54 protein-coding genes and 1 pseudogene (1 of these 55 cut by a window edge) are annotated in these 56,113 nt (G+C 73.1%); 23 read left to right on the forward strand and 32 right to left on the reverse strand.

Translation table 11 applies throughout. The features are described 5' to 3' along the window. The first annotated feature begins 10 nt into the window (after window positions 1-10). Window positions 11-526, forward strand: a complete 516-nt coding sequence (locus K4S16_RS43450; protein WP_149264981.1) for an HAD domain-containing protein — start codon at window positions 11-13, stop codon at window positions 524-526. A gap of 19 nt (window positions 527-545) precedes the next feature. Here K4S16_RS43450 and K4S16_RS43455 read toward each other — a convergent pair whose 3' ends face one another. Next, window positions 546-1,448 carry an RNA polymerase sigma-70 factor gene (locus K4S16_RS43455; protein WP_200842468.1) on the reverse strand — a complete coding sequence of 301 codons (903 nt, stop codon included), beginning with the start codon at window positions 1,446-1,448 and terminating at the stop codon, window positions 546-548. A gap of 179 nt (window positions 1,449-1,627) precedes the next feature. On the opposite strand from K4S16_RS43455, the gene K4S16_RS43460 reads away from it, so the two are divergent. After that, window positions 1,628-2,395, forward strand: coding sequence for an SDR family NAD(P)-dependent oxidoreductase (locus tag K4S16_RS43460; RefSeq protein WP_149264982.1), 768 nt, complete (start codon window positions 1,628-1,630; stop codon window positions 2,393-2,395). A 4-nt stretch (window positions 2,396-2,399) separates the two neighbouring features. Here the strand turns inward: K4S16_RS43460 and K4S16_RS43465 are convergent, their stop codons facing one another. Further along, complete coding sequence (locus tag K4S16_RS43465) at window positions 2,400-3,212, reverse strand: SigB/SigF/SigG family RNA polymerase sigma factor (RefSeq protein WP_149264983.1); 813 nt, start codon at window positions 3,210-3,212, stop codon at window positions 2,400-2,402. Between the two features lie 42 nt (window positions 3,213-3,254). Next, complete coding sequence (locus K4S16_RS43470) at window positions 3,255-3,644, reverse strand: STAS domain-containing protein (protein WP_149264984.1); 390 nt, start codon at window positions 3,642-3,644, stop codon at window positions 3,255-3,257. A gap of 237 nt (window positions 3,645-3,881) precedes the next feature. On the opposite strand from K4S16_RS43470, the gene K4S16_RS43475 reads away from it, so the two are divergent. Beyond that, window positions 3,882-4,655, forward strand: coding sequence for a GAF and ANTAR domain-containing protein (locus tag K4S16_RS43475; RefSeq protein ID WP_160161238.1), 774 nt, complete (start codon window positions 3,882-3,884; stop codon window positions 4,653-4,655). A gap of 22 nt (window positions 4,656-4,677) precedes the next feature. Here the strand turns inward: K4S16_RS43475 and K4S16_RS46285 are convergent. Both K4S16_RS46285 and K4S16_RS43485 read right to left on the reverse strand, forming a co-directional pair. Next, window positions 4,678-4,845, reverse strand: a pseudogene (locus K4S16_RS46285) (winged helix DNA-binding domain-containing protein); the annotation flags it as partial. A gap of 65 nt (window positions 4,846-4,910) precedes the next feature. After that, window positions 4,911-5,333 (reverse strand): VOC family protein, encoded by a 423-nt coding sequence (locus K4S16_RS43485; protein WP_149264986.1) that lies wholly within the window; start codon window positions 5,331-5,333, stop codon window positions 4,911-4,913. Window positions 5,334-5,466: 133 nt separating this feature from the next. On the opposite strand from K4S16_RS43485, the gene K4S16_RS43490 reads away from it, so the two are divergent. Next, on the forward strand, window positions 5,467-6,465 hold the full coding sequence (locus K4S16_RS43490) for a YafY family protein (RefSeq protein WP_149264987.1): 999 nt from the start codon (window positions 5,467-5,469) through the stop codon (window positions 6,463-6,465). Between the two features lie 93 nt (window positions 6,466-6,558). On the opposite strand, the gene K4S16_RS43495 is transcribed toward K4S16_RS43490, so the two are convergent. From K4S16_RS43495 to K4S16_RS43505, 4 genes are all read right to left on the reverse strand, one after another. Beyond that, on the reverse strand, window positions 6,559-7,359 hold the full coding sequence (locus K4S16_RS43495) for an SAM-dependent methyltransferase (RefSeq protein ID WP_149264988.1): 801 nt from the start codon (window positions 7,357-7,359) through the stop codon (window positions 6,559-6,561). A gap of 192 nt (window positions 7,360-7,551) precedes the next feature. Continuing rightward, window positions 7,552-8,196 (reverse strand): class F sortase, encoded by a 645-nt coding sequence (locus K4S16_RS43500; RefSeq protein ID WP_149264989.1) that lies wholly within the window; start codon window positions 8,194-8,196, stop codon window positions 7,552-7,554. A gap of 16 nt (window positions 8,197-8,212) precedes the next feature. Beyond that, complete coding sequence (locus K4S16_RS45380) at window positions 8,213-8,371, reverse strand: hypothetical protein (protein ID WP_200842469.1); 159 nt, start codon at window positions 8,369-8,371, stop codon at window positions 8,213-8,215. Between the two features lie 72 nt (window positions 8,372-8,443). Next, the gene (locus tag K4S16_RS43505; RefSeq protein WP_200842470.1) at window positions 8,444-9,079 is read right to left on the reverse strand and encodes a DUF4397 domain-containing protein; all 636 of its coding nucleotides are present in this window, start codon (window positions 9,077-9,079) and stop codon (window positions 8,444-8,446) included. Between the two features lie 353 nt (window positions 9,080-9,432). On the opposite strand from K4S16_RS43505, the gene K4S16_RS43510 reads away from it, so the two are divergent. Then, window positions 9,433-10,146: a class I SAM-dependent methyltransferase gene (locus K4S16_RS43510; protein ID WP_200842471.1), complete on the forward strand. Its 714-nt coding sequence runs from the start codon at window positions 9,433-9,435 to the stop codon at window positions 10,144-10,146. A 62-nt stretch (window positions 10,147-10,208) separates the two neighbouring features. On the opposite strand, the gene K4S16_RS43515 is transcribed toward K4S16_RS43510, so the two are convergent. After that, window positions 10,209-11,834 carry an acyl-CoA dehydrogenase family protein gene (locus K4S16_RS43515; protein ID WP_235037450.1) on the reverse strand — a complete coding sequence of 542 codons (1,626 nt, stop codon included), beginning with the start codon at window positions 11,832-11,834 and terminating at the stop codon, window positions 10,209-10,211. 168 nt (window positions 11,835-12,002) lie between these two features. On the opposite strand from K4S16_RS43515, the gene K4S16_RS43520 reads away from it, so the two are divergent. From K4S16_RS43520 to K4S16_RS43525, 3 genes are all read left to right on the forward strand, one after another. Continuing rightward, window positions 12,003-12,704: a DUF1707 domain-containing protein gene (locus tag K4S16_RS43520; RefSeq protein ID WP_235037451.1), complete on the forward strand. Its 702-nt coding sequence runs from the start codon at window positions 12,003-12,005 to the stop codon at window positions 12,702-12,704. 279 nt (window positions 12,705-12,983) lie between these two features. Beyond that, window positions 12,984-13,133, forward strand: coding sequence for a hypothetical protein (locus K4S16_RS44805; RefSeq protein ID WP_160161239.1), 150 nt, complete (start codon window positions 12,984-12,986; stop codon window positions 13,131-13,133). Window positions 13,134-13,213: 80 nt separating this feature from the next. Next, window positions 13,214-14,524 (forward strand): hypothetical protein, encoded by a 1,311-nt coding sequence (locus K4S16_RS43525; RefSeq protein ID WP_149264992.1) that lies wholly within the window; start codon window positions 13,214-13,216, stop codon window positions 14,522-14,524. 9 nt (window positions 14,525-14,533) lie between these two features. Here the strand turns inward: K4S16_RS43525 and K4S16_RS43530 are convergent, their stop codons facing one another. From K4S16_RS43530 to K4S16_RS43550, 5 genes are read right to left on the reverse strand one after another with little or no spacing between them, the layout of a single operon-like run. Continuing rightward, window positions 14,534-14,749: a hypothetical protein gene (locus K4S16_RS43530; protein WP_149264993.1), complete on the reverse strand. Its 216-nt coding sequence runs from the start codon at window positions 14,747-14,749 to the stop codon at window positions 14,534-14,536. 40 nt (window positions 14,750-14,789) lie between these two features. After that, window positions 14,790-15,524, reverse strand: coding sequence for a sirohydrochlorin chelatase (locus tag K4S16_RS43535; RefSeq protein ID WP_149265044.1), 735 nt, complete (start codon window positions 15,522-15,524; stop codon window positions 14,790-14,792). 8 nt (window positions 15,525-15,532) lie between these two features. After that, complete coding sequence (locus tag K4S16_RS43540; RefSeq protein ID WP_149264994.1) at window positions 15,533-16,243, reverse strand: phosphoadenylyl-sulfate reductase; 711 nt, start codon at window positions 16,241-16,243, stop codon at window positions 15,533-15,535. Next, window positions 16,240-16,410 (reverse strand): Insertion element protein, encoded by a 171-nt coding sequence (locus tag K4S16_RS43545; RefSeq protein WP_149264995.1) that lies wholly within the window; start codon window positions 16,408-16,410, stop codon window positions 16,240-16,242. Before K4S16_RS43545 ends, K4S16_RS43540 begins: the two co-directional genes overlap by 4 nt. Window positions 16,411-16,426: 16 nt before the next feature. Then, entirely contained in the window at window positions 16,427-18,094 is a 1,668-nt protein-coding gene (locus K4S16_RS43550; RefSeq protein WP_200842472.1) for a nitrite/sulfite reductase, read from the reverse strand. 701 nt (window positions 18,095-18,795) lie between these two features. Here K4S16_RS43550 and K4S16_RS43555 point away from each other — a divergent pair. Genes K4S16_RS43555 through K4S16_RS43565 form a run of 3 tightly spaced genes read left to right on the forward strand, consistent with a single transcriptional unit; the run spans window position 18,796 to window position 21,869 of the window. Then, a complete protein-coding gene (locus tag K4S16_RS43555; RefSeq protein ID WP_235037452.1) occupies window positions 18,796-19,857 on the forward strand; it encodes a YihY/virulence factor BrkB family protein in 1,062 nt (353 codons plus the stop codon). A 39-nt stretch (window positions 19,858-19,896) separates the two neighbouring features. Next, window positions 19,897-21,099, forward strand: coding sequence for a phosphotriesterase (locus K4S16_RS43560; RefSeq protein ID WP_149264998.1), 1,203 nt, complete (start codon window positions 19,897-19,899; stop codon window positions 21,097-21,099). 35 nt (window positions 21,100-21,134) lie between these two features. After that, window positions 21,135-21,869 carry a phosphoribosyltransferase gene (locus K4S16_RS43565; protein ID WP_149264999.1) on the forward strand — a complete coding sequence of 245 codons (735 nt, stop codon included), beginning with the start codon at window positions 21,135-21,137 and terminating at the stop codon, window positions 21,867-21,869. 306 nt (window positions 21,870-22,175) lie between these two features. Here the strand turns inward: K4S16_RS43565 and K4S16_RS43570 are convergent, their stop codons facing one another. The 4 genes from K4S16_RS43570 to K4S16_RS43585 form a co-directional block, all read right to left on the reverse strand. Next, window positions 22,176-22,472, reverse strand: a complete 297-nt coding sequence (locus K4S16_RS43570; protein WP_075901375.1) for a WhiB family transcriptional regulator — start codon at window positions 22,470-22,472, stop codon at window positions 22,176-22,178. A gap of 184 nt (window positions 22,473-22,656) precedes the next feature. Further along, a complete protein-coding gene (locus K4S16_RS43575; RefSeq protein WP_235037453.1) occupies window positions 22,657-23,511 on the reverse strand; it encodes a sucrase ferredoxin in 855 nt (284 codons plus the stop codon). A 133-nt stretch (window positions 23,512-23,644) separates the two neighbouring features. After that, window positions 23,645-25,210, reverse strand: coding sequence for a glycerol-3-phosphate dehydrogenase/oxidase (locus tag K4S16_RS43580; RefSeq protein ID WP_149265001.1), 1,566 nt, complete (start codon window positions 25,208-25,210; stop codon window positions 23,645-23,647). Further along, window positions 25,207-25,815 carry a TetR/AcrR family transcriptional regulator gene (locus K4S16_RS43585; protein WP_149265002.1) on the reverse strand — a complete coding sequence of 203 codons (609 nt, stop codon included), beginning with the start codon at window positions 25,813-25,815 and terminating at the stop codon, window positions 25,207-25,209. The genes K4S16_RS43580 and K4S16_RS43585 overlap by 4 nt, the downstream gene beginning before the upstream one ends. Window positions 25,816-25,879: 64 nt before the next feature. Between K4S16_RS43585 and K4S16_RS43590 the strand changes: the two genes are divergently transcribed. From K4S16_RS43590 to K4S16_RS43610, 5 genes are all read left to right on the forward strand, one after another. Beyond that, on the forward strand, window positions 25,880-27,469 hold the full coding sequence (locus K4S16_RS43590) for an FAD-binding oxidoreductase (protein WP_149265045.1): 1,590 nt from the start codon (window positions 25,880-25,882) through the stop codon (window positions 27,467-27,469). 5 nt (window positions 27,470-27,474) lie between these two features. Next, on the forward strand, window positions 27,475-28,356 hold the full coding sequence (locus tag K4S16_RS43595) for a diacylglycerol kinase family protein (RefSeq protein ID WP_149265003.1): 882 nt from the start codon (window positions 27,475-27,477) through the stop codon (window positions 28,354-28,356). Window positions 28,357-28,679: 323 nt separating this feature from the next. Continuing rightward, on the forward strand, window positions 28,680-30,194 hold the full coding sequence (locus tag K4S16_RS43600; RefSeq protein WP_149265004.1) for a metallophosphoesterase: 1,515 nt from the start codon (window positions 28,680-28,682) through the stop codon (window positions 30,192-30,194). Window positions 30,195-30,352: 158 nt separating this feature from the next. After that, entirely contained in the window at window positions 30,353-30,853 is a 501-nt protein-coding gene (locus K4S16_RS43605) for a DUF4234 domain-containing protein (RefSeq protein ID WP_149265005.1), read from the forward strand. Between the two features lie 313 nt (window positions 30,854-31,166). Further along, entirely contained in the window at window positions 31,167-32,855 is a 1,689-nt protein-coding gene (locus K4S16_RS43610; protein WP_149265006.1) for a bifunctional 3'-5' exonuclease/DNA polymerase, read from the forward strand. On the opposite strand, the gene K4S16_RS43615 is transcribed toward K4S16_RS43610, so the two are convergent. Next, window positions 32,837-33,523, reverse strand: coding sequence for an SGNH/GDSL hydrolase family protein (locus K4S16_RS43615; protein ID WP_235037454.1), 687 nt, complete (start codon window positions 33,521-33,523; stop codon window positions 32,837-32,839). The two genes, K4S16_RS43610 and K4S16_RS43615, sit on opposite strands and share 19 nt — an antisense overlap. A gap of 11 nt (window positions 33,524-33,534) precedes the next feature. Next, window positions 33,535-34,959 (reverse strand): MFS transporter, encoded by a 1,425-nt coding sequence (locus tag K4S16_RS43620; protein WP_160161240.1) that lies wholly within the window; start codon window positions 34,957-34,959, stop codon window positions 33,535-33,537. Window positions 34,960-35,074: 115 nt separating this feature from the next. On the opposite strand from K4S16_RS43620, the gene K4S16_RS43625 reads away from it, so the two are divergent. Further along, a complete protein-coding gene (locus K4S16_RS43625; protein ID WP_235037455.1) occupies window positions 35,075-35,686 on the forward strand; it encodes a TetR/AcrR family transcriptional regulator in 612 nt (203 codons plus the stop codon). A gap of 6 nt (window positions 35,687-35,692) precedes the next feature. Here the strand turns inward: K4S16_RS43625 and K4S16_RS43630 are convergent, their stop codons facing one another. The 10 genes from K4S16_RS43630 to K4S16_RS43675 all read right to left on the reverse strand — a co-directional run bounded on the left by K4S16_RS43630 (window position 35,693) and on the right by K4S16_RS43675 (window position 45,647). After that, entirely contained in the window at window positions 35,693-36,970 is a 1,278-nt protein-coding gene (locus K4S16_RS43630) for a flavin-dependent oxidoreductase (protein ID WP_149265009.1), read from the reverse strand. 9 nt (window positions 36,971-36,979) lie between these two features. Beyond that, window positions 36,980-37,780 carry an ABC transporter ATP-binding protein gene (locus tag K4S16_RS43635; protein ID WP_149265010.1) on the reverse strand — a complete coding sequence of 267 codons (801 nt, stop codon included), beginning with the start codon at window positions 37,778-37,780 and terminating at the stop codon, window positions 36,980-36,982. Window positions 37,781-37,880: 100 nt separating this feature from the next. After that, window positions 37,881-38,741: an ABC transporter permease gene (locus K4S16_RS43640; RefSeq protein ID WP_235037456.1), complete on the reverse strand. Its 861-nt coding sequence runs from the start codon at window positions 38,739-38,741 to the stop codon at window positions 37,881-37,883. Continuing rightward, complete coding sequence (locus K4S16_RS43645) at window positions 38,738-39,514, reverse strand: ABC transporter permease (protein ID WP_149265011.1); 777 nt, start codon at window positions 39,512-39,514, stop codon at window positions 38,738-38,740. The genes K4S16_RS43640 and K4S16_RS43645 overlap by 4 nt, the downstream gene beginning before the upstream one ends. Further along, window positions 39,511-40,494, reverse strand: coding sequence for an ABC transporter substrate-binding protein (locus K4S16_RS43650; protein ID WP_149265012.1), 984 nt, complete (start codon window positions 40,492-40,494; stop codon window positions 39,511-39,513). Before K4S16_RS43650 ends, K4S16_RS43645 begins: the two co-directional genes overlap by 4 nt. Before the next feature lie 35 nt (window positions 40,495-40,529). Next, window positions 40,530-41,384 carry an ABC transporter ATP-binding protein gene (locus K4S16_RS43655; RefSeq protein WP_149265048.1) on the reverse strand — a complete coding sequence of 285 codons (855 nt, stop codon included), beginning with the start codon at window positions 41,382-41,384 and terminating at the stop codon, window positions 40,530-40,532. Between the two features lie 5 nt (window positions 41,385-41,389). Further along, window positions 41,390-42,994: a benzoylformate decarboxylase gene (gene mdlC / locus K4S16_RS43660; RefSeq protein WP_149265013.1), complete on the reverse strand. Its 1,605-nt coding sequence runs from the start codon at window positions 42,992-42,994 to the stop codon at window positions 41,390-41,392. Then, window positions 42,991-43,839: an ABC transporter permease gene (locus tag K4S16_RS43665; protein WP_235037457.1), complete on the reverse strand. Its 849-nt coding sequence runs from the start codon at window positions 43,837-43,839 to the stop codon at window positions 42,991-42,993. The genes mdlC and K4S16_RS43665 overlap by 4 nt, the downstream gene beginning before the upstream one ends. Next, window positions 43,836-44,645: an ABC transporter permease gene (locus K4S16_RS43670; RefSeq protein ID WP_149265014.1), complete on the reverse strand. Its 810-nt coding sequence runs from the start codon at window positions 44,643-44,645 to the stop codon at window positions 43,836-43,838. Before K4S16_RS43670 ends, K4S16_RS43665 begins: the two co-directional genes overlap by 4 nt. A 21-nt stretch (window positions 44,646-44,666) precedes the next feature. Next, window positions 44,667-45,647 (reverse strand): ABC transporter substrate-binding protein, encoded by a 981-nt coding sequence (locus K4S16_RS43675; protein WP_149265015.1) that lies wholly within the window; start codon window positions 45,645-45,647, stop codon window positions 44,667-44,669. A 735-nt stretch (window positions 45,648-46,382) separates the two neighbouring features. On the opposite strand from K4S16_RS43675, the gene K4S16_RS43680 reads away from it, so the two are divergent. From K4S16_RS43680 to K4S16_RS43700, 5 genes are all read left to right on the forward strand, one after another. Continuing rightward, the gene (locus K4S16_RS43680) at window positions 46,383-49,601 is read left to right on the forward strand and encodes a nitrate- and nitrite sensing domain-containing protein (RefSeq protein WP_200842474.1); all 3,219 of its coding nucleotides are present in this window, start codon (window positions 46,383-46,385) and stop codon (window positions 49,599-49,601) included. After that, window positions 49,598-50,050 carry a roadblock/LC7 domain-containing protein gene (locus K4S16_RS43685; RefSeq protein WP_149265016.1) on the forward strand — a complete coding sequence of 151 codons (453 nt, stop codon included), beginning with the start codon at window positions 49,598-49,600 and terminating at the stop codon, window positions 50,048-50,050. The genes K4S16_RS43680 and K4S16_RS43685 overlap by 4 nt, the downstream gene beginning before the upstream one ends. Window positions 50,051-50,080: 30 nt before the next feature. Then, the gene (locus K4S16_RS43690; protein WP_149265017.1) at window positions 50,081-50,536 is read left to right on the forward strand and encodes a DUF742 domain-containing protein; all 456 of its coding nucleotides are present in this window, start codon (window positions 50,081-50,083) and stop codon (window positions 50,534-50,536) included. Window positions 50,537-50,570: 34 nt separating this feature from the next. Next, complete coding sequence (locus K4S16_RS43695; protein ID WP_149265051.1) at window positions 50,571-51,185, forward strand: ATP/GTP-binding protein; 615 nt, start codon at window positions 50,571-50,573, stop codon at window positions 51,183-51,185. Between the two features lie 138 nt (window positions 51,186-51,323). Continuing rightward, on the forward strand, window positions 51,324-52,097 hold the full coding sequence (locus tag K4S16_RS43700; protein ID WP_149265018.1) for an SGNH/GDSL hydrolase family protein: 774 nt from the start codon (window positions 51,324-51,326) through the stop codon (window positions 52,095-52,097). A gap of 39 nt (window positions 52,098-52,136) precedes the next feature. On the opposite strand, the gene K4S16_RS43705 is transcribed toward K4S16_RS43700, so the two are convergent. Beyond that, window positions 52,137-52,475, reverse strand: a complete 339-nt coding sequence (locus K4S16_RS43705) for an STAS domain-containing protein (RefSeq protein WP_160161241.1) — start codon at window positions 52,473-52,475, stop codon at window positions 52,137-52,139. A 201-nt stretch (window positions 52,476-52,676) separates the two neighbouring features. Here K4S16_RS43705 and K4S16_RS43710 point away from each other — a divergent pair, with 201 nt between their 5' ends. After that, window positions 52,677-56,113, forward strand: partial view of an AAA family ATPase gene (locus tag K4S16_RS43710; RefSeq protein WP_149265020.1) — the 5' portion only. Its footprint extends 175 nt past the window's final position; only the first 3,437 of its 3,612 coding nucleotides appear in the window; its start codon is at window positions 52,677-52,679; its stop codon lies beyond the right edge, outside the window.

Raw genomic sequence — 56,113 nt, forward strand, 5'->3', positions numbered from 1 at the left:
GTGTGCGCCCGTGAACGGAGCCCCACAGCGGCCGCTGCTCTTTCTCGACGTCGATGGTCCGCTCATCCCTTTCGGGGCACGGGAGCATCCGACCTACCGGTCGGCCTCATCGCGGCACGCCGAGTCGAACCCGCTGCTGGCCCGTCTCGATCCCGGGCACGGAACCAGGCTGACGGCGCTGCCCTGCGAGCTGGTGTGGGCCACCACCTGGATGGACGACGCGAACGAGTGCGTCGCACCGCTCCTGGGCCTGCCGCGGCTGGCGACGGTGGACTGGCCGGACGAGCCCGACGCCGAAGAGCGGGACCAGCGGCGCGGCTTGCACTGGAAGACGCGCACGATCGTCGCATGGGCGGCGGGACGTCCCTTCGCCTGGGTCGACGACGAGATCACCGACCGGGACCGAGCCTGGGTCGCCGCACGGCATCGCGGACCGGCCCTCCTCCACCGGGTCGACCCGGCAATGGGCATCACCGAGGCCGACTACCGGGTGCTGGGGGAGTGGCTGCGCGCGCTCGTCGTGTGAGTGCGGGACGAGCCTCCCGTCAGCGGTGGAGGAGGGTTTCTTGGGTCATGCGGGAGAGTTTTTCGGGGTTGCGGACGGCGTAGAGGCCGGTGACGCGGCCGTCGTCTATGCGGGTCGCCAGGACGGTGTCGAGCTCGCCGTCGCGGGTGAGGAGCAGGGCCGGGTGGCCGTTGACGCGCGTCGGGTGCAGGGAGACCGCGCCGGAGAGCCTGCCCAGCAGGTCGGCGACCTTGCCCGCCCCGACGACCGGCGCCAGCGCGGCGCGGACGACCCCGCCGCCGTCGGTCAGCAGGACGACGTCCGGAGCGAGGACGTCGAGCAGGTTCTGCAGGTCGCCCGTCTCGACCGCCTGCTGGAAGGCGCGGAGCGCGGCCCGCGTGTCGGCGGGGGAGGCGGTGTCGCGGGGCCGGCGCGCGGCGACGTGCTTGCGGGCCCGGTGGGCTATCTGGCGGACCGCGTCGGGGTTCTTGCCGACGGCCTGGGCGATCTCCGTGTAGTCCAGGTCGAACACCTCGCGCAGCACGAACACCGCCCGTTCGGTCGGTGCGAGGGTCTCCAGCACCAGCAGCATCGCCATCGAGAGGCTCTCGGCCAGTTCGACGTCCTCGGCCACGTCGGGCGCGGTCAGCAGCGGCTCGGGCAGCCAGGGCCCGACATAGGACTCCTTGCGCCGGCGCAGCGTGCGCAGCCGGGTGAGCGCCTGCCGGGTGGTGGTCCGCACCAGGTACGCGCGGGGCTCGCGCACCCCTTCGAGGTCGACGCCCGTCCACCGCAGCCAGGTCTCCTGCAGGACGTCCTCTGCGTCCGCGGCCGAGCCGAGCATCTCGTAGGCGACGGTGAAGAGCAGGTTGCGGTGCGCGACGAACGCCTCGGTGGCGGCGTCCATGCGGCCACCGGTCGCGTCCTTTGTTCGTCCGTCCATGGCTCTCTCCCGTAGCGCGTCACTTGACGTGCACAGGACGCCGAGCCCCGTCCGTGTGTGACATCCAGGGGCAGTGGCGCACGTCACAAGCGCGCGCTGTCACGGAGCGGGGGCCGCCGTCATCTCGTGTCCAGAGCCGCGTGGAGAGGCCGCGCGGACCACGAGAACGGGAGACCCACATGAACGAGGACGCCGGGCGCCGGACGGTCGCGATGGTCACCGGGGCGAACAAGGGGATCGGCCGGGCGGTCGCCGAGGAGCTCGCGGGCCGGGGCATGACGGTGCTGATCGGTGCGCGTGACCAGGGGCGCGGGGAGGAGGCAGCCGAGGCGCTGCGTGCGGCGGGCGGCGACGTGCACGCCGTCCTCCTGGACGTCACCGACAACGCCACCGTCCAGGACGCGGCGAATTGGGTCGAGGAGCGTTACGGGCGCCTCGACGTCCTGGTCAACAACGCGGGCATCACCGGTTCGGGACAGGTGGCGCCCCAGGACGCCGTGGACCAGATCCCCAGCTCGGTCGACCTGGAGATGGTCCGCGCGGTGTTCGCGACCAACGTCTTCGGTGTGATCGCGGTGACGAACGCCATGCTGCCGCTGCTGCGGAGGTCGCCGGCGGCGCGCGTCGTCAACGTCAGCAGCCACGCCGGGTCGCTGTCCCTCACCAGCGACCCGGACGGCCCCTTCACGGCGCTGCTCCCGTCGGCCGCGTACACGCCGTCCAAGGCGGCGCTGAACGCGCTGACCGTCCAGTACGCCAACGAGCTGCGGAAGGACGGAGTGCTCGTCAACGCCGTCGCCCCCGGCTTCGTCGACACCGACAGCAACGCCCACACGGGGTATCTCACCCCCGCGCAGGGCGCCGCCGTCGTGGTGCGCCTGGCCACGCTCGGCGCGGACGGGCCGACCGCCGGCTTCTTCGGCGAGGACGGCCCGCTGCCCTGGTAGGGCCTCAGGCCGGGAGCATGCCGTGGCGCAGCTGGAGCAGGGACCTGCTGAGCAGGCGCGAGACGTGCATCTGCGAGATGCCGAACCGTTCGGCGATCTGCGTCTGCGTCTGGTTTCCGAAGAAGCGCAGCAGGACGATGGTGCGCTGGCGTTCGGGCAGCTCGCTGAGCAGGGACCACAGGGCCTTCCGCTCGACCACGTGCTGGAGGTCCGGGTCCTCGGCGCCGAGGTGGTCGACGACGAGGCTGGTGTCGGTCTCCGAGGCGCTTTCCGCGGGCGCGTCCAGGGACAGCGGGTTGTAGGAGTCCCACGCGATGATGGCCTCGGTGACCTCCTCCAGGCTGAGCCCGAGCAGGTCGGCGAGTTCGCGGGGCGTGGGGGAGCGGCCGTTGTCCTGCGAGAACCGCTGGGTGGCGTCCACCAGCCGCGGCCGCAGTTCCTGGATGCGGCGGGAGACCCGGATGCCCCAGGTCCTGTCCCGGAAGTGCCGCCGCACCTCGCCGAGGATGACCGGGTAGGCGTAGGCGTGGAAGCTGTCGCCGCGGGCGGGGTCGAAGCGGTTGATCGCCATCACCAGGCCGAGGTAGGCGACCTGCCGGATGTCCTCCAGAGGCTCGCCGCGGTGCGCGTAGCGCCGCGCGATCGACTCGACCATGGCGGCGTGCGTCTCGACGAGCAGGGCTCTCAGCCGGTTCCGCCGTCCGGGGGCGGTCTCCGGGCGGTTCATCTCGTCCAGCAGCACCTCGGCGGGGGGCGGCTCGGTCGCGCGGGGGGCGGCGAGCGCGCCGTCCCTCACCGGTGCCTGGGCATGTGTCACAAAGACTCCTTCCTGGGGCGGAGTGCGGGCGCGGTTGGCGGTTCAGCGGCGGAACCGCCTCTGGGGATGCGGACGGGGGCCGCGGGAGGCGGCGGTCTCGGGCTCTTCCACGGGGACGCGGCGGCTCACACCCGTGGTGGCGCAGACGCGCGGCACCGTGCCGGACGGCGGGAGCCGCACGGTCAGGGGAGTGTCCACCTCGGCGGCGTGGACGTGGACCCGCAGGATCGCGCCCGCGGTGTCGGGGTCGCAGGACCTGCACCCGGTCAGGTCGAGGACCATGGCTGGGACGCCGTCGTCCAGCAGCCGCCGCGAGCACTCGCGCAGGTCGTCGGAGTCGTCGGGGCGGGGGTCGGGCGGCAGGCGCAGGAGCGCGTGCCGTCCGGTGAACTCCACGGAGATGCCGCTCGGGGTCGTGAAGGGGGTGCGCATGGCCACCTCACTCGGAACGTCGAATGAAGGCGGAGCCGCGCTGTTGGACCCCGAGGGGAAAGAAATCGGTTCTCCCCTCCCATCTACCCGTCGAGGCGACCTCAAACAGGCGCGGAGGTTCTCCGTGGCCTCAGCCTTGGGGCCGTCCCGTACGCACGAGTTACGCAATACATGCGATTGCGGCGGTTCCCAGCGGGGAAACTGCGGCCGTCAGCCGCCGAGTGGAGGGAGAACCTGGTGACCGACCGGCTCGAATCGGATTCCGACCGCTTCCCGGACTCCGCGGGCCACATGGTCGAACTGACCCGCTCGCTTCTGGACGCGGAGACGGTCGCCGGGGTCCTGCGGCGCATCCTCCTGGCCGCCCAGATCCTGGTCCCCGACGCCGACATGGCCAGCATCACGCTGCGAGAACGGGACGGCGAGCTGCGCACCCCGTTCCACAGCGACCAGGCGGCGATCGATCTGGACCGGCTCCAGTACCGGCTGGGAGAGGGACCGTGCCTGGACGCCGCCGACCCCGCCGGCGCCGCGTTCGCGCGCAGCGGTGATCTGGCCGCCGAGCCCGCCTGGCCGGAGTTCGGCCCGGCCGCCGCCTCCTACGGCTACGCGTCCGTCCTGGCCACCGCCCTGCTGCTTCCCACGGAGTCGGACGAGGCCGTCGGCGCGCTCAACATGTACTCGCGGGAACGCGGGACGCTGGACGGCCTCGCCTGCGACACGGCGCTGCTGCTGGCCACGCACGCCTCCCTCGCCCTCGCCGCCGTCCGGACGGCCGCCGACGGCGCTCGCGACCGGGCCGACGCCGAGAACCAGATGGTGAACCTGCGCACGGCGCTCGACACCCGGACCGTCATCGGCCAGGCCACCGGCATCCTGATGGCCCGCCGCGGCCTCGACGCCGCCAAGGCGTTCGAGCTGCTGTCCCGCACGTCGCAGAACCTCAACGTCCGGCTCGGCAGCCTGGCGGAGGGCATCGTCTCGACCCCCGAGACCGCCGACGACCTCTGACGCGGTCCCCTGAGCGGAGCCTGAAGCCGGCAAGGCGGGACCACAGCCCGATGAACGGCTCCTGAGGCTCCTGCGCCTGCAGACCGCACAGGTGGGCCACCGCCTCGGGCACGGACGTGCCGCTGCGGGTGAGCAGGTGCTGGCGGGCGAGGGTGGCGCGGTTGAGAGCGCGGCTGCCGAGGACGGTCACGGTGTTCTCAGGCTGCGGCGGGCTCGTGGGGCGGGCGCCGGCGTCGGCATGTCGGGGCGGTCTGCTCAGCCGTTGTACGGGGCGGCGACGTCCAGGACCCAGGTGACGCCGAAGCGGTCGGTGAGCATGCCGTACAACGGCGCCCACTGCGCGGGCTCCAGCGGACGCACGGTGGTCGAGCCTTCGGCGAGCCTGCCCCACAGGGCGCTGATCTCCTCGGCGTCGTCGCCGCGCACGGAGACGAAGAACGGGTTCTCGCCCTGGTCCCACGGCAGCTGGGAGGGCACGTCGTAGGCCATGACATGGAATCCGTTGTCACCGGCCACCTCGCCCCACATCACCCAGTCCGCCTCGTTCTCGTTCTGCACGGCGCCCGCGTCCTTGTAGGTGACCGCGACGGTGCGTCCGCCGAAGACGGACTGGTAGAAGTCCAGCGCCTCACGTGCGGTGCCCCGAAAGTTCAGGTGAGTGGTGGTCGTGACGGACATGACCTGCTCCTTGCCTCAATGTGATGGATACTCCGCCGTGACCAGGAGCGATGTGCCTCCCGAACGGCTCGTGTGCCACTGTGGCCGAGGTAGAGGACAGGTTGTGTCCTGTACTGCCGGAAAGGTGGATCCCATGCACAAGACGTCCTCCCGGCTGCTCGCGCTGCTCTCGCTGCTTCAGACGCACCGCGACTGGTCAGGGGAGGATCTCGCCGAGCGCCTCGACATCACCTCGCGCACCGTGCGCCGCGACATCGACCGCCTGCGCGAACTGGGCTACCGGATCACGACCGTGAAAGGACCGGCAGGCGGCTACCGCCTGGAGGCCGGCACCCACATGCCGCCCATGCTGTTCGACGACGGCCAGGCCGTCGCCCTGGCCGTCGCGCTGCAGACGGCGGCCGCCGGGACCACCATCGCCGAAGACGCCGTCCGCGCCCTCGCCACCCTGCGCCAGGTCATGCCGTCTCGCCTGCGCCACCGCATCGACATGCTGCGCGTCACCGCCGTCCAACCGCCCGCGGCTCGCGACGCCTTCCAGGTCGACGCTCAGGTCCTGGTGGACTTGGGCCGCGCCATCCACGCCCGCGAGGAACTGCGCTTCGACCACACCCCGGGGCGGGGCGGCTCGTCCGACAGCCCCCGCCGCGTCCAGCCCCACCACCTGGTCACCTGGCGGAACCGCTGGTACCTCGTGGCCTGGGACCTCGACCGCGAGGACTGGCGCACCTTCCGCGTCGACCGCATCCGCCCCCGCACGCCCACCGGCCCCCGCTTCGCCCCGCGCGAACTCCCGGGCGGGAGCGTCTCCGCCTTCGTCACCAGCCGGTTCCGCGGCAACGACGGCATCACCACCGACTGGCCCTGCCAAGGCGAAGTCATCCTCCGACTCCCGGCCGCCGACGTCGCGCCCTTCGCCCAGGACGGGATCGTCGAGGAACTCGGCCCCCGCCACTGCCGACTCACCCTCGGCTCCTGGTCGTGGACCGGCCTCGCCGCCACCATCGGCCGGTTCGACGCCGATGTCGAAGTCATCGGCCCGCCCCAACTGGCCACGGCGTTCGCGGACCTGGCCGCCCGCTACGCCCGCGCCGCACACACCCCGGCGCCAGAGGCCGATCCGACGCCGTGAGACGGAAGCTCAATCCCTCCGAACGCTCCGGACCGCCGGGAGTTCGGCGACTGCCCGAGTGCGGCCGCCCGAATCGGCGACGGCCGAGAAGGATCAGGGCTTGCGGCCGACGCCGCCCGTCATGAAGCGGACGTCGATGGTGCTGGCGTCCAGGACGGGCTCCTCGGGGCGCCACAGCGGGAGCGGGACGAGGCCGGGCGGCAGGATCTCCAGGCCGTCGAAGAAGCCGGCCAGCTCGGCGGGGGTGCGGACACGGCCGGAGCCGAGCTGCTCCAGGAGCTGCTTCTCCAGCGCGACGGATTCGGGGGCGTCGCCCAGGCGGGTGAAGTTGGTGATGAAGAAGTAGGAGCCGCTGGGCACGGCGTCCCGCAGGACCTGGACGATCCGGCCGGGATTCTCGTCGTCGGCGAGGTGGTGCAGGATGCCGACGAGCATCACGCAGACGGGCTGGTCGAAGTCGATGAGCGCGCGGACCTCCGGACAGCCGAGGAGGTCGTCGGGCTCGCGGATGTCGGCGGTCACCACGGTGGTGTTGGCGTTGTCGGCCAGGATCGCACGGCCGTGCGCCAGCACGATCGGATCGATGTCGACGTACACCACGCGAGCCTCTGCGTTGACCTCCTGCGCGACCTCGTGGGTGTTGCGGACGGTCGGCAGTCCCGATCCCAGGTCGAGGAACTGGGCGATCCCCTCGTCGGCGGCCAGATGGCGGACGACGCGGTGCAGCATCGCGCGGTTGTGCAGGGCGATGTCCCGCAGCTCCGGCATGATCGCGAGGCTGGCCTCCGCCACGACCCGGTCCACCTCGTAGTTGTCCCTGCCGCCGAGCATCACGTCGTAGACGCGTGCCGCGGTCGGAACGCCGGTGGGAATCTGCGGGGACGATTCGGCCATGTGCACCTCAGGGCTCAGGAGATCTTGCTCCGCATCGTAGCTTCGCGAAGCCGAGCAAAATGCGAAAAACCCCTATGCCAAGGGGCTTTTCGCGAAATGTGGAGTGAGACTCCGAGCCCGGCCCTACTCGCCGAGGGCCGCCCGCTCTCCTGACGGCGGCGTCGAGGCCGAGCGGTGCACTTCCGGGGCGCTTCAGCGCTGGACGGGGACCGCGGTGATGACGAGGTTGTCGCGGTAGTGGCCGGTCCGGGCGTTGAAGGGGCCGCCGCAGGTGATGACGGTGAGCCGGGGTCCGCCGTCGCGGGCGAACAGCTCCCGCAGCGGCATCGCCGTTTTGCCGATGGTCTCGCGCGCGACCGCGCGGTACGCGAGGGTGCGGCCGTCGGCGAGGCGGACGGTGAGCCGGTCGCCGGGGGAGACGCGGCGCAGTGCGGCCAGGGCGCCGAGCCCGCGTTCACGGGAGTCGACGTGCCCGGCGAGGACCGCCGAACCGGTGGGCGAGCCGGGGCGGGTGCCGTAGCTGTACCAGCCGACGCGGGAGACGTCGCCGGGAAGCGCCATGGCTCCCGTGGAGTCGACGCCCACCGGCACCACCGCCGCGCGCAGCCCGGCGGTCGGCACCACGAGTTCCGCCGGCCGGGCCGGCACTGCGGTTCCCCGCCCGGGCGTCCCGCCCGCGCCCCGGCCCGTCGCGGAGGTGGAGTGGAAGGAGGGCCGATGCCCGCTGTTCGCGAGGCCGTCCTCGGTCCCCGAGTGCCAGAGCCCGGCCCCGCCGGCGCCGGTCAAGAGGAGGCCGGTGCCGGCGAGGACGAGCGCCAGGCGCGAGGATCCGGTCATGGGGCCGCCCCGGCGGTCAGCGCTGGCCGCCGCGCAGGGTGCCGTGCCGACGCAGGACGAGCAGCCGCGTGCCCGCGCCGATCGTCACCAGGAGGGCCAGTCCGGTCCCGCCGACCAGCCACCCGGGCGGACCGCCGTCAAGCCCGGCGGCCTGACCGCCGGTCCCGCCGGGCAACCACCGATCTGACCGTCGCCGAAGGCGCCAACACCATCGTCTACGCCTGGGGCAGCGCGAAGGAGGGGAACCTCAAGCTGGCCGTGCAGACCATCCCCGGCCTGCAGACCGCACCCGGCGGGCGATCACGACGTTGTCGGTGCCCGCGAGGGTGACGTCGGCCTTGACCGTTCCCGCCGGTGCTTCGGCGACGGCCTCGTCGGGGTTGGACAGGTTCTTCACGACCGCGGTCCCGTTGGCCCGCACGTCGACGGCGGGCGCGGCGGCGATGTGCCGGACGGTCAGCCGGCCCTTGCCCGCCGGGACCTTGGAGGTGTCGTTGGCGTAGGCGTTGAGCGCCGGGCTCCCGTTCTCGGTCAGGTTGGCGGTCAGCGTGACGTTCGTCCCGCCGGTCACCTCGACGGTCTTCTCGATGGCCGGGGTGCCGCCGGGCCCCTGGCCAGCCTTGAACACCTTGATGTCATAGCTGCCCCCGGGAAGCTTCAACGGGGCGCTGAGCGAGCCGGGCGTGAAGTCCGACAGCACCTTCTTGCCGTTCGCGTAGACGTCCACGGTCAGGCCGGGCACGCCGTGCAGGACGCGGACGGTCGCCGTCGTCTGCGCGGCGCCCGGCATCCGGTCGGCCCGCGTCGGCGCCGCGAAGGCGGCAGGACTCGCGGACACGGCGAGCGCGAGTGCGGCCACGGTGGCCATCACCAGTCTGCGCATTCGTAGGACTCCCCTCATCGCGAGGATTCATGATCTTGGCTGAGGAGCGCTCATCGATGGAGACCGGAAGGGGCTGTTCCGGAATTCCCCCTATTCGGCCTCTACGGGGTGTTTTCCTGCATATTCGGCGATACACGCTTAAAAGGTAAAAAGAGGCTCAGGGCGGGGAAGGGAAGGCATGACCTGCTCACCCGACTTCAGGCGTCGCGGATATGCGGCTCGGCAGACGCCGGCCGCTGATCTCGGGTGAGGATCCAGCCGGCTTTCGGGATGGCGCGCTCGATGATCGGGGCGACGTCCGGACAACGGCCGGTTCGTGGCAAAGTAGCGGGATGCCTGGTGCGCGGTATGGGATGGATGCACCCTATGGGTTCGGCTTCGTGGGCCTGGTCGTGCTGGGGTTCTGGGCGACCGGGCTGGTGATGGCGGTCACCGCCGGTCTGGCCGCCGCGCTGCCCGCGCTGGTCTCCGGCACCCTGCTGGCGGGATGCCTGGCCCTGAGCCTGCACGCCACGCTGCGCGGCAAGTTCCTGGTCTGGCGGGACGTGCTGGACGAGTTGGATCTGCGTGGCGACGAACGGCTGCTCGACCTCGGCTGCGGGCGCGGCGCCGTCCTGTTGGCCGCCGCCCGGCACCTCCCGCAGGGCCGGGCGGTCGGCGTGGACCTGTGGCGCGGACGGGACCAGTCCGGCAACACCCCGGCGGCGACCCTGCGCAACGCCCGCGCCGAAGGCGTCGCCGACCGCGTCCGCGTGCAAGGGGGTGACCTGCGCAGACTCCCGTACGCGGAGGCAAGCTTCGACCTGGTCGTGTCCAGCCTGACGGTGCACACCATCTTCGGAGCGAGCGCCCGCGCCCAAGCGATCGCCGAGGCGTACCGGGTGCTGCGGCCGGGCGGCCGCCTGCTGATCGCCGACCTGGCGCGGACCCCCCGCGAGTACGCTGCGGTGCTGGCCCGGCTGAACGCCCAGGACATCCGCGTGCGCGGCCTCGGCTGGCGCGCGTGGTGGGGCAGTCCGTGGGTCCCGACCCGCCTGCTCACCGCCCGCAAACCAGCCACCCCCTGAACCCGCCTGCCGGCACGATCCAGGCCCCATGGCCACCTGGCGTCCGACGAGCAGTGAGTGGATCAGCCGACCTTCGGGGTGGCGCGGTCGATGATCGGGGTGACGTCCAAGCCTGGCGGGAGGGTGCCGAAGGCGCCGCCCCAGTCGCCGGCCAGGCGGGTCGCGCAGAAGGCGTCGGCCACCGCAGGGTGGCCGTGTCTGACCAGCAGTGATGCCTGGAGGACTAGGGCCAGGTTCTCGGCTACTCGGCGGGCTCGGTACTCGATTGTGGACGTGTCGGCGAAGCTTTCCTTGGTCTCCTTGATGGCCGCGTCTAGGCGCTTGTCGGCTCCCTGGGAGAGGGCCACTTCTTCGAAGAACGCCTCTAGGGTTTGCGGTTCGCGTAGCGTTGCGCGTAGGAGATCGAGTGCCGCCACGTTGCCGGAGCCCTCCCAGATTGAGTTCAGGGGGGATTCTCGGAAGAGGCGGGGCATGCCGGATTCTTCGACGTAGCCGTTGCCGCCTAGGCATTCGAGGGACTCGGCCGCGTGGGCCGGCCAGCGCTTGCAGATCCAGTACTTGCTGACCGCCAGGGCCAGGCGTTTGAAGGCGGTCTCGGACTCGCTGCCGCGGAACGAGCGGTCGGTGGCGCCCGCCAGGCGGAGCATCGTGGTCGTGGCGGCCTCGGACTCGATCGCCAGGTCGGCGAGGACGTTGCGCATCAGCGGCTGGTCGATCAGTGCCTTGCCGAACGCCCGGCGGTGCGCCGCGTGGTGGGCGGCGGTGGTGACGCCGAGGCGCATGCCGGAGGCGGCGCCGATCACGCAGTCGAGCCGGGTCATGTTGACCATCTCGATGATGGTGCGGACGCCGCGGCCCTCGTCCCCGACCCGCCACGCGACCGCTTCGTCGTACTCGACCTCGGAGGACGCGTTGGACTTGTTGCCGAGCTTGTCCTTGAGGCGCATCAGGCGCAGCGGGTTGAGCCCGCCGTCCGGCAGGACGCGGGGGACGAGGAAGCAGGTCAGCCCGCCGGGCGCCTGGGCGAGGGTCAGGAACACGTCGCACATCGGGGCGCTGGTGAACCACTTGTGGCCGACGAGCCGGTACGTCCCGTCCGGCTGGGGCGCGGCCGTGGTGGTGTTGGCGCGGACGTCCGAGCCGCCCTGCTTCTCGGTCATGGACATGCCGGCGAGGAGCGCGGTCTTGGTGAGCGGGGGACGCAGGCCGAAGTCGTACTGCCGCTCGGCGAGGAGCGGCTCGTACTGGGCCGCCAGCTCCGGCGACTGACGCAGCGCGGGGACGGCGGCGTAGGTCATCGAGATCGGGCAGCCGTGGCCGGCGTCGACGCGCCAGGTGTAGAACTTCGCGGCGCGGGCGACGTGGGCGCCCTCGCGGGAGTCGGTCCAGGCGGAGCCGTGCAGGCCGTGCGTCACCGCGACGGTCATCAGCTCGTGCCACGCGGGGTGGAACTCGACCTCGTCGATCCGGTTCCCGAAGCGGTCATGGGTGCGCAGGACGGGCGGGTGCTCGTTGGCGAGGCGGCCCCACTCCTGAGCCCGCTCGGTGCCGGCGAGGAGGCCGAGTTCGCGCACCTCGGCCTCGGCCCATCCGGCGCCCTCGCGGTGCAGCCCGTCCAGCAGTGCCGCCTCGTCGGACACGTCGTGCCCGGCGAGCGGGGGGACCTGGTTGAACACCTCGTGCGTCACGCGCTCTCCCAACGTTCGTGCCGTCCCCTCGCAGAATACAGAACGGGGTTCGGGCAAGAACTTGATCATGCCTCTGGGGTGGCGGGACGTCCATCCTCCTCAGGTGGTGGGGCGATCTCGTCCGCGCGGCGGATTGTCCGGCGCCGCGCGGGGCATACCGTCGAAATCATGAGTCAGTCCAGTCCGCAGCCCGAGCGGCCCTGCCCGAGCCGCCCGCTGGAGCGGCGGCAGGACGCCGGACCCGTCCCCTCGGCGGCCGAAGCGGCCGGCGCGCCCGATGCGGTGCGGGCGTCCGACGACGAGCGCGAGGCCGTGGTCGAGCGGCTGCGGATCGCCTCGGTGGAGGGGCGGCTCACCTTCGAGGAGCTGACCGAGCGCACCGAGGCCGCCTACGCGGCCGTCACCCGCGGCGACCTCGAACGCATCACCGCCGACCTGCCCGGCATGGGCGCGCCCGGCGCCAACCCGGCGCCCGTGCAGGTGAAGCGCAAGTTCACCGCGGTCATGGGGGACTGCAAGGAGCGCATCGTCGGCCGCATCGACGGCCCGCTGGAGGCCGTGTCGGTGATGGGCGACGTCGTGCTCGACCTGCGCGGCGCGCAGGTCCCCACCGGCGAGGTGCACATCTCCGCGACCGCCGTGATGGGCGACGTCAAGATCATCGTCCCGGACGGCGTCAGCATCGAGCTGTCGGGGCACAACTTCCTCGGCGACCGGCGGGTCGCGGTCCGCGACCCGCACCCCGGCGCCCGCGTTCCCGTCGTCCGCATCACCGCGAACGCCGTGATGGGCGACATCAAGATCGTCGACGACGAGCACCACGCCCCGCTCCGCCGCGCCATCACCACCTGGTGGAACGACCGGACATGACCCGGGAGCGGCGGGAGTGTGGCGAGGGGGCGCTTCGCGGGCTACACTGGCCCTGCGGCAGCTACGCTGCCCGCCCAGTCTGAGTTGACCAGTCCGCGTCTAAGTCCTGCAGTCGCAGTCGAGCAGTCGCATTTCTGAGTCCCAGTCGCCAGTCACCAGTTCGTGTCTTAGTCCTGCCGTCTTGAAGTCGGAGTCCGCAGTCGACGTCTGAAGTCGAAGTCCGCCAGGAAGTCGCTGTCCCAGTCTGAGTCGCCCGAGAACGACGCGTTAGAGGCGATCATGGACCGAGAGACCGAATTCCTGATCTGTGCGGTGGTGCTCACCGGAACAGCCGTGGCAGCGACGATCTTTCCCGCGCAGACCGTGAGTCTGCTGCTGGGTATCGTCGCCGGCGCTTTCCTGAAGTGGGCCCTCCATAAGCGGGCATAGCCACGAGGCGCTCGCTCACTAACTTCCACTGGGGACCTCATTACTCGATGATGAGGTCCCCAGTGTTAACGGAGGACGAGATGTACAGACTCATCGATCTGACGCGCGCGCACGCGGGGACCGAGACTGCGATCCTGGAGGCGTTCGAAGCCGCCTACCCGGGTGTGCCGGCGACCACGACCGAATACATCACGGTCCCCGAACGGGCCAGGCCCGCCGGGACCGGCGACCACCTCTGGACCGAGATCACCGGGACGGTGGACGACGCCGCGGTCACCAAGGTGGTGTACGAGCGGGTGGCCGAGGCCCGCGGCTCCGGCGGCCCCATCTGCGTGGCGTCGTTCCGGGCCAGCGTGAAGAACGTGGCGGAGATGCTCGACGCCGTCCACGGCGGCGGCGTCGAATTCGTCCACCTGAGTTCGTTCGCGCCGCCCTCGACCGGCGGTGAGACCTTCGACTGGGACGACACGTGGATGCGGCGCGAGGACGCCGTCAACACGCTGGTCCATGTGATCGGCCATTCTTCCGCGCGGGTCCGCATGACCGATCTGCGCAAACTCCTCGCCGCCCACGACCCCCGTTTCAGGAAGCAGGTCGGCACCTTCACGGCGCGGCCGAAATTCATGTCCACGCTGGTGTCCCTCGCCGTGGAGAGAAATCTGGTGGCCATTACCACGACCACCGCGGGCGACAACAACCCGTACGTCGAGCTCACCCCCGCAGGGCGGTCCCGCCTGGCCCCCGCCCCCGCCCCGGTCCAGTCCCCGCCCCCGGTCTCCGCCGCCGCGCATGTCGTCCCGCCGCCGCAGGAGCCCCGCTCGCTGTCGCACCTGTGCGTGGACGTGCTGCGGCAGAACGACATGGGGCCGTTCCAGGAACTGCGCGAGAGGATCTACAACGAGATCGAGCGGCTGGTGGGGGAGAAGTCCCGCACCCCGGACCGGCTCATCAGGGACGCCGTGCAGGCGGTCCGCGACAAGAGCGACGACGCCCCCAGCAAGTCGGGCAGGAAGTTCCCCTGGGGCAGGGTGCGCGCGTTCCTGGCGAAGCTGACCCGGCAGGTGCCGGTCTTCCTCAGCCAGGGCGAGCCGGTCGCGGTCTCCCTGGGCAACAACGGGGGCGTGGTCGACGCCCTCGCCGACGACTGGTGGCGGATGCTCGACGGCGAGCTGGTCTGCTTCATCCTCGGCAAGGGCGTCGTGATCACCCAGTACGACTACGAGGAGCTCGCCGGCGCCCTGTACAACAGCCGCCAGCCCCAGTACTACGACAAGGCCCAGGAGGTCGTCGACTACCTGGCGGGCGCCGGGCGGATCAGCGAGGCGCCCGGCGACGAGATGCGGATCGTGCTCGCGGCGCCGCCGGAGCCGCCGCGCCCGTTCGACGGCTGAGCCGGGGCGTCAGCGGGTGTCGTCGTGGGCCTCGGCCTCCTCGACGCCCGCTTCGTCCGGCGGCAGGGTGTCGGGGTGCTCGTACCGGACGCCGGGGGTGCCGGTGCCGCTGGTCTCCTCCCCGTCCGGGACGGTGCGGCCGCGGGCGTCGGAGCCCTCGTTCACCGGGGCGAAGCGGCGGTCGTCGGTCTCTCGGGGCTCGTGGCCGGGTTCCTCGCTCGTCATGGCACCCGCATACCCGGCCGCCGGCGTGTCGAACGCCCGATCAGACCGCGGCCGCCGTGCGGGGGGCCTCCAGCGCCCCGGTGTAGCGGCGGACGATCAGGTCGGCGATCTCCGGCGCCGCGCCGAGAGCGGGGGAGACGACGGCGGCGCCGGCCGCCAGGGACTCCCGCCGCACCTTGTCGGCGAAGTGGCCGGGCGCGAGGATGTAGGACGCCACCGCCACGCGCGGCGCGCCCGCGGCGAGCAGGGCCCGCACCGCCTCGCCCGGCCCCGGGCGGGCCGCCGTCGCGTACGCCGGCACCACCTCGCGCAGGCCGCGGGCACGCCACTCGCGGGCCAGGCCCGCGACCGTCGCGTTGGCGGACGGGTCGCTGGACCCCGCCGAGACGAGGACGACCGCCGTGTCCGGGTCGCCGGGCGCCGCGCCCGCCTCGGCCAGGCGCCGCTCCAGGGCGTCCAGTAGCAGCGGGTGGGGGCCCAGCGTGTCCGCCGTGCGCAGGGCCAGCCGCGGGTGCCGGCCCCGCACCCGGTTCAGAACGCCAGGGATGTCGGTCTTGCTGTGGTAGGCCGCGGTGAGGAGCAGGGGCAGCACGACCGCCTCGTCCGCGCCGTCCCGGGCCAGGCCGTCCAGCACCCGGTCGGGGGCGGGCGGCGCGTGGTCCAGGAACGAGGCGTGCACGGGCACGTCCGGGCGGCGCGCCCGGACGGCGTCGAGCAGCGCGGCGACGGTCGCGGCGGCGCGGGGGTCCCGGCTGCCGTGCGCCACCGCGACCATGGGGGCGCTCACAGGTGGATGCCGCACTCGGTCTTGCCCATCCCGGCCCACCGGCCGCTGCGCGGGTCCTCGCCGGGCGCGACGGGGCGGGTGCACGGCGCGCAGCCGATCGAGGGGTAGCCGTCGTAGTGCAGCGGGTTGACGAGCACCCCGTTGTCCTCGATGTAGTTGTCCATCTCCTCCTGGGTCCAGTCGAGGATCGGGTTCACCTTGACCATGCCGCGCTTGCGGTCCCACTCGACGACCCTCCGGTCGCGGCGGCTCGCGGTCTCGTCCCGGCGGATGCCGCTGAACCAGGCCATGTAGCCCTCCAGCGCGCGGCCGAGCGGCTCCACCTTGCGCAGGTGGCAGCACAGGTCGGGGTTGCGGCCGTGCAGGCGGGGGCCGAGCGCCGCCTCCTGCTCCTCGACCGTGCGGGACGGGGTGACGTTGATGACGTTCACCGGGTAGACGGCCTCCACGGCGTCGCGCGTCCCGATCGTCTCGGCGAAGTGGTAGCCGGTGTCGACGAACAGCACGTCGATGCCCGGCTTCACCTTCGACACGAGATGGATGAGGGCCGCGTCCGACATGGACGAGGTGAGGCAGATGCGGTCGCCGAACGTGGCGACCGCCCACCGGATCACCTCCAGCGTGGGGGCGCCCTCCAGGGCGGCGGCGGCCGACTCGACGATGTCCTGGAGGTCGAGCGTGGGCCTGTCGGTCTCCAGCAGGGTCACCTGGGGTTCTCCTTGCTCGCGGTGCGGGGCGTGCCCACACCGAGGAACTTCAGGCTGAAGGAGCGGAGGCAGTCGGGGCAGAACCACGCCCCGGGCGCCTCCCCGCCGGGTTCGAGGCTCTCCTCGCCGCAGTACGGGCAGTAGAACGGCGTCATCCGTTCGCTCATGCGCGATCGGCCCCGCTCACTGGAGGTCGGCGTCGTCGGCGCGGTGCACCCACTCGGCGAACGTCTCGCCGTCGGTGCGCTGCTCGTCGAACCTGCGCACGACGCGCTCGACGTAGTCGGTGAGCCCGGCCGAGGTGGTCTTCAGCCCGCGGACCTTCTTGCCGAACGACGCGCCGAGCCGGCCCCCGAGGTGGATCTGGAAGCCCTCGACCTGGTCGCCGTCCTCGTCCACGACGAGCTGGCCCTTCAGCCCGATGTCGGCGACCTGGATGCGGGCGCAGGCGTTCGGGCAGCCGTTGACGTTGATCGTCAGCGGCTGGTCGAAGTCGGGCAGCCGCTTCTCCAGCTCGTCTATGAGGTCCATGGCGCGCTGCTTGGTCTCGACGATCGCGAGCTTGCAGTACTCGATGCCCGTGCACGCCATCGTCTGGCGGCGGAACGTGGACGGGCGGACCTGGAGGTCGTGCTTCGCCAGCTCGCCGGCGAGCGCCTCGGTGTTCTCCTCCGGGACGTCCAGGATGACCATCTTCTGCTCGTTGGTCGTGCGGACCCTGCCGGAGCCGTAGCGCCCGGCGAGGTCGCCGATGACGCCGAGCAGCTCGCCGTTCACCCGCCCCACGCGCGGGGCGAACCCGACGTAGAAGTTCCCGTCCTTCTGCGGGTGGACGCCGACGTGGTCGCGGTGGGTGAGCGGCGCGGCGGGCTCGGGGCCGTCCGGGAGCGTGAAGCCGAGGTACTCCTTCTCCAGCACCTCGCGGAACTTCTCGGCGCCCCAGTCCTTCATCAGGAACTTCAGCCGGGCGCGGCTGCGCAGCCGCCGGTAGCCGTAGTCGCGGAAGATCGACGTCACGGCGTGCCAGACCACGCTGGTCTGCTCCGGCTTGACGAACACGCCGAGGCTCTGCGCGAACATCGGGTTGGTCGACAGGCCGCCGCCGACGAACACCTGGTAGCCGGTCTCGCCCGCCTCGTTCACCACGCCCACGAACGCGATGTCGTTGATCTCGTGGACGGTGCAGTGCGAGGTGCAGCCCGACATCGCGGTCTTGTACTTGCGCGGCAGGTTGGAGAACTCCGGGGAGCCGATGTACTTGTCGTGGATCTCGCGCAGGTCGCGGGTCGCGTCGATGACCTCGTCGGCCGCGATCCCGGCCAGCGGGCAGCCGATGATCACGCGCGGGACGTCGCCGCACGCCTCCATCGTGTGCAGCCCGACCGCCTCCAGGGCCTCCCAGATGGCCGGGACGTCCTCGATCCGCACCCAGTGCAGCTGGACGTTCTGCCGGTCGGTGATGTCGGCCGTGCCGCGCGCGTACCGGGTGGAGACGTCGGCGATCGTGCGGAGCTGCGGGCCGCTCAGCTGCCCGCCGTCGATCCGCACCCGCATCATGAAGTAGCGGTCCTCGAGCTCCTCGTCCTCCAGCGCACCGGTCTTGCCGCCGTCGATGCCGGGCTTGCGCTGGGTGTAGAGGCCCATCCAGCGGAACCGGCCGCGCAGGTCGGACGGGTCGATCGAGTCGAAACCGCTCTTGGAGTAGATGTCGATGATCCGGCGGCGGACGTTGAGCCCGTCGTCGTTCTTCTTGTTCTCTTCGTTCTTGTTGAGCGGTTCGCGGTAGCCGAGGGCCCACTGGCCCTCGCCCTTCTTGCGTCTGGTCGCGGTTGGCACGGCGCGCGTCCTCATCTGTTGTCGAGAGGGACGCGCGGCGCACCGGCGCTCTGAGGCAGCCGGCTCGACGCTGAGCAGGATGAAGTCAAAGGTGACGCCGATGCGCCACGCGCCCGGCTGTACAGGGGCGTGGTCGGAGCGTCACCGACAGATCGCGCTGCGGACGCGGAGGAAGTCGACGTGCCGGCGCTTGGCCAGCAGCGGGTCCGCGGCGTTCATACCTGAAGGGTGACATGCCGTCTCGCGGACTGTCCAGTTACGTCCGGCATGCGGACGCGTGACATGCGTCATCCCTGCCGCCTCCAGTTCACACGAGGCTCGGCCTCGGGGCCGGTCGCGGATTCCCCGCCCGGCGGGGCCGCCTCGGTCCCGGGCGCCGGCGGCTCGCCGGGCGCCGGGTGGTGCTGGCAGTCGCACCACGACCCGCCACGGCACTTCTCGTGGTGGCGTTCGCGGCACGACTGGCAGATCATGTCTTCTATTGTCACCCATGAAGGCAAATGCCCGGTTTTCCGTGGTAGGGGGCATACGATCATGGTCCGGACGACGTTCCGCACCGTCTCAACGGGTATGGGCCAAGGGATGTGCACGGATCGGGCGGCACGCCTGCGAGACGGCCGAGCGGGGGAGGCGAACGCCATGCCACGCGCGAAGCGGACCAGTGAAGTGGGCGATGCGGCATGCGCCGGGCGCGCAACCCTCTACGGTGGGGCGGTGTGACCACCGTCTCCGACGCAGCGGGCACGCCCCGGGCCGGGGACTCCCCTTCCGGACAGGACCCGGAAGGCCCGCGGCGGCGCCTGCGCGACCGCCGCGACCGCCTCGCCGCTCGCGTGCGCGCCGACGCGCGGACCGCGGCGAGCGTCGGCTGGACGCTGGTCAAGGGCACCGCGATCGGCGGATTCCGCTACCGGGTCACCGGCCTCGCTGCGGAGGCCGCGTTCTTTGCCCTGCTGTCGCTGCCGCCCCTCGTCATCGGGCTGATCGGCACGATGGGCCACCTGCGCGGCCTGTTCGGCACCGAGACGATCCGCGAGGTGCGCTCCTGGGTGATCGACCAGGCCCAGACGGTGCTGACCGGCCCGGCCGTCGACTCGGTCGTGATCCCGCTGATCGACTCCGTGATCAGGGGCGGCAGCCCCGACATCGTGTCGGTCAGCTTCCTGATCTCGTTGTGGGCGGGGTCGCGGGCGACGAACGTCTACGTCGACACGATCACGATCGCCTACGGGCTGTCGGGCGTCCGCGGCGTGATCCGCACCCGGCTGCGCGCGTTCGTGCTCTACCTCATCGGGCTGCTGACCCTGATCATCGTGATCCCGATGCTGGTGGCCGGGCCCGCGCTGGTCCGGCAGGTGCTGCCGGAGAGCGCCGAGGCCGTCCAGGTGCTGTACTGGCCGGTCGTGGTGAGCCTGTCGATCATCTTCCTCTCGCTGCTCTACCACATGAGCGTCCCGGTGCGGACGTCCTGGTGGCGCCAGACGCCCGGCGCCGCGCTGGCGCTGCTGATCTGGATCGTGGGCAGCTTCGTCCTGCGGATCTACCTGGCCGGCTCGCTGAGCGGGGTGTCGGTGTACGGGTCGCTGGCCGCCTCGATCGCGCTCCTCGCATGGCTGTACGTGGCGGCGCTCGCGGTGCTGATCGGGGCCGCGCTGAACGCCGAGATCGACCGGCACTGGCCGAGCGGGGACACCGCCCGGATCCGCGCCGAGCTGGAGGCCCAGGGCGACCAGGTCCCCCGGGACCAGGGGGCCACGAGTAAAAACCACCCCGAATGAGGTCCTGAAAAGGGCAAACATGTCGTAGCCTCGCGTGACATGACCCCCCGTGAGGAGACCGGCCGGCTCCGGACCGTGACCGGCACGATCGCGACGTCCGACATCACCGGTCCGGTGCTCTCCCACGAGCACCTCCAGCTCGATCTGCGCTGGCCGGCGCGGCCCCAGCTGGCCGCCTCCGACCCGAGCCGGTGGCTGGACGAGGAGAAGGCCGTCCAGCGCGAGCTGAACACGCTCCGCAAGGACCACGGGCTCGGCCTCGTCGTCGACCTCACCTGCTCGGGCATGGGCCGCAACGCCGCCGCGCTCGCCCGCATCAGCGCGGGCGCCCGGGTCGCCGTGGTGGCCGGGACGGGCGTGTTCACCGAGCCGTTCCACCCCCCGTTCGTCCGGGAGGTCCTCGCCCCCGGAACGGCGGTCCCCTTCGAGGGGACGAGCTCCCAGCCCACGGGGACCCCTCAGTACGAGGCGCGGGGGTCGATCCCTCAATCCGAGCCGCGTCGGTCTGGGGGGACGACCCCCCAGACCCCCCGGTACGACTCGCGTCATTCTGGGGGGACGACCCCCCAGGCCCCCCGGTACGACTCGCGTCATTCTGGGGGGACGACCCCCCAGGCCCCCCGGTACGACTATTCGGGGGGCCCGTCCGCCGTCGACCGCCTCGCCGAGCGCCTGCTGGCCGAGGTCGGCTTCGGCATGGACGGCACGAACTCGCTGCCCGGCGTCATCGGCGAGATCGGCACCTGGGGCGAGGCGCCGACCGAGACCGAGGAGCTGTGCCTGCGCGCCGCCGCCCAGGCCGCCCGCTACTCAGGGCTGTCGGTCGCGACCTACGGGCGGGCGGGCCTCGCGCAGCTGGAGATCCTGGCCTCCGCCGGGTTGGCGCCCGAGCGCGTCGCGGTGGGGCAGCAGGACCGGGTGGACGACCCGGCCCAGCACCGCAAGATCGCTGAGTTGGGCGGCTACGTCTCGTTCGGCACGCTCGGCCTCGCCGGGACGGACCCCGCCGCCCTCGGCGCCGGCGTCCGCCGCGTCATGGACCTGCTGGAGGCCGGGCACGCCGACCGGGTGCTGCTGAGCACCGGGGTCTCCCGGATGGCGCAGGTCGCCCGCTACGGCGGCGCCGGCTTCGGGTACCTCTTCGACACGTTCCTGCCCGCGCTGCGCGCCGCGGGCGCCGACGAGGCGACCCTCGGAGCGATCCTGCACGACAACCCGCTGCGGTGGCTCACGGGTTCCTGAGTGGGTAGGGGACACCCCGGAAGGGGGTATCCCCAATGCCCTGGAGCAGATCCGCGGGCGGAGGCGTCCGGCACGCGGGCACCGTCCGGCTCCCCTACACCGACCGCGCCGAGGCGGGCCGGGTGCTCGCCGCCCGCCTCGCCACGATGGGCCTCGAGGGGGCCGTGGTGCTCGCGCTGCCGCGCGGCGGCGTCCCCGTCGGGTACGAGGTCGCGCGGCGCCTCGAGGCCCCGCTCGACGTGCTGGTGACCCGCAAGATCGGATATCCGCGGCAGCCGGAGCTCGGCGTCGGGGCGATCGCCGAGGGCGGCTCCCCGGTGTTCGACGGCGGCCTGCTCGCCCGGCTCGGACTCCGCGCGGACGACCTGGCCCCCACCGTGGCGGCCGAGCGCGCCGAGCTGGACCGCAGGGTCGCGGCCTACCGGCACGGCCGCCCGCTGCCGCGGGTCGCCGGGCGCCCGGTGATCGTCGTGGACGACGGCCTCGCCACCGGCGGCACTGCCCGGGCCGCCGTGCGCGCGCTGCGCGAGCGGGGCCCGTCCCGGCTGGTCCTGGCGGTGCCCGTGGGCGCCGCCGAGACCGTCCGGAGCCTGGAGCCTGAGGTGGACGACGTGGTGGTGCCCGCGGCGCCCTCGGACTTCCGCGCCGTGGGGCAGTGGTACCGCGACTTCGACCAGCTCACCGACGCCGACGTGACGGCCTGGCTGGAGCACGCCGCGCGGCCGGGCGGCGAGGCCCCGGGCGGAGCCCCCGGAGCGGGCCGGGGGTGAGCTTCGCGGAACCGGGTCCGGAGTGAGCCGCCGGGTGCGCCGCGTGAATGGCGTCCCGCGGATTTTCCGGAACGTGGATTTCAAGAAAATGGCCACATCGGCGAGGCCGGTGCGGTAAAAGGCGCCGGCGGAATGCCGCGGTCCGATGTGACCGGGTCGTAACGCAGATGTGACGCAGTGCCCGGGCCCGGTCGTGATGGACCGGGCCCGGGCAACGCAAACGGCCCCGCGGAGCGGGGCCGTGACGTTTTAGGTGGCGTGCCGGGGATCGCGATGGGAGCGTTCTGGCGGCCTGTGCCTTCTCGTTCAGGCGGCGTTGGCGCGACGCATGCGGCGACGGCGCTCGGACGCGCGCTCGTCCTCGTTCAGGCCGCCCCACGTGCCGTACTTCTCGGGCCTGGACACCGCGTAGTCCAGGCAGTCCGTACGGACCGGGCAGCCCATGCAGATCTGCTTGGCCTTGCGCTCGCGGATCTCGCGCTCGGGCTGGCGCTCGCCGTCGGGGCCGAAGAAGAGGACGAGGTCTTCCCCCCGGCACGCCGCGGCGTCCTGCCAGCCCCAGCTGGGACGAGGGAGGTTTGCCTGCCGACGTACCTGAGCCATGGAACACCCACCTTGATTGGTTTCGAACAAAATCGGGACATGGACGCTCGACGTACTTCGGATGACAGAGTCAGAGAAGCGCCGAATGTTCCAACGTCTGGAGTTGCCGCTCTGTTCCCCGTCCGGTTACTCCGGAAACCTGGGGACGTGCGACAGGAGACCCTCGAATGGGGCCTCAGAGAGATTACACGAGGGCCGCCTCGTTGAGAAGGGTGAGTTCCCTAACAACGTAGGTTCTCTGGTTCTCCCCGCAGTCGGCCCCGCACGGGTCGGGCTGCTGGACGGCTTCGAGGACCACCCGGTAACGGCTCCGCCTCAAGAGAACGACGGCTTCGTACCGGGTTGTTCCTTGGATCGCCGTGACCGACACCACGGTCGCGTCGTCCACCCCGAGCCGGCCCGTGTGCACGCGGGCGAAGTGCTCCGCGGCCTGCGCGGTCTCGGGCGTCCCCGCCCGCCCGCGCAGCCTCGGCAGGAAGACCTCGCCGCGCAGGTAGGCGTCCGCCGCCGCGTTCGCCTCCGCTTCGCCGAGGTCGCCGTACAGGAATCCGTGGGGAAGACATACCAAATTCGCCGCAAATCGGTCACCGCCGACATGGGTGGTTTCCCAGATAAGGCGGTCGAAACGCGCTGCGAGAGAACGCGCGAGCGGGGCGCCGGTGCGAGCGCAGCAGGCGTTGCGGCGCCCGTGCGTGCAGACCAGCAGGACCGGCTCCGCCACCCGCTCCCCGAGGCCGGGGGACCGGCCCCCGGCGAGGGCGTCCAGGTCGAGCGCCGCCAGCTCGGCCGGATCGGCCAGCTCGCGCCCCTCGATCCAGACCTCGTCCCCGCGGGAGGAGGCGGCGTAGACCTGGAGCGGCGGGGTCGCGCGCCGGCGGCCCGGCCGGCGGATCAGCTGCGGCCGGACGCCCGCCTTCTTCGCGGCCCGGACGGCCTCGGCCACCGGGCCCGGGCCGGCGAGGTCCTCGACCCGCTCGGGCCAGGGGCCGGGATGCTCGATGAGCAGCCAGGCGCCCGCCTTCGCGGTCGCGGTCGCCAAGCACGGCCGCTCGCCGGTGTGGCTCCCCGGGCAGTGTCCGCAGCTTCTGCCGCGCGTCACGCGTTCCCCCCGCCGATCCTCGTCATCCCCGTCGATGTCGCCGGTCCGCGCCGAGCGATTAGGTAAGGGTAACCTAAGGGGCCACGGGCAAACCGGGCGGGGTCGCCAGCAGCGCCTCGGCCGCCGGAAGCGCGGCCTCCCGGTCGGCCGCCACGAGGCCGATCCGGGTGCGGCGGTCCAGGAGGTCCCCCGCGTCCAGGGCGCCCTCGTGCAGCACGCCCCAGGCCAGCTCCGCGCCGGTCACCGGCAGCCCGGGGACGACCGGCTCCAGCAGCGACGCGTCCTGCCTCCCCAGGGCGGCCAGCAGCGGCGCCTCGGTGCCGTACCGCTGGACGAGCCGGGTCGGCGCGTCCAGGGCGTCCAGGCGGGCGCGTGGAGCCGCGCCCACGAGGGGCAGACGCGCGGTCCGGCTGGGGCCGGCGGCCAGGCCGCGGGCGCGCACGGCCGCGTCCACGGCGTCCTCGGCCATGCGCCGGTAGGTGGTCAGCTTGCCGCCGACGATCGTGACGATCCCGTCCGGGGACGTCAGGACGGCGTGCCGGCGGGAGATGTCGGCGGTGTCGCCGCCGCGCCCGAGGTCCAGCAGCGGCCGCAGCCCGGCGTACGCGCCGATCACGTCGGCGCGCCGCACCGGGACGTCCACCGCCGAGTCCAGGACGTCGAGCAGGAAGCCGATCTCGCCCTCGGTCGGCTCCGGCACGTCCGGGACGGGCCCGTCCGCCGGCTCGTCGGTGAGGCCGACGTAGACGCGGCCGTCGCCCTGCGGCAGCACCAGCATGAACCGGTTGCTCTCGCCCGGGATGGGGACGTGCATCGCGGCGGTGAGCCCGCGCAGGGTCTCGGCCCGCAGCACCAGGTGGGTGCCGCGGGAGGGGCGCAGCCGCACCCCGTCCACCAGGCCGCCCGCCCACACCCCGGCCGCGTTCACCACCGCGCGCGCCCGCACGGTGATCTCCCGGCCGGTCGTCTCGTCCCGGACGAGCGCGCCGTCGCCGGCCAGCTCGACCGCGCGGCAGCGGGTGAGGATCCGGGCGCCGTGCCCGGCGGCGGTCCGGGCGAGCGCCGTGACGAGGCGGGCGTCGTCGGCGAGCTGGCCGTCCCACGACAGCAGCCCGCCGCGCAGGCCGTGGGGGCGCAGGGCGGGCGCGAGCCGGAGCGTCTCGACCGCCGACAGCCGGCGGGGGCCCGGCAGGACCGAGCGCGGGGTGCGGGCGGAGAGCCGCAGGAGGTCCCCGGCGCGCATGCCGCCCGCGGCCAGCAGCGCCTGCGAGCGGGACACCAGCGGCGTCAGCGGCAGCACGAACGGGAGCGCGCGCACCAGGTGCGGGGCGGTGCGCCGCATCAGCGTGCCGCGCTCGACCGCGCTCTCGTACGCGACGTCCACCTGCCCGGAGGCCAGGTAGCGCAGCCCGCCGTGGACGAGCTTGGAGCTCCACCGGGACGTGCCGAACGCCAGGTCGCGGGCGTCGATCGCCGCGACGGACAGGCCGCGCGACGCCGCTTCCAGCGCGGCGCCCGCCCCGGTGGCGCCGAGCCCGACGACCAGCACGTCCACCACCTCCCCGGGCAGTGCGGCGAGCTCGCGCTCCCGGCGCGCGGCGTTGAGCGAGGTCCGGGGGTCGGGTCCGGCTGCGTTCATGGCGCGAGCGTCCTTTCCAGGATGTGGCGGAGTTCGGCGTCGAGCGCGTCGGCGTCGACCTCGGGGTCCTGTGCGTCGATCATGATCTGCGCCGACAGCCCGAACGACTGGACGACCAGCAGCAGCGCGCGGGCCTGGCGGGCGGGATGGCCGGCGCGGATCGTGCCGTCCCGGTGGCCGGCGGCGACCGCCTCCTCGAACCACGCCAGGAAGGCGCGCTGGCTGGCGCCGCAGCGGTCCAGCAGGTAGGGCAGCAGCAGCTCGGGGTCGACCTCGATGATCTTGCGGAGCAGCGGGTGGTCGCGGAACGTCCGCACGCCGGTGACCAGGCCGTCCACCAGGCGGGGCCGGACGGGGCGGCCGTCGTCGGGGGGTTGCAGCGCGTCGCCGATCGCCGTCCACTCGCGGGTCATCAGGTCGGCGACGATGGTGCGGACGTCGGGCCAGCGCCGGTAGAGCGTCATGCGGGAGACGCCGGCCCGGCGCGCGATGTCGGTCAGCGTCGTGCGGCGCACCCCGACCGCGAGCACGCAGTCGCGCGCGGCGTCCAGCACGGTGTCGTCGGCGGTCCGCGCCGCCGTCCTGTTGTGACGATTCGACGTCATGTGTCACAGTGTAAGCCACCAGGAACCCGGGGCGGCGAGGGAGGCGGGCGTGGAGACGCGCGACATGCTGTGGAGCGGCTGGGGCGACCCGGCGAAGGCGGCGCCGCTGCCCGAGTCGATGGTCGGCCTGCTGCGCGACCTGCTCGGCGTGCGGCCCGCCGAGGCGCCGCCCGCCGACCTGACCGGCGTCAAGGTCGCCGCGCCCCGGCTCTCGGGGGACGACCTGACCGCGCTCGCCGCCGTCGTGGGCGACGGGAACGTCCGCGCCGACGCCGAGTCCCGGCTCCGGCACACCCGCGGGAAGTCCACGCCCGACCTGCTGCGCATCCGGGCGGGCGACGCCTCCGACGCTCCGGACGCGGTCGTCCTGCCCGGCACGCACGGCGAGGTGCTCGCCGTGCTGCGGGCGTGCGCCGCGCGGCGGATCGCGGTCGTCCCGTTCGGCGGCGGCACCTCGGTCGTCGGCGGGCTGGCGCCGCAGGGCGTCGACTCCTTCGTCGCCCTCGACCTGCGGCGCATGGACCGGCTGGTCGAGCTCGACGAGGTCTCCCGGACCGCCGTCCTGCAGCCGGGGCTGCGCGCCCCGGCGGCGGAGGCCCTGCTCAACGAGCGCGGCTACACGCTCGGGCACTTCCCGCAGTCCTACGAGTGGGCGTCGGTCGGCGGGTTCGCCGCGGCCCGCTCCAGCGGGCAGGCGTCGGCCGGGTACGGGCGGTTCGACGACATGGTCGTGGGCCTGACCGTGGCCGCCCCCGAGGGCGACCTCGACCTCGGACGCGCGCCGAAGTCGGCGGCCGGGCCGGACCTGCGCCAGCTCGTCCTCGGCTCGGAGGGCGCGCTCGGCGTGATCACCTCCGTGCGGGTGCGGGTGCACCCCGTCCCGGAGGCCCGGGAGTACGAGGGCTGGCGCTTCGCCTCCTTCGACCAGGGCGCCGCCGCGCTCCGGCGCCTCGCCCAGGACGGCCCCCTCCCCGCGGTCCTGCGCCTGTCGGACGAGACCGAGACCATGGTCGGGCTGGCCGATCCGGCGGCGATCGGCGGCGGGTCGTCCGCGGCCGGGGCGCTGGCCGTCCTCGGCTTCGAGGGAGCCCGCGGCCCGGTCGCCGACCGGCGGGCCGCGGCGGCGGAGGTGCTGCGCGGCGCCGGCGGCGAGCCGCTCGGCGCCGGGCCGGGGGAGAAGTGGGAGCACGGCCGCTTCAGCGCCCCCTACCTGCGCGACTCCCTCCTGGACGTCGGCGCGTTCGTCGAGACGCTGGAGACCGCCGCGTTCTGGTCGGACGTGCCCGCGCTGTACGAGGCCGTCCGGCAGGCCCTGATCGGGACGCTGTCGGGAGCCGGGACGCCGCCGCTGGTGATGTGCCACATCTCGCACGTGTACCCGGCCGGCGCGTCCCTCTACTTCACGGTCGTGTCCGCGCAGGGCGAGGACCCCGTCGACCACTGGGCCGCCGCGAAGCGCGCGGCCTGCGACGCGATCCTCGCCGCGGGCGGGACGATCAGCCATCATCACGGGGTGGGCACCGACCACCGCGACTGGTACGCCCGGGAGATCGGGCCGCTCGGCGCCGCGGTGCTGCGCGCCGTCAAGGACCGGGTCGATCCCGCCGGGATCCTCAACCCGGGGGTCCTGGTGCCCCCCGCGGGAAGGGAGTGAGCGCCGTGCGCGCGTTCACCGCGATCGTCAACCCGGCGGCGGGCGGGTCCGCGTCCGCCTCCTGCCTGATGCCGCTCGCCCGGCTGCTGCGCGAGGCGGGCGCCGAGGTCGACGTCGAGTACAGCCGCGGGATGGAGCACGCCGCCGACGTGGCCCGCGCCGCCGGCGAGGCCGGCCGCGTGGTGCTCGGCGTCGGCGGGGACGGCCTGGTCGGCTGCGTCGGCGGGGCCCTCGCCGGGACGGGCGCGCTGTTCGGGATCGTCCCCGCCGGCCGGGGCAACGACTTCGCGCGGCAGCTCGGCGTCCCGTCCGACCCGGAACGGCTCGCGCCGCTGCTGCTGGAGGGGGAGCCGCGCGAGGTCGACGCCATCGACGCCAACGGGACGGCCGTGCTCGGCAGCGTCTACGCGGGAGTGGACGCGGTAGCCAACGACAACGCCAACCGGACCCGGCTGCTGCGCGGCTCGGCCGCCTACTACGTCGGGGCGCTGCGCGCGATCGCCACGTGGCGGCACGCCGACTACCTGATCACGGTGGACGGCGAGGAGCACCGGCGGGAGGGCTACACCGTCGTCGCCGCCAACTCCGGCTACTACGGCTTCGGCAAGCACATCGCGCCGGACGCCCGCGTCGACGACGGGCTGCTGGACGTCGTGCTCATCCGCAAGGCGCCGAGGACGCTGTTCTTCTCGGTCATGCGGGAGCTGGAGGCCGGGACGCACGTCCGGCGGCCCGAGGTGGAGGTCCTGCGCGGCCGCGAGGTGCGCATCGAGCTCGCCGGCGGGACCGGCAGGACGCTCCCGTACGGCGCGGACGGGGAGCTGCCCGGGGTGCTTCCCGTCACCGCGCGGGTGCTGCCCGGCGCCCTGCGCGTCCTGGCGCCCTGACCGGCCGCGACGAGGATTTGGCCGCGTGTTTAGGGCGGTTTACGCGCCCATTACGGCTCTCCGGATAGTGTCGGTTACGTCCCGCTACGGGACCTTGGGGTTGTCTGTGGAGGCATCATGAGAAGGCGACTTTTCGCCGTTCTGGGGGGACTCATGATGACCGCAGGCCCCCTCGTCGCGGTGGCGCCGGCGTCCTTGGGGGTGGCGCCGGCGTCAACCGCGCTCGGCTGACGGTCTGTCGGCTTCCTGGCGTCGTGTCGGCTTGACGCCGAACCTGCCTCTGGAAAGGCTGTGAGGACCCCCTCACAGCCCGGAGGCATTCTGTGTCTGCCGAGGTCCCCCCCGGACCCGCCAACTCGCGCAGCTCGGAGGAGGGAGCCGGCTGGGCCTGCGGGAGGCCGGGCGGCTTCAACGAGCTGCTCCCGGCCCGCGTCCCCGACTTCTCCTGGCGCCGCCCCTCGGTGCTGTGGCGCTCGCGCAACGACGTGCTGGCGCGGCTGTTCGGCGACCCGACGAACGCGATCCGCCGCCGCTGCGTGGCGGCCCTGCGCGAACGGGGCACGCCGGCCGCGTTCACCGTGCACCGCCCGGCGCCCGAGTTCTCGTTCGCGCTGGTCGGCGACACGGGCGAGGGCGACCGCTCGCAGTACGCGGTGGTCCCGCCGCTGCTGCACGCCGCCGCGGGCACCGACTTCATGGTCATCGCCAGCGACGTGATCTACCCGACCGGCGACGCGGCGGACTACCCCGAGAAGTTCTTCCGCCCCTACAAGGACTACCCCGCCCCCATCTACGCCGTGCCCGGCAACCACGACTGGTACGACGGGCTGCGGGGCTTCCTGCACGTCTTCTGCGGCCTGGACGAGAACTGCTCGCCGCCGCCGTGGCGCGGCCCGCTCGCGTTCGTCCCGCGCACGCTGTGGCGCCACTCGGGGGAGGTCGACGCGGAGGCGCTCGCGGAGGCCCGCCGGCTGTACCGGGGCGCACCCGGCCAGCAGGCCGTGCAGCCCGGGCCGTACTGGGCGATCGACACCCCCTCGCTGCGCGTCATCGGCATCGACACCGGGATCACCGGCCGGCTCGACCGCGCCCAGGGCCGCTGGCTGCGCGAGGTGTCCGGTGGTCCGAAACCCAAGCTGCTGGTGACCGGAAAGCCGCTGTACGTGGACGACGAGCACCGTCCCGGGCCGATCGAGGGCGGCGGGACGGTCGACGAGATCGTCCAGGACCCGGCGCACCACTACGTGGCCGCGATCGGCGGCGACATCCACAACTACCAGCGCTACCCGGTGCGGACCGGCGACGGCCGGACCATCCAGTACATCGTCTCGGGCGGCGGCGGGGCCTTCATGCACGCCACGCACGTCATCCCGCGGACCCGGACGGTGGAGGAGGACGAGTTCCGCTGCTACCCGCTGCGCGGCGACTCCCTGTCGCGCTACAGCAAGCTGTACGGCCGGTGGCTGCGGATGCCGGGGCTCTTCGAGCTCACCCCGGAGGAGGCCACCGCCGCGGTCCAGCACCGACTCGGCATCAGGCCGGGGCGCGGGTACGACGGCCCCGCCCCATCCCGCCGCGCGCGCTTCGTCGCGGCCGTCCTCGGCGTTCCGCGCAGCGCCCGGGGCCGCCGCCGGCTCCTGCGGCTCCCCGTCCGGAGGATCCCGCAGCGGTTCCGTTCGGAGCTGGCCGACTGGGACCGGCCGCCGTTCTTCAAGAATTTCCTCCGCCTGGACGTGACGGAGTCGCAGTTGCGCATCCGTTGCTTCGCCGCGACGGGGTGCGGCGACCACGAGACGGCGCCGCCGTGCGAGGACGAGGTGACGATCCCGTTGCGCTAGCCCGAACGCTTTGGAGAATCCGCCAGTAATAGATGAAATCTAGGCGATCTTGCCTCGCGACGTGCCCCGATGCCGTTACAGTCGTGGCTCACCACACCGGTGAACGGTAACGGACGGTCGGCCGGAGAACGACCGCGTCCTTCAGGAGAGCTTCTCAAATGAGTCACCCCCAGCAGGGTCAGGGCCAGCAACAGCAGCAGGCGTACCAGGGCGGCTACTCGCCCGCCCCGGCACAGCAGCAGGCGCCCGCCGCCGTCGGCACCGGCCTCAACATGAGGCGCCGCAACCCCGTCGGCGCCTGGCTCGGCCTGCCGATCATCACCTTCGGCATCTACGGCCTCGTCTGGTTCTTCAAGGTCCACAACGAGCTGCACGAGTACGACCGCCGCATCGACAACGCCGCCACCAGCGCGCTGCTGTCCATGCTGTTCGGCGGCATCACCCTCGGGATCTGGCCCCTCGTCATGTGGGTCAAGCTCGGCGGGCGCATCGCCCAGGCCCAGCGCGCGGCCGGCCTCCAGCCGAGCTGCAGCGGCGGCATGGGCTTCCTGCTCGGCATCTTCGGCTTCGGCGTGCTGTACTACCAGCTCCAGCTGAACAAGGTCACCGACCGCTACGGCGACACCCCGGCCGGCCAGCAAGTCTCGCTCGCCGCGTAGTCATCGCATTTCTCTCCTCCTTCGGGCCTGACGGCCCTCCATCGTCGAGAAATGCGGGCGATCGCTGGCATCGCTCCGGCTCGCCTTGGCGGCTCGCTGCGCGATCAGGTTCTCGCAAGCTCGAACCTGCCTTCGGACGCGATCGCAAGGGTGAGGCCGGCGCCGGCTGAGCTTCAAACGCTGCGAGAGCAGCGGGCCGCGGCCCTGGCCTGCTGAATCGATTCGCGCTGGACCCCTCCGTGATCCCTCACGGAGGGGTCTTCGTCGTGGTGCGGGAGGCGGGTTTGTCGGTGGGCGGGGTCAGAATGGGCGCGTGAGGATCGCGGTTGCGGCCGGGGCGGGGGGCGGGGGCTCGCTGCGGGCGGTCGCCGAGGACGGGGCGCCCGCGGGGCCCGTCCAGGACGTCCCCGATCTGGTCTCGGCGGTCGCCGAGCGGGAGCGCGACGGCGCGCCGCGGTGGGTGTGGCCGTCCACGGCGCGGCTCTACCCCCGGCTGCTGGAGGCGGGGGTGCGGGTTTCGCGCTGCCATGACCTCGAACTGGTCGAGAACCTGCTGCTCGGCCATGCCGGGCGGTACGGGGAGCCGCGCTCGGTCCGGGCGGCGTGGGCGCGGCTGCGCGGCGAGCCCGTCCCGGCCGACCCGCCGCCGTCCCGGGAGGCGTCGGCGCAGCCGTCGCTGTTCGACGACGACGCCGGGCGCAAGGAGGCCGCGGACGACCTCGGCCAGATCGTCGCGGTGCACGCCGAGCAGCAGCGCGCCATCGCCGGGCTCGACGGGTTCGCGCTGCTCGCGGCGGCGGAGTCGGCAGGGTCGCTGGTGGCCGCCGAGATGGGCCACGACGGGCTGCCCTGGTCGGCCGCCGAGCACGACGCGCTGCTCACCGAGCTGCTCGGCCCGCGCCCCTCGGGCGGCCTGCGGCCCCGCAGGCTGCAGGACCTCGCCGACCGCATCAGCGCCGCGTTCGGGCCGCGCGTGCACGTCAACCCCGACTCCCCGGCGCAGATCCTGCGGGCGTTCGCCTCGGCGGGGCTGCCGATCCCCTCCACCCGTGCGCACGTCCTCAAACAGCTCGACCACCCCGCCGTCCCGCTGCTGCTGGAGTACAAGGAGCTGTCGCGGCTGCACGCCGCGCACGGCTGGGCGTGGCTCGACACGTGGGTGAGCGGCGGCCGGTTCCGTCCCGAGTACGTCGTCGGGGGCGTGGTGTCCGGGCGGTGGGCGACGAGCGGCGGCGGGGCCCTGCAGATCCCGCGCGTACTGCGCAAGGCCGTCGTCGCCGACCCGGGCTGGGCCCTGGTCGTGGCCGACGCGGCGCAGCTCGAACCCCGCGTGCTGGCGGCGCTCGCCGGAGACCGCGCGTTCGCCGAGGCCGCCGCGCACGGCGACCTCTACGCGGCCCTGTCCGACGCCTTCCAGGACGACGCCGACGGCGGGCGCACCGCGCGCGACAAGGCCAAGATCGCCCTGCTGTCCGCCATGTACGGGGGAGGGACGGCCGACGCGGTGCAGCTCCTCGGCGTCCTGCGGAGCCGGTTCCCGCAGGCGTTCGAGTACGTGGAGGCCGCCGCGCGGGCGGGGGAGCGCGGCCGGCTCGTCCGGTCCCGGCTCGGCCGCACGTGCCCGCCGCCGTCGGCCGGGTGGCGCGAGCTGACCTCGGCGGGCGACGACGACGCCCCGGGCCCCCGGCAGGGGACGGCGGCCCAGGCGCTGCGCGGCCGGGGCCGCTTCACCCGCAACTTCGTCGTCCAGGCCACCGCCGCCGACTGGGCGCTCGCGCTCCTGGGCTCCCTGCGCCGCCGCCTGACCGCCCTCGGCTCGCCCCGCCTGGTGTTCTTCCAGCACGACGAGGTCATCGTGCACGGCCCCGCCGAGCTGGCCGACGAGGTCGCCGCCGCCGTGCGCGCCGCGGCGGAGGAGGCCCGCGGCCTGCTGTTCGGCGACACCCCGGTCGTCTTCCCGATGGAGATCGCCGTCGTCGACCGCTACGCCGACGCCAAGTGAGCGGCCAGCGCGCGGATCGTGTTGGCGGCGGCGAACGCGTGCCCCCGGGCGTTCAGATGCAACTGGTCGCCGCAGTAGATGCCCGGGTCGGCGGCGACCGGGTGCCCGTGCGGATTGTCGACGTGGCAGGCGCCGTGCTCGGCCGCGACCTCGGCGGTGAGCTCGGCCAGCCGCCGCGTCCGCGCCGAGATGACCTCCCGGTAGCGGGACGGGCCGAGCCCGGCGGCCGTGATGTCCAGCAGCCCGATCGTGACGACGTCGGCGCCCGCCGCGCGGAACGCCGAGACCATCGCGGCCAGCTCGCGGCGCACTCCGTCCGCGTCGAAGTCGGGGCGGAGCATGTCGTTGCCCCCGGCCACCACGAACGCCAGGTCGGGCCGGAACGCCAGGGCCGGCCGGAGCTGCTCGGCCGCCACCTGCGCGGCGACGAGGTTCCGGCGCCCGAGGTTCAGCGCGGTGAACCCGGGGTCGACCGCGCCGAGCGCCTCCTCGACGCGGTCGGTCCACGACAGGTCGCGGTAGCCGGGGACGGGCTCGCGGACGCCTTCGGCGACGCTGTCGCCGATCGTCACCATCCGCCTCCACGGGGCGTCGGCCAGCAGCGCGGTTGCGTCGGCGGCCGGCAGCACGGAGGGGGCGGTCCACTCGGTCGGAAGCGTCTCGGTCACGGTGTCCTCCTTCAGGGCTTCGCCGGGCGCGCGGCGAGGAGCAGGCCGACGGCGGCCGCGCCCGCGGCGGCGATCGTGCAGAACAGGTAGACGGACGTGTAGTCGCCGGGCGCCGCCCGCTCCGGCAGCAGCGCGGCGAGGACGGCGATGCCGAGCGCGCCGCCGAGCTGCCGCGCCGTGGTGTTGAGCCCGGTGGCGCCCGCGAACCGCAGCGGGCCGGCCGACAGCGCGGCGCCCGTGGCGGTGCCGGTGGTCATCATCCCCATCCCCGTCCCGACCACGAGGCCGAGCGGGAGCCAGAACGTCAGGAAGTGCGGCTCGGCGGGCAGGGCCGCGACGGCCCAGACCCCGCACCCGACCATGATCAGCGCGCCGCCCGTCACGGCGGGGCGGACGCCGAGGCGCGCGGTGAGCCGTCCCGTCGCGATCGCCGCCGCGGTGGCGGTGAACGCGCCGGGCGTCGAGGCGAACCCCGCCTTCACGATCGAGTAGTGCCACTCGGTCGTCAGGTAGAGCACGCCGACGAGCAGCCACGCGTACAGGGCCGTCCCGTACAGGAACGAGGCGGCGTTCGCGGCGGCGAACCGGTGGTTGCGCCACAGCGAGATCTCCAGCGCGGGCACCGGATGCCGCGCCGACCGCCACAGCGCGAGGGCGGCCAGGACGGCGCCGCCGAGCAGCAGGGCGAGCGTCCGGGCGTCGGTCCAGGCCCAGTCCCGGCTCTGCGTCACGCCGAGCGCGACGCCGCCCACGCCGGCGGCGAGCAGCACCGTCCCGGCGAGGTCGGGCAGCCGTCCCGCGCCGCCCTCGGCCCGGGGGAGGCGGCGGCCGCCGAGCAGCATCGCCAGCCCGATCGGCACGTTGATGACGAACAGGGACCGCCAGCCGGACAGGTCGACGAGCACCCCGCCGAGGCCCGGGCCGATCGCGGCGGCGAACGCGCCCGCCGCGCTCCACAGCCCGATGCTGCGGGCGCGCCGCTCGGGGGGCGTGTCGTGCAGCAGCAGCGCGAGGGAGGCGGGGATCAGGGCCGCCGCGGCGGCGCCCTGCGCGGCGCGCGTCGCCAGCAGGACGGGCACGTTCGGCGCGACCGCGCACGCCAGCGACGCCAGCGTGAACAGCCCGGTGCCCCACAGGTACAGCGACCGCCGCCCGACCAGGTCGGCGAACCGGCCGGCGGGGGCGAGCAGCGCCGCGAACAGCACCGCGTACAGGGTGATCACCCAGGTCAGGCCGGAAAGCGTGCTGCCCGGGAAGTCGGCGTGCAGGTCGGCGACGGCCAGGTTGGCGGCGGTCGCGTCGAGCATGGCCAGGAACGTCGCCCCGGCGGCGAGCCAGGGGACGTCCCGCCGCGCGGCCGGCCCCGGCGGCGCGCCGGTCCCGGTGGTGCTGGTCCCGGTGGTGCTGGTCCCGGTCGGCTCGGTCTCGGTGGTCATGGGCGGACCTCTCCAGAAAAATAAACGAACGGTCGTACACTCTTCTGGTCGAGGGGTTCGCGTCAAGGGGTTCGCCGCATTGACTTTGAACGAACGGTCGTGCAGATTAATCGGCGTGACCATCGACGGACGGCTTCTCAAGGGAGAGCAGACGCGCGGCACGATCCTGTCCCGCGCCGCCGACATCGCCTCGGCCGAGGGACTGGAGGGCCTGTCGATCGGCCGGCTCGCCACCGAGCTGCGGATCAGCAAGAGCGGCGTGTTCACCCACTTCGGCTCCAAGGAGGAGCTCCAGCTGGCGACCGTCCGCAAGGCGGTCGAGGTGTTCCGCGCGCACGTGACCGAACCCGCGCTCGCGGTGCCCGAGGGGCTCGGCCGCGTCCGCGCGCTCCTGGAGGCCTGGCAGCGCTACCAGCGCGAGCCCGTCTTCCCCGGCGGGTGCTTCTTCCACTCCACGATGGCCGAGTTCGACGCCCGGCCCGGCCGCGTCCGCGACGCGATCGCGGCCTCGCAGCTCGACTGGCGCGCCTTCGTGGAGCGCTGCCTCCGCGAGGCGCGCGAGCTCGGCGAGATCGACGCGGCGACCGACGTCCCGCAGCTCGCCTTCGAGCTGGACGCCCTCTGCCGCACGGGCGCCGCGCAGGCGCTGCTCCACGACGACCCGTCCCTTTACGACCGCGCCGCCCATGCCGTGAACACGCGGCTGGCCGCCGTCACCGCCGCCTGACGGCCCTCACGGAGGCTGCGTTCGGCCCGAGACCGTGTAGGACTGCCGGGTGTTCAGCACCTCGACGTCGGTGAACGACGTCTGGAGGTAGGCGCTGGTGATGCTCGTCAGCTCCTCGGGGGAAAGGACGTCCTCGATGGACGCGAAGCCGTGCGGCGCCCGCTCGGCGACGAGGCGCAGGACGCGCTCGGCGGGCATCTCCCGGCAGGCCAGCACGACGGCGTTGGCCGCCTCCCGGCGCTCCTTCTCGTAGCCGAGGAGCCCCTCCGGCGGGCTCGCGGCGGTGGCCAGCTCGTACGCCAGGACCCGGGCGTCGAGCACCGCCTGGGAGCCGCCGTTGGAGCCGATGGGGTACATCGGGTGGGCGGCGTCGCCGAGCAGCGTGACCCGTCCGAACGTCCAGCGGTCGACGGGCTCCCGGTCGACCATCGGGTACTCCAGGATCTGCTCCGCGCCGGAGAGCAGCGCGGGGACGTCGAGCCAGTCGAACCGCCAGTCGGCGAAGTGGGGGAGCACGTCCTCCAGTCGGCCGGTCCGGTTCCAGTCCGCGGCGCCGCCCCGCGGGTCGCCCGGGACCCGCACCTCGGCGACCCAGTTCAGCAGCGCCCTGCCCCGGCGCTCGGCGCGCATGGAGATCGGGTAGACCACCATCTTGGCGGCGGCGTTGCTGCCCGCGACGACCAGGGTCCGCCCGGTCAGGATCGGCTCCGCCTCGGTGAGGCCGCGCCACATCCGGATCCCGTTCCACAACGGCGCGCCCTCGTCCGGGTACAGCTGCGCCCGGACGGCGGAGTGCAGGCCGTCCGCGCCGACCAGCGCGTCCGCCGAGAACGGCTCGGCGGTGCCGGACGCGCGGTCCAGGAGGCGGGCCCGGACCCTGTCGCCGTCCTGCTCGAACCCCTCGAAGAGGGTCCCGGTGCGGACGGCCCCCTCACCGAGCCGCGCCAGCACGGTGTCGAGCAGCAGCATCTGGAGCTCGCCGCGGTGGATCGAGTACTGCGGCCAGGCGTACCCCAGCGCGCGGCCGCGGGGGTCCCCCCAGATCCGGCCCCCGTACCGGTCGAAGTGCACCATCTCGGCGGTGGGGATCGCGAGTTCGGCCAGCGCGTCGCCGAGGCCCAGCTCGGTGAGCTCGCGGACGGCGTGGGGGAGCAGGTTGATGCCGACGCCGAGCGGCCGCAGCCGGACGGCGGAGTCGACGACGAGTGCCTCGATGCCCGCCTGGTGCAGGCTTAACGCGGTGGTGAGCCCGCCGATCCCGGCTCCGACGATGAGTACGCGCATCACTTCCCCTTACTTGTCCAGTCGGGTCGCCGACGCGGCGGGCGCCGCGCCCGGCACCTTGGCGCCGCCCCGCACGAGCCGTCCCACCTCGGCCCGGAGCCGGACGAACTCCGGAAGCCCCCGGGTCTCGATCTGGTCGCGCTCGGACGGCAGGTCCACCGGCAGGTCGGCGTGCACCCGGGCGGGGGACCGGTTGAGCACGACGACCCGGTCGCCGACGTAGACGCTCTCGTCGATGTCGTGGGTGACCAGCAGGATCGTCATCTTCTGGGTCCGGTGCACCTGCAGGACGAGGTCCTCCAGGTCCTCGCGCGTCTGCGCGTCGACGGACCCGAACGGCTCGTCCATCAGCATCAGGGAGGGCCGGTAGGCGAGGGCCCGAGCGATCGAGACGCGCTGCTGCATGCCGCCCGACAGCTGCCACGGGTACTTGCGGCCCGCGTCCGGCAGCCCCACCGACTCCAGCGCCTCCTGCGCCGCCGCGCGCCGCTCCTGGCGCGACTTGCCGCGCCGGCGCAGCGGCAGCGCCACGTTGTCGCGGACGGTCAGCCAGGGGAACAGCGAGCGGCTGTAGTCCTGGAACACCACGGCGAGGTCGCCGGGGACCCCGTCGATCGCCGACCCGTGCAGCGTCAGCGTCCCGCCGGTCGGGCGGATCAGCCCGGCGATGCAGCGCAGCAGGGTGGACTTGCCGCAGCCGGACGGGCCCACGATGCTGACCAGCTCGCCGTCCGGGACGCGGAGGTCCAGGCCGTCGAGGGCCAGGTGCCCGTCGGCGTAGGAGTGGGTGAGGCCGGTTATCTCCAGCATCGCGGCCGCCTTTTCTGTGTGTGCGTCATGAGCGCCGTCGGTCGGAATCTCATCGGTCGGGGGACTGGTCGGTAGGGGGACTGGTCGGTAAGGGACATCGTCAGTCTTGGAGCCGCCGCGCGCCGGCGTGCCAGGCCAGCAGCCGCCGCTCCAGGAGCAGGAACACGGTGTTGAACAGGAGGCCGAGGATGCCCAGCATCACGATCCCCGCCCACATCCGCGGCAGCTCGAAGGAGCGCTGCGCGCCGATCAGCTCGGAGCCGATGCCCGCGGTGCTGCCGAACAGCTCCGACAGGACCATCAGGATCAGCGCGAACGACAGCGCGACGCGCAGCCCCGCGAAGATCTTGGGCGCCGCCGCGGGCAGGACGACGGTCACGAGCGTGCGGACTCGGCCGAGGCCGAACACCCGGGCCGTGTCCAGGTGCAGGGGGTCCACGGCGCGGACGCCGTCGCAGGCGTTGAGCAGCACCGGCCAGACGACGCCGAACGCGATCGTCACGATCTGCATCGTCGCGCCGAGATGGAACACCATGATGAAGAACGGCACCAGCGTGGGCGGCGGCACCGCGCGCAGGAACTCCAGCACCGGGTTCAGCAGGTCGAACAGGGTCCGCGAGCGCCCGATCGCCGTCCCGAGCACGACGCCGGCGGCGCCCGCGGCGGCCCATCCGGTGAACAGGTGGGCGAGGCTGGTGGAGAAGTCGTCGAGCGCCTTGCCGGAGAAGAACAGGTGGCTCGCCGGGCCGGAGAACCACAGCTCGTGCAGCGCGGTCAGGATCGTCGTGGGCGGCGGGAAGTAGGTCTCGTCCACGGCCCTGGTGACGAGCTCCCACAGCACCGCGACGAGCGCGACCAGCCAGGCGCGTTCGGCGAACCCTCGCACCGCGCCCGCGGCCCTGCCGCCCGCCCCCGCCGCGCGGACGTCCCCGCCCGCCGCCCGCCTCGGCTCGGTCTTCACGCGACCCCCTCGACCCGGGCGCCGTGCCAGCGGAACGCGAGCCGCTCCAGCCCGCGCAGGCCCGTGTTCACCGCCAGGCCGAGCGCGCCGGCCCAGCAGGCCCCGGCCAGCAGCAGGTCGCTGTTGCCGCCCCCGGACTGGGTCTCGCTCAGGTAGATGCCGATGCCGTCGACCCCGCCGGCGAACAGCTCGGTGCTGATCACGACGATGAGCGCGACGGACGCGGCGATCCGGACGCCGGTCGCGATGAACGGGGCGGCGCTCGGCAGCGACACCCGCCACAGCACCGACAGCGGCCCGAACCCGAAGCCGCGGAGGGTGTCCTTGGCCAGCGGGTCGACGTCGCGCAGCGCGTACAGGGTATTGATGAGGATCGGCCAGAGGCAGGCGTAGAAGACCAGCGACATCTCCACCCGCGTCGGGTCCGCGAACACGATGATGGCGAGCGGGATGAGCGCGACCGACGGGATGGGGCGCAGCAGCTCGACCAGGGCGCGCGCGGCCGTGCCGAGGAACGGCACCGAGCCGAGCAGGACCCCGAGCGGGACCGCCGCGAGCACCGCCAGCACGAGCCCGCCGGACCACGCCTTGAGGGTGGCCGCCACGTCCACGAGGAACTCCCGGTCGACCGCCAGCCGCCCGGCCTCCCGGGCGACGGCGGACGCCGGAGGGAGCGCGGTCGCGTCCACGAGGCCGCCGCGGCTCAGGGCCTCGACGGCGGCGGCCGTGCCCACCGCCCCGGCGGCGCCGAGAAGGACGCGGCGGTACCTCATGGAGCGGGCGCGACGAACGACGCGGCGTCGATCTTCTTGTCCACGTACTGGAACCGCTGCATGAGGTCGGCCACGCGCTGCAGCGCGGCGGTGTCGACCGACGTCGGGTACGTCCCGTAGCTCATGCCGGCGGCCACCTCGGCGTTGATGCCCTTGGCGTAGGTCGGCAGGATGCTCTGCACGAGCTTGCGGTCGCCCGCGGCCATTCCCTGCGCCTTCTGGAGCGCCCGCTGGAACGCGGCGACCGTCTTCGGGTTCTCCTTCACGAACTTCTCGGTGGCGGCGTAGCCGGCGATCGGCAGCCCGTCCGTCTCGCCGGTGGACAGGTCGGCGACCAGGCGGGCGCCCATCGACGTCCGCATCTGGGTGCCGAACGGCTCGATCGCCTGGACGGCGTCCACGCTCCCCGACTTCAGCGCCTGCTCCATGGCGGGCGGCGCGATCTCCACGAAGTTCCTGTCCTCGTCGAAGGTCACGCCCTGGGGCTGCGCCGCAGCGCGGACCAGCATCGTGCTGACGTTGCGCTTGGTGTTGACGCCGATCTTCTTCCCCGCCAGATCCTTGATCGTCCGGTAGGGGGAGTCGCCGCGCACCATCAGGGTGTGGGTCTTGGACGCGCTGCGGAACCCGTCCGCGACGATCCTGGGCTTGAAGCCGGGGTCCTTGGTCCCGGCGGTGAGCAGCGAGACGTAGTTGCCGAAGCTGAAGTCGAGCCGACCGCTCTTCAGCAGCGGGACGCCGGCGGCGCCGCCCTGGATGACCTGGGTCTTCACGGTGAGGCCCTCGGCCTTGAACAGTCCCTTGGAAAGGGCGATCTGGACGGGCGCGGTGTCGGCGACCGTCATGGTGCCGAGCCTCACCTCGGACTGCTCAAGGCCGTTGGCCGACTTCTTGCCGCCGGATCCGCCGCAGGCGGATCCGGACACGAGCGCGATGGCGAGCACACCCGCGAGGGCCGCTCGGGGACGGGAAGCAGACATAGGAATGCTCCATGCGCGGGGGGATCTTGGAAGGCTTAACCTTTCACAGTTCCCCGCGCCCCGGAATGGGTCCCGGCGCCCACCGTTTCGTCCTTTTCCGCCGGCTCGTCCGACTCCGCGGGCCCGTCCGCCGCATCGCCCCCGGCGACGCCGCGGACCAGTCGGCCCACCTCGGCGCGCAGCCGGACGAACTCGGGGTCGGACCGCGTGCCGATCTGGTCGCGGTCGGCGGGCAGCCCGACGGGCAGCTCGGCGCGGATCCGGCCCGGGTCGCGGGCGAGGACCACGACCCGGTCGCCGAGATAGACGCTCTCGTCGATGTCGTGGGTGACGAGGAGGATCGTCACGCCCTGGCTCCGGTGGACCTGGAGCACCAGGTCCTCCAGGTCCTCGCGGGTCTGGGCGTCGACCGAGCCGAACGGCTCGTCCATCAGCATCAGGGACGGCCGGTAGGCGAGGGCCCGCGCGATCGACACGCGCTGCTGCATGCCGCCCGACAGCTGCCACGGGAACTTGCCCGCCGCGTCCTTCAGGCCGACCGACTCCAGCGCCTCGGCCGCCCTGGCGCGCCGCTCGGACCTGCCGAGGCCGCGGCGGCGCAGCGGCAGCCCGACGTTGTCGCGCACGGTGAGCCACGGCATCAGCGAGCGGCTGTAGTCCTGGAACACCACGGCGAGGTCGTCTGGGACGCCGTCGATGGGGGTGCCGTTCAGCACGACCTTCCCCTCGCTCGGCGCCATCAGCCCGGCGATGCACCGCAGCATCGTGGACTTCCCGCACCCGGACGGCCCGACGATGGTGACGAGCTCGCCCTCGCCGATCGACAGGTCCATGCCCTGCAGGACGCGGTGCTCGCCGTAGGCGTGGCCGAGGCCGGAGACCTCCAGCATGCCGCTCACTTCGCCTCCGGGGTGTAGGCGGCGGAGTCGTCGGGCGCGACCCGCACGTCGATGACGAACGGGCCATCGTGGCCGAGCCCCTCGGCCATGGCGGCCTCCACGTCCGCGGCGCGGGTGACGGTCCTGCCTTCGCAGCCGAGGCTCCGGGCGAGCGCCACGAAGTCGATGCCGTGGATGTCGGTGCCCGGGACGGTCTCCAGCTCGATCCGTCGGCCGAGCGCCTTGACGGCGCCGTACCCGTGGTTGTTGAGCACCAGGACGGTCATCGGGACCCGGTGCTGCGCGGCCGTCCAGAGGCTCTGCACCGAGTACATGGTCGAGCCGTCGCCGATGACGCAGACGATGCGCTCACCCGAGCCGGCGACGGCCCGTCCGACCGCGACGGGCAGGCCCCAGCCGAGCGCGCCGCTGCCGGTGGTCAGGAAGCCCCCGGCCCGGGTGATGGGCATCCGCGCGTGGAACAGGTCCCGGTGGCTCGGGCACTCCTCGACGATGACGGCGTCCTCGGGCATCCGCTCGCGGAGCGTCTCGATGACCAGGGCCGGGTCGATCGGGTCGGTGGCCTGCGGCTTGGCGAGCCGCTCGCGCGGCTCGGGGCGCGGCCGGTCGGCCTTGGCGACGAGCTCCAGCAGCCCGGACACGCCCGCGTCGATCGTGGTGAGGACGCTGGTGCCGACCGGCGCCCACGCGGTCGTCGCCGGGTCGCAGTCGAAGTGGAACAGCCGCGCGCCCTCGGGAATGACCCGCCCCTCGGAGTGCACGTGGTAGGTGAAGATCGGCGCGCCCAGGGCGAGGATGACGTCGTGCCCCTCGAGCCGGGCCGAGAGCTGGTCGCGCACGGGCGGCAGGAAGCCGCGGAACAGCGCGTGGTCCTCGGGGAACCCGGAGCGGCCCGACAGCGGGCTGATCCACACCGGCGCGCCGGTCCGCTCGGCGAGCTCGACCACGCCGGGCAGCGCGCCCTCGTCCTCGACCCCGGCGCCCACGATGAGGACCGGGTTCGCGGCCTCGTCCAGCGCCGCGGCCACCTCCCGCAGCGCGGCGGGGGACGCGGTGAAGTCCGTGCGGACCTCGCGGTGCGGGACCGGCTCGGCGGGCCGGTCCCAGTCGTCCTCGGGCACCGACAGGAACACCGGGCCGCGCGGGTGCGTCATGGCCACCCGGTACGCCTCGGCGAGCGCGGCGGGCACGTCCTCGGCCCGCTCGGGCTGCCTGCTCCACTTGACGTACGGGCGGGGGAACTGGGCGGGCTCGTCGGCGCCGAGGAACGGGCGGGTCGGCAGCATCGCGCGGGACTGCTGGCCCGCGATGATGACGACCGGGACCCGGTCGCGGTAGGCGTTGAAGACCGCGCCGAGGGAGTGCCCGACGCCGCCCGCCGAGTGCAGGCTGACCAGGGTCGCGCCGCCGGTGCCGAGCGAGTGCCCGGCGGCCGCCGCGACCGCCACGGTCTCCTGCAGGGCCAGGACGTACCGGAAGTCGTCCGGGAAGTCGCGGAACATCCGCAACTCGGTCGATCCGGGGTTGCCGAAGACGGTGGTCATCCCCACGCTCCGGCAGAAGTCGAAGAAGGCTTCCCGGACGGTGAGCCGAGTAGTCATGCGTTGGCCTTTCGGGCCCCGCGGTGCCGGGCGAGGACGCGCCGCTCCACCACGAGGAGGATCGAGTTGAACAGGTAGCCGAGGACGCCGAGGAGCACGATCACCGACCACAGGGTGCCGAGGTCGGACTGGCTCTGGGCGTTGGTCAGCAGGAAGCCGAGCCCGTCGGAGGTGCCGGGCAGCAGCTCGGAGAACACCATGAGGATCAGCGACAGGGACAGCGCGAGCCGCAGCCCGGCGAAGATCTTCGGCAGCGCCGACGGCACGATGACGAACCGGATCCGGTCGAGCGCGGAGAGCCGGAACACCTGGGCCGTGTCCATCTGCACGGGGTCGACGCTGCGGGCGCCGTCCGCGGTGTTGAGCAGGATCGGCCAGATGGCGCTGAAGATGATCGACGCGACCTGCATCTGCGTGCCGAGGTCGAAGAGCACGATGAACACCGGCACCAGGGTCGGCGGCGGGATCACCCGGGCGAACTGCAGCAGCGGCTGCAGGTAGGCCAGCACCCGCTGGGAGCGGCCGAGCGCGATGCCGAGGACGACCCCGACCACGATCGACATCGCCAGCGCCAGGAACATCCGGCCGAGGCTGGGCGCGATGGAGTCGCCCGCCTCGGAGGTGAGGTACAGGTGGTCGGCCGGGCCGGACAGCCACAGCTCCCGCATCCGCCGGACGATCTCCGAGGGCGGGGGGAAGAAGGTGCTGTCGGCGGCCCGCGTCGCCGCCTCCCAGACCGCGACGAGCAGGACCAGCGGGAGCAGCCGGTGCAGCAGGCCGCCGGCGATGCGGGCGGCCGCGCCGCGGGTGCGGGCGCGGGGCGCGCCGATGGTCGCCGCGGTCACGATGCACCACTCCTCTGGGCCTTGTGCCAGCGGAACACGCGGTCCTCGCCCTGTCCCAGCACGGTGTCGATGATGAGGCCGAGGCAGCCGGCCCACACCGTCCCGGCGAGGACGTCGGTGGTCCCGTCCGGGACGTTGCCGGCCGTCGCGATGAACATGCCGAGACCGTCGCCGAAGCCGGAGAGGATCTCGGTGCCGACGGCCAGGATGAGCGCGATGGACGCGGCCAGCCGCACACCCGTCGCGATGAACGGGGCGGCGCTGGGCAGCGACACGCGCAGCAGCACCTGGAACCGGCTGAACCCGAAGCTGCGCAGCGTCTCCTTGGCCGTGGGGTCGACGTCGTCCAGCCCGTAGATCGTGTTGAACAGGATGGGCCAGCTGGACGCGTAGACGATCAGCGGCACCTCCATCTCCAGACCGGACCCGAGGACCAGCGCGGCGAGCGGGATGAGCGCCACCGACGGGATCGGGCGCAGGAACTCCACGATGGCGCGGACCCCGGTGTTCACCGCGGGGACGCTGCCGAGCAGCAGCCCGAGCGGGATCGCGACCGCGCAGGCGATCAGCAGGCCGAGCGCCCACGCGGTGAGGGTCACCCGGACGTTGAACAGGAACTCGGTGTCGCCCGCGAGCTCGAACGCGCGGGCGGTGATGCTGGAGGCGGGGGGCAGAAAGGAACGGTCCACAATCCCGGCGCGGCCCAGCAGCTCGCTCGCCAGGAACAGGACCGCCACCCCGGCGGCCCCCCGCGCCCAGACTCCTGGGCGCGAGAGGCCGCGGGGCGGCGTGGGCTCGTGTGCCATGAGCTGATCAGTGTCCCCGGGTCACGACGTCGGGTGGAAGAGGATCGTCTTGAGGTCCGGCTTCTGCGTGAGCAGGCCCGAGGTCTGCATCAGCTCGGCGACCCGCTGCATGCGGGTGGTGCTCAGCGAGGTGGGGTAGGCCGGCAGCGTGATGACCGAGGCCACCTGCGGGTCGATCTTGGCGTAGGAGGGCAGGACCTCCTCGACCTTCTTGCGGTCCTGGGAGGCCATCTTCTGCGCCTTGATGATCGCCCGCTGGAAGGCGGCGGCCGTCTTCGGGTACTTCTGCGAGAACTCCTGCGTGGTCACGTAGCCGCTGATGGGAAGGCCGGTCACCGGCTCGCTGCCGCCGTCCACGACGACCCGGGCGCCGAACTTCTTCTCACTGTCGGACAGGAACGGCTCGACGGTGTGAATGGCGTCGACGTCCCCCTTCTGCAGGGCGGGCGCCATCGCCGGGAACGGCACCTGGACGTACTGGACCTTCTTCGGGTCGACGTTGTTGGCCTTGAGAATGGCGTCCAGCGTCAGCGACTGGATGTTGTTCAGGATGTTGACCGCGACCTTCTTGCCCTCCAGGTCCTTGGCGGACTTGATCTTGGAGTCGGGCATGACGAGCACGTTCATCATGTTCGAGGTGAGCTGGGCCCCCTCGGCCAGGATGCTGAGCTTCAGCGCCCCCTTCTCGTTGGCCTGCATGAACGACACGTAGTTCGCCCCGGCGATGACGTCCACCTCGCCGGCCTTGAGGGCGGGCAGCGCCTTGATGCTCTGCTGGACCGGAACGATCTTGACGTCCAGGCCCTCTTCCTTGAACAGCTTCGCCTTCTGGGCGATGTGCAGGGCCGCGCCGTCCACCAGCGGCAGCGAGGCCACCTTGATGGAGTCCTTCTCCAAGCCCTTGCCGCCGCCGGAGGAGTCGTCTCCGCCGCAGCCCGTCATGAGCGAGGCGACCAGGGTGAGCGCGCTGACCAGCGCTGAAACACGTAGGGATTGCCGCATTGGGCACTCCTTAACTCGAAGGGGGAAGCTGCTTCGGCAGGGCATGGGCCGACCAAGGCATGCGAGCCAGGGGGACCGACTGTAGCCGCGACACCCGCCGTGCCCGAAGATCACGTGCGCCGGGAGCGTATCGCGGACCCCCCGGTCGAAGGCGATTCGGTCTGAATTGTGTGACTCTCTTGTGTCCTTGGGAGGCCCCCGGCCAATCGCCGGAAGCGTGCGCGGCCGTTCGCAAAATGCGCCCGGATAAAGGCTTCCCGCGGGGCTTGGTGACGATCCACGCCCAAGCCTATTCGCAGAGTGAGCGGACCGAGGTCCTGTGGCGCCGGAAGGCCCGCGTTCCGGGGCGCCCCGGCGAAGGCGAGCAGGTGGCGTCACTTTTCGCGGTCGAGTGATCACGAAGCGTCCCTGTGCGCAGCGTGACCCCGCATGCTCAGCGAATCGGACATATAGGCATAAAGTCATGATCGAGTCATTGGAAGATATCGACTCCCCTATGGTCCTTTGCGGCCTATCCGTGGATGTGCTGCAATGTCGTGCGCCGGAGGCGGAGACGATGTTGCATTAACCCTTCGCGGCGGCGACGTCACGGAGAGTGCGGCATTGTGAGGGAGAGGGTGTAAACGGCGGATGCAACCAAGCGACGAGGGTCGCGACCATCCTCGGCCTGGTGACGTCGAGGTGCGGTCGGACCATTCGAGACGGTCGGGCAGGCTGAGCCTGCGGAACTGGCGCGTGCCGCAGCGGCTCATCGTGCTGATCCTGGTCCCGACGGTCGCCGCCGTCGTGCTCTCCGGACTGCGCATCTCCGGCTCGGTCAGCGATGCGGAGACGTACGGGCGCGTCGAGCGGATGGCCGAGCTCGGGCAGGGGATCACCGAGTTCGTCCAGGAGTTCTCCGCGGAGCGGGACCTGGCGGTCGAGTACATCGCGGCCGGCCGGCCGGAGGTGCTCCTGCAGCCCCTGGAGGCGCAGCAGCGCAAGACCGACGCCCTGGTCGCCAGGGTGCGGGCGCTGACCGTCCCCATCGACGGCTCCTACGGCACCGAGGCGGTCCGCGACGCCACCACGGTCAAGAGCCGTGTCGACGGGGTCAAGGCGCTGCGCTCCCTGGTGGTCGGCACGAAGGTCCCCGCCTTCATCGTGCTGCAGAAGTACACCGAGTCCGCCCAGGAGCTGACCGGCGTCCTCGACGGCATCTCGCAGAACGTGGCCGACGACACGCTCGCGGAGTCCAGCCGTGCGCTGGGCGCCCTGGCCCGCGCCAAGGAGGCGGTCTCCCGGCAGCGGGCCCTGCTCCTCATCGCCGCGCGGGAACGGCGACTCGACTCCCAGGAGCTGAACGCTCTCACCGCCGCCCGCTCCCAGGAGGACAGCGAGCTCGCCGCCTTCCGCGGCTCGGCCTCCCTCGAGCAGATCCAGCGGTTCGAGGACACCGTCGTCGGCACCAAGATCGACCAGGCGCGGGACCTGCGGCAGCGGGTGATCCAGGCGACGACGGCGAGCGGCGGCCTGCTGCCCCTCCCGCTCGCCACCTCCGGGTCCGCCAAGCTCATCCGCGCCTCGCTCACCTCCATGATCGACCAGATGCGCGCGGTCGAGCGGTACCTGGGGGACCGGATCGAGGCGCAGAGCGAGCAGAGCGTCGCCGACGCGCGGACCGCCGCCGCCATCGACGCGGTCGTCGTCGCTGTCCTGCTGCTCATCGTCCTGCTGATCACGATCGTGATGGCCCGGTCGCTGGTGCGGCCGCTGCGCCGGCTGCAGTCGGGCGCGCTCGACGTGGCCAACGCGCGGCTGCCCGGCCTGGTCGACCGGCTGCGCGATCCCGAGGCCGCCGCCGGCGGCATCGAGGTCAAGCCGATCGAGATCGACTCCACCGACGAGATCGGCCAGGTCGCGCGGGCCTTCGACGAGGTCCACCGGGAGGCGGTCCGGCTGGCCGCCGACGAGGCCGTGCTGCGCGGCAACATCAACGCGATGTTCGTCAACCTCTCCCGCCGCAGCCAGTCCCTGATCGAGCGGCAGCTGCGCCTGATCGAGGAGCTGGAGCAGAGCGAGCGCGACGAGGAGCAGCTCGGCAACCTGTTCCGGCTGGACCACCTCGCCACCCGCATGCGTCGCAACAACGAGAACCTCCTCGTCCTCGGCGGCCAGGAGCAGGTGCGCCGGTGGAACCAGCCCGTCCCGCTGATCGACGTCGTCCGCGCGTCGCTGTCCGAGGTGGAGCAGTACGAGCGCGTCGCGCTGCGGGTTCAAGGCGACATGACGGTCGTCGGCCCGGTCGTCAACGACCTCGTCCACCTGCTGGCGGAGCTGGTCGAGAACGCCACCGTCTTCTCCTCCGACAACACCAGGGTGACGGTCTCCGGGCAGATGCTGAGCGGCGGCGGCTGCATGCTGCAGATCACCGACAACGGCGTCGGCATGTCGCCCGAGGAGCTGGAGCAGGCCAACTGGCGGCTGGCGAACCCGCCCGTCATCGACTTCTCCGCGGCCCGCCGCATGGGCCTGTTCGTGGTCGGCCGCCTGGCCGTCCGGCACGGGATCCGCGTCGAGCTGCGGGCCGCCCAGGGCGGCGGCCTCACCGCGTTCGTGGTGCTGCCGGACGCGGTGGTCACGCCGGGCGAGTCCGGCGGCATCGGCACCCGGCCCGGCCTCGCCCCGCGCGAGGCCGGCGCCCACGGCCAGCTCGCCGCGCTCACGACCGCCGGCGAGCCGCCCGCGGGCGCGTTCCGGCAGGACGACTACGGGCCCGCCCCCGCCATGGGGGGCGGCACCGGTCCGCAGCCCATGGCCGGCGGCACGGGCGCCCACCCCATGGTCGGCGGCACCGGTCCGCTGCGCGCGGTCCGGGGCGCCACCGGCCCGCAGCCGAGCGTCACCGAGACCGGGCCGATCCCGGCCCAGGGCTTGCACGACCCCTACACCACCGGCGCGCAGCCCGCGGTCCCGCCCGCGGAGCGGCCCCCGTCGCGGGACCGGCGGGTCCCGTCCGACGACCCCTACGTGACCGGCGAGCGGCAGGCGCCGCGCCGGCCGGGGGAGCTGCCGGTCCGCGAGCCGGGCACCCATCTGCAGGGCCGCCCGTCCGACGGCGGCTCCTCGAACGGCCTCTTCCAGCCGCGCAACGAGCGCTCGCAGGAGGTCGCGGACACCGGCGCCAACGGGGCCTACGGGCCGGGCGGGCGCACCGGGCCGCAGTCCGTCGTGCCGGAGGCGCAGCCGATGGTGCCAGAGCCCGGCGGCGCGCGGCAGATCCCGTGGGAGACCGGGCCGCTGGAGCAGGTCGGCCCGAACCCGGCGGGGGCCTCCGACCCCTACGCCGAGGACGTCCCGCCCATGTCCGCTCCGAACATGCCGGAGGGCCCCATCCCCGAACCACCACCCGTTCCCGAACCGGCCGTGCGGGCCGCGGCGGCCGCACAGCCGGAGCCGAAGGCCCCGCCGCGGCTGCCCGAGCGCTCGCCCATCTTCGACGCGATGCAGTCGGAGTGGTTCCAGCGCAGGTCGGGCGAAGCGGGCGGCGAGGATCCGTCCAAGGGCTGGGAGTCCCCGGCCGACGCGGGCTTCCGCGCGGCCGAGGCGGCCCGTGAACCGGTGGCGGCGAGCCGCACCAACGTCGGACTGCCCAAGCGGGTGCCCGGCAAGAACCGCATCCCCGGGGCCGTCGGCCGCGGGGCGCAGGACGCGCCCCAGGCGCCGGCGGGCCCGCCGCAGGGCGCCCGGCGGCCGCAGGGGCAGCCGGTCCTCGGGCAGCAGGCGCAGGGCCTGCCGCCCGAGATCCCGCAGGGGCAGCAGGCGCAGGGCCACGGCCAGTCGGCCGACGTTGTACGCAACCGCTTCGCGAGCCTGCAGCGCGGCGTCCACCGCGGACGCCACGAGGCTCGCGGCGCAGGCACGTCAGGTGAGGCGCCGTCACAGGGTGACGGCGAGACAGGAGGCACCCGGTGAGCGGGCAGGATCTCAACTGGTTGGTGACGAACTTCGCGGACCGTGTCCCGAAGGTCGCGCACGCCGTCGTGGTCTCCTCGGACGGACTGCCGATGGCGTACTCGGCGGGCTTCCCGCCCGAGCGGGCGGACCAGCTTTCGGCGATCGCCTCGGGACTGATGAGCCTGACGCAGGGCGCGGCGAAGATCTTCGACGCCGGCGGGGTGAGCCAGACCGTCGTGGAGATGGACCGCGGACTGCTGTTCGTCATGTCCATCACGAACGGGTCGGTGTTCGCGGTGCTCGCGGCCCCCGACTGCGATCTCGGGCTGGTGGCGTACGAGATGACGCTCCTGGTGGAGCGGGTGGGGCGGGTGCTGACGCCCGCCCTGCGCACCCAGGAGCAGCAGCAGCCCCCGTACTCGGGGCCTTCCGTGACCGAGATGGGCGCGGGGCCCGCCCGCTATTGACCGTGACTGACTCTGACGGAGGTCGGCGACATGGATCGAGGCAGTCCCTTCGGGGGCGGTCCCGGCGGCGGCGGCCGCTGGCCGGGTGACCAGGGGCGCGTCCCCGTGCAGGGCCGGCCCCCGGAGCGGGAGGAGAGCGAGGGCAGCTCTCTCGTGCGCCCGTACGCGGTCACCGGGGGGCGCACCAAGCCGCGCTACGACTTGGCCATCGAGGCGCTGGTCACCGCGGCGCCCTACCCGCCGCGGGACGTGGCCGTGCTGACCCCGGAGTACCGGGCGATCATGGACCTGTGCCGCTCGGCGCGCTCGGTCGCCGAGGTCTCCGCGCTGCTGCGCCTGCCGCTCGGGGTCGCGCGGGTCCTCGTCGCCGACATGGCCGTCGAGGGGCTGCTGCGCCTGCACCAGTCGCAGTCCCCCACCACCGCCGGCGGACAGCCGGACCTCCGCTTGCTAGAAAGGGTGCTCAGTGGCCTTCGGAAGCTCTGACCAGGTCCCGGGGCCGCACGGCGGGGAGGCCGAGCTGACCTCGGTCAAGATCGTCGTCGGTGGCGGCTTCGGCGTCGGCAAGACCACGTTCGTCGGCTCCGTCTCGGAGATCATGCCGCTCACCACCGAGGCGGTGATGACGGCGGCCAGCGCCGACGTGGACGACCTGTCGGCCGTCCCGGACAAGACGACCACCACGGTCGCGATGGACTTCGGCCGCGTGTCGCTGGACAGCGAGCTGATCCTCTACCTGTTCGGCACCCCGGGGCAGCACCGCTTCTGGTTCATGTGGGACGACCTGGTGCGCGGCGCGATCGGCGCCGTCGTCCTGGTCGACACCCGCCGGCTGGAGGACTGCTTCGCCGCGGTGGACTACTTCGAGGAGCTCGGCCTGCCGTTCGTGGTGGGCGTCAACGGGTTCCACGGCGAGTTCCAGTACGCCGTCGAGGACATCCGCGAGGCCCTGTCGATCAGCGCGCACGTGCCGATCGTGCAGTGCGACGCGCGCAGCCGCGAGTCCACCAAGCAGGTGCTGATCACGCTGGTCAAGCACGCGATGACGGTGCACGCCGCCGGAGCGCACGCCGCCGCGCCCGCACCGGGCGCGCCCGGCGGCCAGCTCGGCACCACGTCCCCGAGCTGGACCTGAGCCCGTCCTCCCGGTGATGCGGGCGCCGCGCGCGGGGGGCGCGGCGCGGTCCGGCCGCCGGGCTACGGTCGCGTAGGTCGTGTGCACGATGCATGATTGTTCGTCGTGATCGACCATGAATCCGCGTTGGGGGCTGCGATGAGCGAAGTGGAGCAGATCGGCAAGTACGTGGCCATCGGTGACAGCTTCACCGAGGGCATGAACGACCCCTATCCCGGCCAGGACGACGTCTTCCGCGGCTGGGCGGACCGGCTCGCCGAGCACATCGCCGTGCTGAACCCGGGCCTGCGCTACGCCAACCTCGCCGTCCGCGGCAAGCTCGTGCGCCAGATCGTGGACGACCAGGTGCCGATCGCCGTGGACCTCGCGCCCGACCTGGTGACGCTCTGCGCCGGCGGCAACGACATGATCCGTCCCGGCGCGGATCCCGACGCGGCCGCGGTCGTGTTCGACGACGCGGTCCGGCGGCTGCGCGGCACCGGGGCCCGCGTCGTGGTCTTCACCGGGTTCGATCCGCGCGGGCTGCGCTCCGGCGGCCGCATCCGGGGCAAGGCCGCCACCTACAACATGCACCTGCGCGCGATCGCCGACCACCGCGGCTGCTCGGTGGTGGACCTGTGGCCGCTGCGCGTCTTCCACGACCCGCGCGCCTGGTACGAGGACCGCCTGCACCTGTCGCCCGAGGGGCACCGGCGCATGGCGCTCTACGTGGCGGAGGCGATCGGCGTCCCGGTGGAGGGCGACTGGCGCGAGCCCTGGCCGCCCCTGGACCGCGCCGACTGGCTCACGATGAGGCGCGAGGACGTCCACTGGGCCCGGACCTACCTCCTGCCGTGGATCGGCCGCCGGGCCACGGGCCGCTCCTCGGGCGACGGCCGCGGCCCCAAGCGCCCCACCCCCCTGCCGCTCTAGGCGGGGCCCGCCGGCCCGGCCGCCGCCGGGCCGGTCGCCTCAGGCGGGGTCGGGCTCGGCCGCGAGGGCCTCCTGGAGGGTCCGCTTCACGGGGATGCGCCGGTGCAGCCCCGTGATCTCCAGGGCGCGGCGGACGATGGGCCGGGGGCCCGCGAGGACGAGGCTGCCGCCCGCCGCGGTGGCGGCCTTGTAACAGGTGACGATGACCGAGAGACCGCCCGAGTCCATGAACTCGAGGTCGGTGAGGTCCAGCACGAGGTGGTCGCCGTGCTCGCGGCGCGCCTCCTCCAGTCGGACGCGCAGCTCCTCGGAGCCGGCGACGTCGAGTTCTCCGCACAGCCTGAGGACGGCGCGTCCACCGTCTGACCGCGTGGTCACTTCCAAAGGTGACACGGGGGGTTCCCCTCTTGTGTGCTGCTTTGGCCGGACTTCGTCCGGCGAATAGTTTCCGTCCGACAACTATCGCGGACGCCGGGCCGCCTGCCAACCCGCCGCAACGGGGGTGTGCGTGATCGTGACGCGCCGTAAGGTGCTGTCGGATGTGATTGCCTCGATCCGCTGCGTAGGAGACGACCCCAGGTGAGTTCCCCCCGGCTGCCGGACCATCTCGAAGTGCTGCTCACTGAGGAGCCGGTCCTCGACGTGTACGCGTACGGCCCGTGGCGCGTGCCTGACGGCTTGTACGAGAAGATGCGCGAGCGCGCGGTCGCCTACAACACCGACCAGCGCGCCCTCGTGCTGACGCGGCAGCTCAGCGACTTCTACGGGAGCGACACCAGCGCCGCGGGGGCGGAGCAGTGGTCGCTGCTGACGTTCCTGCTGGGCGCGTCGGCGGTGCGCGGCGGGTCGCGCGGCGATGTCGACTACGAGCTGCTGTCGGACTTCCTGGCGACGCCCGAGTCGGCGGTGCGGGACCCGGTGGCGTGGTTCACCCAGGGCGGGCGGTGGCGTCCGCCGGGCCTGTGGCTGCCCGAGCCGGCCGGAGACGACCGGGAGCGCCGCGCGGTGATGTACGAGCTGGCGCGGGCCGGGCTGGAGGTCTTCGAGGGCCTGGAGCCGCTGGAGCGGCGCCGGCGGGCGCTGATGGGCCTGTTCGACCGGCGCGCCGCCGACCCGGCGCTGCGCGAGGCGGACATGACCGTCCCCAACCGGCGGCTGGAGGAGGTGTGGGTCTCCGGCCTGACCGACGAGGAACTGGCCGTCCTGCCCGAGCTCGCCGGTCCGGTGGGCTACCTGGGCTGGGTGTGCGAGGGGCTGGACGCCGCGCACGAGCGGCTGGCCGGAGCCGTGGCCGACGGGGAAGGGCCCGACGACGCCCTGGCGCGCCTGCTGCTGGCGGCGGACGCCGCGGTCGTCCCGGCCGAACTGGCGGTCGTGCTGGGCGGCCCCCGCTACGAGAACGTGGAGGAGCGGTTCCGCGCGGCGCGGGAGGGCTTCGCCGCCGAGGCGTGGCAGTACGACGTGCGGGCGTGGCTGGCGCGCGGCCTGGTCGCGGGCGAGGCGGACGCGGCCCGCGCCTGGCTGGACATGGCGGTGCGGTTCACCGGCGCGGTGCAGGGCCTGCCGGAGGCGCCGGTAAGCCCGCGCTGCCGGGTGCCGGTGCGCCCGTTCCAGGTCGACCTGCGGCGCCTGTTCACCGTCCGCCGGGTCTTCAACACCCTGAAGTTCGGCGGCGGCGAGGGCGACGAGCGGACCTCCGGGACCGAGCCCGAGCCCGTGACCGAGGGCGGGGCGCGGCTGGTCGGGCAGCCGGAGCTGGCGCGGGCGGTGCAGGACGCGGTGGCGGCGCGGCTGGCCGACCAGCGGCCGGTCCGGCTGCTGATCGCCGGGCCGGAGGGCACCGGGAAGGGCACCGCGGCCGAGATCGTCGAGGAGCTGCTGGCCGGGCGCGGCGCCGTCCGCGAGGCGCTGTGGATCTCCGACCAGGTCTTCGCCTCGCTCGGCGTGAGCGAGGCCGTCCTGTGGCTGCAGGCCCGCGTCCGCGAGTGCCTGGAGCACCGGATGCTCCTGGTCGTGGACGACCTGGAGAAGCTCGCCGCGCACGAGCGCTGCGGCGCCGCCGCGGCCGAGGAGCTGCGCCGGCTCATGGCGCGCTCGCCGTCCCTGAACGTCGTCGCGCTGTGCCGCCCCGGCGGCGACCGGCGGCTGTTCGACGCCAACCCCGCGCTGGTCCGGGCGTTCGAGGCCGCCCGCACCCGCGACTTCACCGAGGACGACTTCGCCGAGCTGTTCACCCTGGCCGTCGCGCGGCGCGGCGCGCGGGCCGGCGAGCAGGTCGCCGCGGCCGCGGGCGCCCTGCTCCGCCGCACCCCGCCGCTGCTGAACCTGCGCGGCGCCCGGCTGGTGGAGCACATGGCGGCCCAGGCCGTCGCCGCCGCCGACCGCCGGGCCCGCCAGGAAGCAGCGGACGCACCGGACGGACAGGGCGGACCGGACGGGGCGGACGCCGGGCCGCTGGAGGTCACCGCCGCCGACCTGCCGCAGCGGCTCATCGCGGGCCGTCCCGACGAGTCCGACCCGCTCGCCGAGCTGGCCGCCTGCGTCGGCATCGAGCCCGTCAAGCGGGAGGTCGAGGCGCTGATCGCCGAGGCCAACGCGGCGCGGCTGCGCCGCGAGGCGGGCATGACGGCGCGGACGCGGCTGCGGCACCTGGTCTTCACCGGGAACCCCGGAACCGGCAAGGGCAAGGTCGCGCGGATCCTCGGCCGGATCTACGCCGACATCGGCGTGCTGTCGTCCGGCCACATGGTCGAGGTGGAGCGCGCCGACCTGCTCGGCGAGTACGCCAGCGAGAGCGTGCTGCGCGTGCGCCGGGCGGTCGAGCAGGCCCACGGCGGCGTCCTGGTCGTCCGCGACGCGCACGCCCTGGTGTCGGCCGCGGCCGACGCGGCGCGCGGCCGCGAGGTGCTGGACGTGCTGCTGACCAGCGTCCAGGCGCACACCGACGACCTCGTCGTCGTGCTGACCGGTCCGGAGGCGGAGATGAACGGGCTGCTGAAGGCGCACCCCGACCTCGCCGCCGCCTTCCCCCGCACGCTCCGCTTCCCCGACCTCACCGACGAGGAGCTGGTGGAGGTGTTCACCGCCAAGGCCGCCGACTCGGGGTTCGAGCTCGCCCCCGGCGTCCTGGACAAGGTGCGCGCGCTGGTCGAGGCGGCGCCGCGCGAGCGCGGGATCGGCAACGTCCGCATCATGACGAACCTGCTGGAACGGGCCGTCGCGATGCAGGGGCGCCGCGTCCTCGCGGACGGGATCGTCGACGAGGACGAGTCCCTCGACGTGATCCTGCCGGAGGACGTCCCCGACACCCTCACCCGCGGCCGCGACGACGTCCCCGGCGACCCGCTCGCGGAGATCGAGCGGCTGATCGGCCTGGCCGACATCAAGCGGGAGGTGGCCGCGCTGGTCGCCGAGGTCCGCGCGGAGCAGCTGCGGCGCGACGCCAAGGTGTCACCGGCGCCGCCGGCCCGGCACATGGTGTTCTCCGGCAACCCGGGCACCGCCAAGACGACGATCGCGCGGCTGATCGCCGCCGTGTTCGCCCGGCTCGGCCTGCTGTCGTCCGGGCACCTGGTGGAGGTCACCCGCGCCGACCTCGTCGCCGAGTTCATCGGGCAGACCGCGCCGCGGGTGCGGGACGCGGTCGGCCGCGCCCTCGGCGGCGTCCTGTTCGTGGACGAGGCGTACACGCTGGCCTCCGGCGGCGGCGACCGGCGCGACTTCGGCCACGAGGCGATCGCCGAGCTGCTGCGGCTGATGGAGGAGCACCGCGGCGACCTGGTGGTCATCGTCGCGGGCTACGACGCCGAGATGGAGCGGTTCCTGGACGCCAACCCGGGGCTGAAGTCGCGGTTCCCGAAGCGGCTGCGCTTCCCCGACTACACCGACGACGAGCTCGTCACGATCTTCGAGTTCATGGCGGCGGAGGACGGGTTCGCGCTCGCCCCCGGGATCCTGGAAGAACTGCGCCGCCTCGTCGCGGCCCAGCCGCGCGGCTCCTCGTTCGGCAACGCCCG

This window comes from Actinomadura sp. K4S16 (genome assembly GCF_008327685.1).
GTDB lineage: Bacteria > Actinomycetota > Actinomycetes > Streptosporangiales > Streptosporangiaceae > Spirillospora.

Coding starts and splice junctions, on each gene's coding strand:
- K4S16_RS43605 (WP_149265005.1), top strand. CDS start 30,353: ATGAGTCACCCCCAGCAGGGTCAGGGCCAGCAACAGCAGCAGGCGTAC.
- K4S16_RS43700 (WP_149265018.1), top strand. CDS start 51,324: ATGAGCGAAGTGGAGCAGATCGGCAAGTACGTGGCCATCGGTGACAGC.
- K4S16_RS43500 (WP_149264989.1), bottom strand. CDS start 8,196: ATGACCGGATCCTCGCGCCTGGCGCTCGTCCTCGCCGGCACCGGCCTC.
- K4S16_RS43545 (WP_149264995.1), bottom strand. CDS start 16,410: ATGAGCGAACGGATGACGCCGTTCTACTGCCCGTACTGCGGCGAGGAG.
- K4S16_RS43485 (WP_149264986.1), bottom strand. CDS start 5,333: ATGTCCGTCACGACCACCACTCACCTGAACTTTCGGGGCACCGCACGT.
- K4S16_RS43520 (WP_235037451.1), top strand. CDS start 12,003: ATGAGTCAGTCCAGTCCGCAGCCCGAGCGGCCCTGCCCGAGCCGCCCG.
- K4S16_RS43530 (WP_149264993.1), bottom strand. CDS start 14,749: ATGACGAGCGAGGAACCCGGCCACGAGCCCCGAGAGACCGACGACCGC.
- K4S16_RS43580 (WP_149265001.1), bottom strand. CDS start 25,210: ATGAACGCAGCCGGACCCGACCCCCGGACCTCGCTCAACGCCGCGCGC.
- K4S16_RS43655 (WP_149265048.1), bottom strand. CDS start 41,384: ATGCTGGAGGTCTCCGGCCTCGGCCACGCCTACGGCGAGCACCGCGTC.
- K4S16_RS43490 (WP_149264987.1), top strand. CDS start 5,467: ATGCACAAGACGTCCTCCCGGCTGCTCGCGCTGCTCTCGCTGCTTCAG.
- K4S16_RS43495 (WP_149264988.1), bottom strand. CDS start 7,359: ATGGCCGAATCGTCCCCGCAGATTCCCACCGGCGTTCCGACCGCGGCA.
- K4S16_RS43460 (WP_149264982.1), top strand. CDS start 1,628: ATGAACGAGGACGCCGGGCGCCGGACGGTCGCGATGGTCACCGGGGCG.
- K4S16_RS43645 (WP_149265011.1), bottom strand. CDS start 39,514: ATGAGGTACCGCCGCGTCCTTCTCGGCGCCGCCGGGGCGGTGGGCACG.
- K4S16_RS43535 (WP_149265044.1), bottom strand. CDS start 15,524: ATGGTCGCGGTGGCGCACGGCAGCCGGGACCCCCGCGCCGCCGCGACC.
- K4S16_RS43585 (WP_149265002.1), bottom strand. CDS start 25,815: ATGACGTCGAATCGTCACAACAGGACGGCGGCGCGGACCGCCGACGAC.
- mdlC (WP_149265013.1), bottom strand. CDS start 42,994: ATGACTACTCGGCTCACCGTCCGGGAAGCCTTCTTCGACTTCTGCCGG.
- K4S16_RS43505 (WP_200842470.1), bottom strand. CDS start 9,079: ATGCGCAGACTGGTGATGGCCACCGTGGCCGCACTCGCGCTCGCCGTG.
- K4S16_RS43630 (WP_149265009.1), bottom strand. CDS start 36,970: ATGCGCGTACTCATCGTCGGAGCCGGGATCGGCGGGCTCACCACCGCG.
- K4S16_RS43675 (WP_149265015.1), bottom strand. CDS start 45,647: ATGCGGCAATCCCTACGTGTTTCAGCGCTGGTCAGCGCGCTCACCCTG.
- K4S16_RS43565 (WP_149264999.1), top strand. CDS start 21,135: ATGCCCTGGAGCAGATCCGCGGGCGGAGGCGTCCGGCACGCGGGCACC.
- K4S16_RS43455 (WP_200842468.1), bottom strand. CDS start 1,448: ATGGACGGACGAACAAAGGACGCGACCGGTGGCCGCATGGACGCCGCC.
- K4S16_RS43560 (WP_149264998.1), top strand. CDS start 19,897: ATGACCCCCCGTGAGGAGACCGGCCGGCTCCGGACCGTGACCGGCACG.
- K4S16_RS43470 (WP_149264984.1), bottom strand. CDS start 3,644: ATGCGCACCCCCTTCACGACCCCGAGCGGCATCTCCGTGGAGTTCACC.
- K4S16_RS43590 (WP_149265045.1), top strand. CDS start 25,880: ATGCTGTGGAGCGGCTGGGGCGACCCGGCGAAGGCGGCGCCGCTGCCC.
- K4S16_RS43635 (WP_149265010.1), bottom strand. CDS start 37,780: ATGCTGGAGATAACCGGCCTCACCCACTCCTACGCCGACGGGCACCTG.
- K4S16_RS43510 (WP_200842471.1), top strand. CDS start 9,433: ATGGATGCACCCTATGGGTTCGGCTTCGTGGGCCTGGTCGTGCTGGGG.
- K4S16_RS43650 (WP_149265012.1), bottom strand. CDS start 40,494: ATGTCTGCTTCCCGTCCCCGAGCGGCCCTCGCGGGTGTGCTCGCCATC.
- K4S16_RS43620 (WP_160161240.1), bottom strand. CDS start 34,959: ATGACCACCGAGACCGAGCCGACCGGGACCAGCACCACCGGGACCAGC.
- K4S16_RS43525 (WP_149264992.1), top strand. CDS start 13,214: ATGTACAGACTCATCGATCTGACGCGCGCGCACGCGGGGACCGAGACT.
- K4S16_RS43570 (WP_075901375.1), bottom strand. CDS start 22,472: ATGGCTCAGGTACGTCGGCAGGCAAACCTCCCTCGTCCCAGCTGGGGC.
- K4S16_RS43550 (WP_200842472.1), bottom strand. CDS start 18,094: ATGAGGACGCGCGCCGTGCCAACCGCGACCAGACGCAAGAAGGGCGAG.
- K4S16_RS44805 (WP_160161239.1), top strand. CDS start 12,984: ATGGACCGAGAGACCGAATTCCTGATCTGTGCGGTGGTGCTCACCGGA.
- K4S16_RS43690 (WP_149265017.1), top strand. CDS start 50,081: ATGGATCGAGGCAGTCCCTTCGGGGGCGGTCCCGGCGGCGGCGGCCGC.
- K4S16_RS43670 (WP_149265014.1), bottom strand. CDS start 44,645: ATGGCACACGAGCCCACGCCGCCCCGCGGCCTCTCGCGCCCAGGAGTC.